The sequence below is a fragment of the Methylobacterium sp. A54F genome, assembly GCF_053346035.1.
The window spans coordinates 276926-333566 of sequence record NZ_JBKFBF010000004.1; the positions used below are offsets into that span (position 1 = coordinate 276926).

Genomic DNA, 56641 nt, shown 5'->3' on the forward strand with positions numbered 1-56641 from the left:
GACCGACGCATACAGGCCGTGCTCTTTCGACGAAGGGACCTTTCCCATGTCCGACGCCCCCGATAATCCACACCGTCGCCTTCTGCTCGGCGCAGCGCTCGGTGCCGTGACCACCGCTGGGTTCGGTCGCCACAATCTCGCGCTCGCTCAGACAGCGCTCGATCCGGTCACGCCCGCGAGCTTCGGCCCCGTGAAGCAGATCGAGGCCGGCGGGCTCGATGTCGGTTACGTCGAGGCGGGGCCGATTGCGGGTCCCGTGGTCATCCTCCTGCACGGGTGGCCCTACGACATCCATAGTTTCACCGAGGTCGTCCCGGTGCTGACGGCGGCGGGCTACCGGGTCGTCGTGCCCTACCTGCGCGGCTACGGCACGACCCGATTCCTTGCCAAAGAGACCGTGCGCAACGGTCAGCAGGCGGCGCTCGCCACCGACGTCGTCGCGCTGATGGATGCCCTGAAGATCGACCGAGCCGTCCTTGCCGGCTTCGACTGGGGCGCGCGCACAGCCTGCATCGTCGCAGCACTCTGGCCAGAGCGCTGCAGGGCTCTCGTCTCCGTGAGCGGTTACCTCATCGGCAACCAGGAGGTGGGCAAGATGCCGTTGCCGCCGCGTGCCGAGCTTTCCTGGTGGTACCAATTCTACTTCGCGACGAGCCGGGGCCGGGCGGGATACGAAGCCAACCGGAAGGAGTTTGCCCGCCTGATCTGGCAGACCGCCTCGCCCAGATGGGCGTTCGACGACGCGACCTTCGCGCGAAGCGCGCCAGCCTTTGACAATCCCGACCATGTCAGCATCGTCGTGCATAACTATCGCTGGCGTCTCGGTCTGGCCGACGGTGAGCGCCAGTACGACGCACTGGAGGCTCGGCTCGCCCAGGCACCGGTCATTGGCGTGCCGACGATCACGATGGAAGGGGATGCGAACGGCGCTCCTCATCCCGAGCCTGCCGCTTACGCCAGGAAGTTCACGGGTCGCTACGCCCATCGGCTGGTCACGGGGGGCATCGGCCACAATCTGCCGCAGGAGGCGCCCCGGGATTTCGCGCAGGCCGTCATTGATGTCGCCACCGCGTGAGCCTTTCGTCCGCACAGACGAGGTTGCTATGTCCGATCGCCGCGCGATCCTTCAGACGCTCGCCGTCGCCCTTGCCGCGGCGGCTGTCCTGCCCGCCATCGGAGCCGGCGCATCGGCCGCGCCCGAATTCGTCGGCCTGGACGACTGGCTCAACGCCCCGGCACCACTGACCCTGGTAGGGCTGCGCGGCCGAGTCGTCCTGGTCGATTTCTGGACCTACTCCTGCATCAATTGCCGGCGGACGGTCCCCTATCTCAATCGCTGGCAGGCCGAGTACGGGACGCAGGGCCTGCAGGTCGTCGGCATTCACACGCCGGAGTTCGGCTTCGAGCGCGCCCGTACCAACGTCGCGGATGCGGTGCGCAGACTCGGCATCCGCTTCCCCGTCGGCCAGGACAATCGCAGCCAGACGTGGGCGGCGTGGGGCAATCGTGCTTGGCCCACCTTCTATCTGCTGGATCGAAATGGCCGGATCGTGCTGCAGCGTGAAGGTGAAGGCCATGCGCACGAAATGGAAAGCGCGATCCGGGCCTTGCTCGGCTTGCCGCCCGCGGTGGCGACGACGGGCGACGATCCCGACCTTGCGCCGATAGCGACGCCGGAGATCTACTTCGGCGCCCTGCACCCGACGCCTCAGGACCGTGTTCAGCGTCCGCGGCAAGGCGAGACGACGTATACGTTGCCCACCGCCGGACCGCCGAACGGAGTCTACCAGCTCGACGGCACCTGGGCTCGGGAGGGCGAAGCTCTAGTGTTGCGCTCGCAGCGAGGACGTCTACGCGTACGCTTCTCGGCTGCCAAGCTTCACATGGTGGCCTCAGCCCCAACCGTCGCCACGATACGGGTAGCGGTGGATCGCGGTCCCGATCAGGCCGTCACGATAGAATTGCCCACGCTCTACACGCTCTTTGACGGCACGACCTACACCGAGCACGAACTTGTTCTCGAAGCCGAAACGCCTGGTCTGTCCCTCTATAGCGCCACCTTTGGTTGATCCGGGAGGATGTGATGCGTTGGACTCCCCTGTGGTTGGCCTGCCTGATCACCGTGATGGGACTGGGCGGCATCGCCGCCTCGCAGATGGAGGCGAAAGGCAGTGAGACCTCGCCGATCTTTGGTGTCGCGCTGCCGGCAGGTTATCGGGAGTGGCAGCTCGTCGGCGTGGCCCAGGAGACGGGAGCGCTCGACGAATTACGGGCGATCGTCGGCAATCCGACCGCCATACGAGCCTACCGGGCCGGCACGCTGCCCTTCCCCGATGGCACGACCCTCGTGAAGCTCGCTTGGCAGCATGTGCAATCGTCCGAGTTCGAACCGGCCTTCGTGCCCGGCGCGGCCACAACGGTCCAGGTCATGGTCAAGGACGCCAAGCGTTTCGCCGCGACCGGCGGTTGGGGCTTCGGTCGCTTCGTGGATGGCAAGCCCGTCGACGAGGCGCAGCACCAGACGTGCTTCGCCTGCCACGAGGCACGTGTGAAGGGTCATGACTTCGTCTTCACCCGCTATGCCCGATGACGGTTCGACGCCCTGTGCTGCATTGCCCGTGCGTTTACGCTAGTCGCGGGTGATGCCTGCATTCCGAACCGGTACTTGGCTTCTCGCGCCCGCGGTCGGAGCGGTCGCCGGGCTGCTCTACGGCCTCGTCTTCGAGGTCGATGTGCTCGTCTCCGCCGTGCGCGGTGCGTTCATCGCGGCGCCCGTCCTCCTCTACGAGCGCGGTCTCCTGCTCCGACGCTGGCGCGATCTGATCCGCCGGGCCGCCACGCCGATCTTCGCCGTCGCGACCGTAGCAACCTACATCGGGATGATCATCCTCGGTAACGCGATCGCCGGCACGATCCTGCATCATGGCTTCGGCTACATGGCGAATGCCCAGGTCGCGATGAGGATGTCGGAGACGGGGTTTGCCTACGCCCTCGCCATCTCCGCCCTCGCCACCTTCGTGTTTCGTGTCCGTGACCTGATGGGGCCGCGGGTCTTCGCGAGTCTTCTCGTCGGGCGCTACCACCGGCCGATCATGGAGGAGCGCATCTTCCTCTTTCTGGACGTGGCGGGATCGACGCGCTTTGCGGAGCAACATGGCGACCTTGCCGCCCAGCGATGGCTCGGCGCGATCTTCAACGCCCTCGCCCTTCCGGTGCAACGCTCCCGTGGCTCCATCGACGACTACGTCGGAGACATGGCTCTCGTGAGTTGGTCGATGGAACAAGGATTGCCAAACGCGGCGTGTCTGCGCTGCGCTTTCGATTTCTTCCGCGTGATCGAGGCGGACGCTGAGCGCTGGAGAACGCGCTTCGGCGAAGTTCCGGCCTTCCGAGCCGCGTTCCACTGCGGTCAGGTCGTGACGGCCGAAATCGGGCTCGAACGGCGCAAGATCGCCTACTTCGGAGACGCGCTCAACACGACGAGCCGGTTGGAAGGGCTGGCCAAGGAACTTGGCGAGACTGTCGTGATCTCCGGCGATCTACTCGACCGCCTCGGCAAGATGCCGAGCGACATCCTGATGACAGAGTTGGGCGTCCGCACCATCCGGGGTCGCAACGAGCCGCTGCGGATCGCAGCTGCCAAAGGTTAGGTCAGGCGGAGCGTCACACGGCGCATTTCGATTGCTGCAACCGGCCCGCAATCATCGGAATCCCGAAGCGAACCGGCCGCAACCGGTCAAAAACAGCCGGCCGCTTCGCGCCCATTCCGGTCGTGCGATGATGGAGAGCTGCGTTTCCAGAGCGGACATCGGAGCTTGCGTTTCCGCCGGATCGGCCTGCAACTCCTCTCGCCGTCAGCGAGCTTCCAAAACCGCGCGGCCGTTCGGCGTGTCCGGTCCCTCTTCGACGGTGAGGGGACGGGAGCGGATTGCAGAATCTCGATACGATCACAGGCCTAAGGGGGCGACGCGCTGCCCTGGGTGCTCTCCCATGGAATTCAAGGGACGAGAAGCCCGGGCCTCGTCCGCAAGCTCAGCAGATCCTTGCGGAATTTGGCATCGAGGCGCTGCATGAAGTGTTCGGCGCAGCACATGTGGTCGTGCATCTCGCGCCGGACGGACTCGGCGTCCTCGGCGCGGAAGGCCCTCAGGAGGGCGCGGTGGCTGGCGAGATTGTGGGCGCCGAAGGCCTCGTGCTCGGTGAGACTGTCGCTGCGAAACTCCACCATGTCCCGCAGCAGGCTGTTCAGGAACCGGCACATGAAGGCGAGGAGCGGGTTGTCGCTCGCGTCGCACAGGATGTCGTGAAAATCGACCTCGACCATCCGGCCGAGGCTGCGGTGGTCGGCGGCGCTCGCGGCCTCGCAGGCGGCGATGTTGTCCTCCAGGCGGCGGAACTCCGGCTCTCCGATGCGGCCGACCACGCTGACGCCGAGCGTCACTTCGAGGCTGCGGCGCAGGGCATAGACCTGGGTGAAGTCGAGCTCCTGAAAATGCAGGAACCGGCGCAGCTGCTGCGCGACGGCGTCCACCGAGATCGGGCGGATCTCCGGGCCGCCATTGGGGCCGGACTGCATGGAGACCAGCCCTTGGACCTCGAGGGACTTGAGGGCCTCGCGGATCGTGCCCTTGGCGCAGCCGTAATGCTGCATCAGGGCACGCTCGTTCGGCAGGCGGTCGCCGGGCGCCAGACGCTCTCGGGCGATTCGGTTGCAGAGATCCTCCGCGATCTGGTCCGACAACTTGATCCGCCGCATCGGCACGGGCGGGCCGTCCGCCTCCCGCGTCCTCATCGGGGCGGCCAGGCCACGTCGGCATCGAGGGGGAAGATCGGGCGGGCGAGTTTAACGAACGGGAACAGCGCGTAATCGGAACTGGTGACGCCCCGGCTCGCGCATTCCACCACCGCCCGGGCGATGGGCTCGAACACCGGCCGGCAATACATCCTCGACTTCAGGATCAGCACACTGGCCGCGGCCGGGTCGAGGCCCAGCCCCGTGAACACGCCAAGGTCCCAGGGCTCGTGCGGCTCCTCCGTGACGAAGATATGGGCGGCCCCCGTGTCGAGCACCGCCGCCCGGCCCATGCGGCACCGCTGACCTGTGTAGGTCGGGCCGGTGATGATGTACTCGCCGTCGCCCACGGCCGTCACCGTGCCCGCGAGGGCAAGGGGAACTTGGCGTCGGAAGCCCGGCAGGGCCACGCGGTTGCCGAGACCGAGTTCGACCCTGGCGCCGACGCCCGCCGCGTGCAGGGCTGCGACGGCCTCCGGATCGCAGATCGGGCCGGTAAGAATGCCGTCCAGCCCCGCTTCCAGGGCGGCGGCGAGCACATCCATGACATCGCAGGTGCCGCCCGACATGCAGTTGTCGCCATGGTCGAGAAGGAGCACGGGACCGTCGCCGGGCCCGGACAGCGCGGCCTGCGCCGCCGCGATGGACGTGCCGAGTGGCGCTTCCGTGTAGAGGAAATCCTCGCGGGCGTTCCAGAGCTCGGCCGCGAGGTCGCGGGCCGCGGCATCGGCGGCGTCCTGTGTCTCCGCCGTGACCGTGACGGAAACGCCGGTCTCGGAGAGGTCGGCCAGGGAGAAGCCGCCGAAGATCGTCGCGGCCAGGACGCCTGGGCGTGCCTCCGCCGCCCGGGCGGCGGAGACGGCCGCCCGCATCGGGCCGGGGACGCGGGTGTCCATGCGCAGGGTGTGGGCGAGCATCGGCGGATGGACCCAGGCCCGGCGCGGCGCCAAACCCTCGTCGAGCATGCGCCCGACGATGCCGGCCACGAGGGCGCCCGTTTCGGCCATGTCGACGTGAGGGTAGGTCTTGAAGCCGGCGATGGCGTCGCAGTTCGCCACCATGCGGCCGGTGATGTTGCCGTGGAGGTCGAGGGCGACACCCAGGGGCACGCCGGGCGCCAGAGCGCGGACGCGGGCCAGGAGTTCGCCCTCGCCGTCATCGTGGCTCTCCGTCACCATCGCCCCGTGCAGATCGAGGAGGATGGCGTCGCAGCCGGGGCGGACCGCGTCGAGGATCGCCGCGCACAACGTCTCGAAGGCCTCGTCCGCCACCTGCCCGCTCGGGTTGGCATGGGCCGAGACCGGCACCGCGACGGTGGCGCCGCGCGCCTCGGCGAACCGGATGAAGGCGCCGAGCGCCGTGGTGCTATCGCGTCCCGCCCCCAGGGCCGCCGCGCCCCAGAGCGGGTTGAACGCACCAAGCGGCGTCGCCAGGGGCGAGAAGGTGTTGGTCTCGTGGTTCATCCGGGCGGTGACGATACGCATGGGACGCGCCTTGTTCAGGATCGGGGATCAGGCTGCGGGCGTGCTCACGCAGCCTTGACGCCGAGGAAGCGGTCGCGCGCCGCCTCGTCGGCGACGAAATCGGCATTGGCGGCCGCGTAGGCGACGCGACCGAGTTCGAGGATGTAGTGGCGATCCGCGAGGCTCGTGCAGACCGCGAGGTTCTGCTCCACCAGGAGGATCGGGACCCCGGCATCCCGGATGGCCCGGATCTGGGTCACGATCTCCTCGACGATGACGGGCGCGAGGCCCTCCACCGGCTCGTCGAGCATGAGGAGCTTCGGCCCGGACAGGAGGGCACGGGCGATCGACAGCATCTGCTGCTCGCCCCCCGAGAGCTGGGCACCCCCGTTGCGGCGGCGCTCGTACAGGCGCGGGAACATCCGGAAGATGTCCGGCAGGGCCCAGGGCGATCCCTTGCGCACGGCGATGCCCAGATTTTCCTCGACGCTGAGCAGGCTGAAGATGCCGCGATCCTCCGGCACGAGGGTGAGGCCGGTCCGGGCGATGCGATGGGCGGGCCAGTCCGTCACATCGGTGCCGCGGAAGCGCACGTGGCCGCCGCGCGGAGCGAGTAGGCCGCCAATCGCTTTCAGCGTCGAGGTCTTGCCGGCGCCGTTGCGGCCGAGCAGGCAGACGATCTCGCCGTCCTGCACCTCCAGGCTGACGCCCTGGAGGATGTGGCTCTTGCCGTAGAAGCCCTGGACCCGGTCCAGGCTGAGGGCGACCCGGCCGCTCACGAGGCGTGTGCCCGGGCAGGCATCAGGTCGCCGGTGATCATGTTGCCGAGATAGGCCCGCCGCACCTCCGGATCGTCGCGGACCTTCGCAGGCGGCCCCTCCACCAGCACGCGGCCGGCGCGCATCACCGTCACGGTGTCGGAGATGTTCATGACGATGCCCATGTTGTGCTCGATGAAGAGGACGGTGTGGTCGCGCCCGAGGTCGCGGATCAGCGCCGTCATCGCGGCGATGTCGTCGATACCCATGCCGGAGGTTGGCTCGTCGAGGAGGATGACCTTCGGGGCCGCCGCCATCGCCATTCCGACTTCGAGGCGCCGCTGCTGGCCATGCGAGAGCTCGCCGGCGGCGCGCAGGGCTACCCGGACCAGATCGAGGCGCTCCAGCATCGCCTCCGCCATGGCCAGCGCCGGCCGGTTCGCCTCGGTCCGGCGCCAGGGGGCGAGGGCCTGCCAGGGCGTCTTGCCCTGCGCGGCCAGCCGCAGGTTCTCGCGCACGCTCAAGGTGGGGAACAGGCTGGTGACCTGGAAGGAGCGGGCGAGGCCGAGGCGCACGCGCTCGTGGTCGGCGCTGCGGGTGATGTCCCGTCCGGCCAGGGCGATGCGCCCGGCCGAGGGGGCGATCCGCCCGGTCAGCGCGTGGAACAGGGTGGTCTTGCCGGCGCCGTTCGGGCCGATGATCGAGTGGACGCTGTTCTCGGCGATGCGCAGAGTGACGTCCTGCAGGGCGACGAAGCTGCCGTAGCGGACGCCCAGCCCCTCGGTGACGAGGATCGGCGCGCTCATCGGGCGACCTCCGGGGCGCGGGCGCCCTCCGCCACAGGAGCGACCTCGGGATCGGCCACCACCGGCCGGTCGGGAGCGGGGTCGCCGGGCGGCGGCGTCCGCGTCACGAGGGCGACGGCGCGCTCGATGAGACCCCAGAGGCCCCGCTGCATGAAAAGGGTGATGACGATGAGGAGGAGCCCGAGGAGCAGGAGCCAGCGCGGCCAGATGGCCGAGAGGGCGTCCGCGGCGAGGAGGTAGGCCCCGGCCCCGAGGAGTGAGGCGAACAGATTCGCGCTGCCGCCGATGATCGTCATGATCAGCAGCGTCTCGCTCGTGTGATAGTCGATGTTCGAGAGCGGCGCGACGCCGATCAGCATGGCGTGCAGCGCACCTGCGAAGGCCGTGACCGCCCCGGAGATCGCGAAGGCGGCGACCTTGAAGGCGCGCACCGGATAGCCGATCGCCCCGGCGCGGCCCTCGTTGTCGCGAATGGCCAGCAAGGTGCGACCGAAGGTCGATAGCGCGACCCGCTGCAGGGCGGCAAAGACCACGAGGAAAAGCACGGCCACGAAGGCGTAGTAGGTCCAGGGATCGGCCAGCTCCGTGCCGGCGACGCGCGGACGCGGGATGTCGAGGAGACCGTTGTCGCCGCCGGTGATGCCGCTGAAGGTGTAGGCCAGGAAGTAGAACATCTGCGAGAAGGCCAGGGTCAGCATCACGAAGTAGACGCCTTGGCGCCGGATCGAGACCCAGCCCACGACGGCCGCCACGAGGGCGCCCAGGGCCAGCGACAGCAGCAGCATGACGGGGGCGGGCAGGCCGGCGCGGATGAGTCCGAGACCGGCGACATAGCTGCCCAGGCCGAAAAAGATGCCCTGGCCGAAGGAAAGCAGGCCGGTGTAGCCCAGCAGCAGGTTGCAGGCTGCGACGGCCAGTCCGAAGATCAGGATCTCGCAGGCCAGCGTGCCGGAGCGCATGGCGAGCGGCAGGATCAGCACGGCGGCGACCGCGAGGCCGAACTGCACGAGGGGCCGGTCGAGGAAGGAAATCATCGCGGGATCCTCCTCACGCCCGGCCGAACAGGCCGCGGGGCATCGCCATGATGATGGCGGCCATGCCGAGATAGATGACGAGGCGGGCTCCTTCCGGCCACAGGGTGGTCATCAGGCTCTGTGTGACGCCGACCAGGATGCCCGCCGCGAGCGCCCCGACGTACCTGCCCATGCCGCCGATCACCACCACGACGAAGGCGATGCCCAGCGCCTCGACGCCCATGAACGGCTCGACGCCGCGGATGGGGGCGGCGAGCGCCCCGGCCAGTCCCGCCAGCCCGGCCCCAAGCGCGAAGACGGCGGTGTTGATGCGCAGGGTGTCGTAGCCGAGCAGCGCCATGTTCGAGGGCGATTCCGACCCGGCCCGCACGATGGCGCCGAGGCGCGTCCGATCGAGGAGCCACCACAGGCCCGCGGCCAGGATCGCCGTGAAGCCGATCACGAAGAGCCGGTACTCAGGGTAGATGAAGTCCCCGAGGATCAGCACGCCGCTGAGGTCCTCTGGCGGGGCGACGTTCCCGCCGATGGGTCCCCAGACGATGATGACGAGTTCCTGCACCACCAGGGCGAGCCCGACGGTGACGAGGATGTGGAAGGTGTGGGGCAGCTTGTAGACCCGCCGCAGCAGCAGCCGCTCGGTCAGGGCCGCAAGCCCCGCGACGACGAGGGCGGCCAGCGGCATCGCAACCCAGAAGCTCAGGCCCCGTTCGACGCCCTCGTAGGCGAGATAGGCCCCAAGAAGGTAGAACGCCCCGTGAGCGAAGTTCACGAACTGCAGCAACCCGAAGATGATGCTCAGGCCCACCGCCAGGAGGAAGTAGAGCATCCCGAGCCCGACGCCGTTCAGGATCTGGAACAGGTAGGTCACATCATCTCCCGGGCAGGGTGCGCATCGCGTCGGTCGCTCCGGCGGTTTCCTCGTCCGCCGGAGGTCGGGAACGCGCCATTCACGCCATCTTGCAGCCGGCCGCCTCTGGCGAGAGGAACGATTTGCCGGAGTGGACGACGTCGGCGTAGTCGTCTTTGTCCTTCATGGCCGACTTCGCCTTGCCCTTGAGCAGGTAGTAATCCTTGATGACTTGATGGTCCGCGGCGCGGATCTCCTCCTCGCCGGTCAGGCCGGAATAGCGCATCCCTTCGAGGGCCTTGATCACGGCGGGGCCATCGGCGCTGCCGGCCTTCGTGGCCGCGTCGAGAAGCAGCTTGGTGATCTGGTACGAGCCGGCGAAGGAGTAGTTCGGCGTCATCTTCGCGGTCTCCCGGACCTTGGCCACCAGGGCCTTGTTCAGGGGCGAGTCGATCACGTGCCAGTACTGCGCGCCGAAATGGACGCCCTCGCAGAGGTCGGCGCCCAGCGCCTCGAACTGCTCCAGGCCCGAGGCCCAGGCGAGCACGATGGTCATGCGCTTCTTGAGGCCGAAGCTGACGGCCTGGCGCAAGGCATCCGAGGATTGCGAGCCGAAGTTGAGGAGCAGCAGGACATCGGGCTTGGCCGCGATGGCGTTGGTCAGGTAGCCGCTGAACTCCTTCTCGGCCAGCGAGTGGTAGCTGTTGCCGACATGCTCGATCTCCTTTTCCTTGAAGACTGCCTTGGCGGCGTTGAGGAGACCTTCGCCGAACACGTATTGCGGGGTGATCGTGTACCAGCGCCTGGCCTGAGGCATCTGCGCGATCAGGGGGCGCACCGTCTGCGCGATGGCGCCGAAGGTCGGCACCGTCCAGCGGAAGGTGCCGCGATTGCAGTCCGTTCCGGTGATCTCGTCGGCGCCGGCCGTGGTGATGAAGACGCTGTCGGCCTTCGCCGCCTCCTTGCCCATCACCAGGGCTTCGGAGGAGAGGATGCCGCCGGCGAAGAGCCGCGCGCCCTGCGCCATCGCCTCCTGCATCTTGCGGGCAGCCGGAGCAGGTTTGCCCTCGGTGTCGATGTCCATGACCGTGATCATACGGCCTAGGACGGTGCCGGCCTCCCGTGCCGCGAAGGCGGCTCCAAGTGAGGCGTATTTGCCGTTGGCCGCGAAGGCCCCGGAGATTGGCAGCGGCGCGCCAATGACGAGGGGGCCATCGGCGGCGAAGGCGCCGCGCTGGAAACCGGATAGGGGGAGCCCGGACGCTCCCAGGGCGCCCACCAGCGAGGCTTTCAGGAATTGACGACGATCCTGCATTCCACCGTTCCTCGCCCGCGACAAAAGCATACTAATCGAACTATTCGCATAGAAGGAGAAACCGTCGCGACCGTCAAATGCTGCACTGCGTGGTGATCTTTTGCACCGCACGCGCCCAAATGCGCGGCAAACGCCCGGATTTTTATCGAACTGGGCGCAAGACGCGGCATGCGCCTGTCGGACGCCCCGGCGCATGCCGAGGACGGTCCACACACGCCGATCCAACGTGCCGCTCTCTAGGCATGCCGCCTCGCGCGATTTTCGAGAAGAGTCTGTCTGCTGTTCCGGCGGCTCGTCTCCGAACCGGACAGGCGGCTTTCCGCCTAACTTCGTCATGCCGGATTGCCATCGCGTGCAGAACCGGACGTTCGGCTTCGCGCCCATATCGGCCATTCAGCGGCCTTCGTCCGCGTCTTCGAAGCGGACATATCTAGCTGTCGACGACCGCCCTCGGCGTCCTCCAGCCGGAGCACCAATCGGGTGACGCAAGAGCTGGCAGCGGCGGCGCACACGACGCGGCTCGGTGAGAAGCGGCGGGCCGGGTTCGGAGCGGTATTCTGTCGTCTGCTCCTGCTTCTCTTTGGGGAGGCTCGGCGTTGCGTCGAACCACACCCCGAAGTTCCAAGATCGATATGCGTTCGAGGTGTTCGTTTGCCGTAAACCAGCAACCCGTTGTCGAGGCCGGCAACGAATGCTTCGTCATGAGAGCGCTTCCATCGCGTTAATTGCGATGCAGGGGTAAGGGTATCGTAGAACGCTGCCCGATCCTATGAGGGGCTACGATCTACTCGATTGAATACGACTTGACGGGCTGGCGTTGCCCACAGGTCCGGGACATAATCGCCCAACGTGCAACGGGCTAGGATGATTCTCAACCGTAGGCCCGTACATCGGCCGTACCCGAGGGGCCGCGACCGAGACGGTGGGTCGCGGATCGACGGTACTTGGAGAGGATGCGGCGATGACCCGCTCCCTGATCCCTCCCCGGGGCTCGCTGTTCCGGCAGTACTTCCTCGCCTTATTCGCAGCCGTGGCTGTTCCGCTGCTCGCCGCCGGCGGCAGTCAGGCATGGTTCGGCTATCGAGACCAGCGGGCGCGCCTGAACGACCTTCTCAGTGCCGAGGCCCGAGCCGCGGCCGCGCGCATCGCGCACTTCATCGAGGAGATCGAGAACCAGCTCGCGTGGATGGTCCAGCTACCTTGGACGGAGGCTGTCGACGAGCGCCGCCGCATCGATGCTCTGCGTCTGCTACGTCAAGCACCCGCCGTGATGAGCCTCAGGCTCATCGACGGCGCGCTCAAGGAGCGGCTTTCCGTGTCACGTGTCGGTCTCAATCGCGTTGAGAGCGGCGCCGACGCCTCGGCGGACCCGGCGGTCGTTGGGCCTCGGACGGAGCGCGCCCGGTTCGGCGACGTCACGTTTCGCCGCAACTCCGAACCCTACATGACCGTGACCGTAGCGGGAAACCGCAGTGCGGCCGGCATCGCGGTTGCCGAGATCAACCTGAAGCTCATCCTGGACGTCGTCGCAGGCATCCGGATCGGCGAGACCGGCCAAGCCTTCGTGCTCGACCGGCCAGGCCGGCTCATCGCGCATCCCGACATCAGCCTCGTCCTGCGCGGTGCCGAGGATCGCAGGACCGAGAACCTTCAGGCGCTGCGGACGGCCATCGTCAGACAAGACGGGCGCGCGGTCACGGGGCAAGACTTGGAGGGGCGCGCGGTCGTGGCGGCGATGGCGCCGGTCCAGCGGATCGACTGGAGCGTGATCGTTCACCAGCCGATGGCCGAGGCGTTCGGACCGATCTATGCCGCCTTCTGGCGCCTCCTCGGCCTGCTCCTGGCCGGCACCGGCTTCGCCGCCGCGCTTGCTTACTGGCTCGCCGGCCGCATGACAGGGCCGATCCGTTTGCTGGAGGAAGGGGCCGCTCGCATCGGAGCCGGGTGGTTCGATCATCGCATCAGGGTCACGAGACGAGACGAGCTGGGGCGGCTCGCAGCCCGATTCAACCAGATGGCGCGCGAGGTCGCGGTCTCCCGAGAGCGTTCGGAGCGCATCGACCGGCTCAAGCGTTTCTTCGCACCGCAGGTCGCCGAACTCGTTGATCGGACCGCGGACGACAGCGTCCTCGACGGACAGCGCGTCGAGGTCGTCGTGGTCTTCGGTGACCTGCGCGGCTTCACCCCGTTCTCCGCCCGGTCGGAACCCGCGGTGATCATGGGTGTCCTGAGCGAGTACCATGCCGCGGTCGGCGCGATCGTGGATCGGCACAACGCGACGTTGCTAAGCTTCGCCGGCGACGGCGTCATGATCCTGGTGAACGCACCCATCGCCTGCCCTGACCCGGCGCTGCGGGCCGCCCGCATGGTGATCGAGATGCAGGCGAGCGTGCAGATCCTGGCCGCGGCTTGGCGCTCGCGCGGTCACGCGCTCGGCTTCGGGGTAGGCTTGGCGATGGGACCCGCCACGGTCGGCCGGATCGGCTCCGACAGTCGCCTCGACTACACAGCCATCGGCACGGTGACGAACCTCGCCTCGCGCCTGTGTGCCTCGGCTCAGGACGGCCAGATCCTCATCGACAGCGTAGCGGCTGAGGCAATCGGCAGTGGCGTCCCCCTCCTGTCACTTGGAACGCGCTCACTCAAGGGCTTCGACGATCCAGTCGCGGTCTTCACCGTGGCCGCCAGACAGGATGCCGAGGCCCGACGAGAGGCAAGGGCATGAGACGACGCGATATCGTCATCGGACCTGCCGGGGTCCTGCTCGGCAGCGCAGTGGCCAGCGTGACGCGTGCGCGGGCGGCGTCGCCGATCCTGCCGGTGATTGGTTATCTCGGCTCCGAGACGCCCGTTCGCGCTGCAAGCCGCCTCGACGCTTTCCGCGCGGGTCTGGCCGAGGCCGGGTTCATCGAAGATCGTGACGTGGCCATCGTGTACCGCTGGGCGGACGGGCGCTACGAGCAGCTGTCCGCGCTGGCGCGGGAATTGGTAAGCCGCGGCATCGATGTCCTGGTCGCCCCCGGGGGAGCGCCGGTGGTGCTCGCGGCGAGGGCCGCGACGGAGACGATCCCGATCGTCTTCGAGATGGGCGGCGATCCGGTTGCTCTCGGCGTGGTGGACGATCTCGCCCGGCCGCGCGGCAATCTCACCGGCGTGTCGAGCCTGAGCGTCGAGGTCTCGAACAAACGGCTCGAGTTGATGAAGGAGCTGTTTCCGACAGCGGACGCCCTCGGCGTCGCCGTGAACCCCACCAGCCCCACGGTCGGCTCGCAGCTGACCGGTCTCCGGGTCGCCGCCGGCAGCCTCGGTCTGCGGCTCCACGTGCTGGAGGCAAGCCACGATGACGCGTTCGAGGCCTTGTTCGCGGCACCGCGTCGGCTCGGGGCCCCCGGCCTCGTCTTCACCTCCGACCCGTTCTTCGTGTATCGCAGCGAGCACCTCGCAATGCTCGCCACCCGCCACGGCCTTCCCGCGATCACGCAATCCCGCGACTTTCCCAAGGCCGGCGGTTTGATGAGCTACGGCGGTGACTTCGCGCAGTCGCATCGGCAGACCGGCGTTTACGCGGGCCGTATCCTCAAGGGCGAGAAGCCCCGCGACCTGCCGGTGCAGCTCGTCACGAAGGTCGAGCTGTTTGCCAACCTGAAGGCAGCCTCCCGCCTTGGCGTGACGTTGCCGCTCTCGATCCTGAGCAGCGCCGACGTGGTGATCGAGTAGGAACCTCGACGCCGCTCAGTTCATCCGGTGACCGCGGTCAACGCGCGCCGCGAAAGCGCGGCAGGAGCATGCCCGCCTCGCGCTTGTAACGGATGTACCGGTTGCCGAAGAAGGCGACGAGGTCGCGCTCCTCCAACTGGATACCGATCAGGATGTAAGCAGTCGCGACCGCTGCGAACAACAGGTGGCCGACCGTCATCGTCGGAGTAGCCCAGAACGCGATCACAAAGCCGAGGTAGATCGGATGCCGGATGTGCCTGTAGAGGAATGGCGTCATGAACGCAGGTTCACCCCGTGCGGGTGAACCCCAGCCCCGAATGGCCTGCTTCAGTCCGAAGAGGTCGAAATGGCTGATCATGAAGGTGCTGGCGAGGACGACGAGCCAGCCCACCCAGAAGAGCCCCACCAGGAGAGACGCCAGGGCCGGTTCGGAGACCGACCAAAGGGTCGCCGGGAGCGGGCGCCACTGCCAGAATAGCAGCAGCAGCGCGAGGCTTGCCATGAGGACGAACGTGCTGCGCTCGATGGGCTTCGGGACGAAGCGCGTCCACCACGCCTTGAAGCGCGGGCGTGCCATCACGCTGTGCTGAAGCGCGAAAATGGTGAGAAGGCCGACGTCCGTGAGGATGGCGAGCGCCGGCTCGATGATGGGACCATCGTCGATGGCCTTCGAAACGAAGCCGCCCCCGAGGAAGCCGATTGCGTAGAAGAAGGACGCCAGGAAGATCGTATAGGAGACGAGGGCGTAGAGAATGCGGACTGCATGCGACATGGGAGATTTCCTTCGACGGAAGCGTGGTCGGCCGTGCACCGAGGCATGCATCCGGCCCGACGTGCGGTGACCCACACCTGCATTCGTCAGATTGCCTGCCCGCGTCCGTGATCTCCGTCACAGACGCTGGCAGTCGTCATGGGCATGTCGATCCCCTCAACGGAGGAGGATCCCGAAATGACAGCACTCGCAATCTTTAGACGCTGGCTCGATCGCCGTCGTACGACGCATGAGCTTGCCCAGTTCAGCGAACGCGAGCTCGCGGATATTGGACTCGTCCGATCCGACGTGCTGCGGGTCGGAGCCTTCAAGGTCGAACGCTAGCCGGCGCTGATGTTCGCCTGTGCGGTGGCCTGCACCATGCGGGCTGAATCCATGGCCGCTCAAACAGCGCTCAACGTCCGCCGGCGGGAGCCCCGAACCTTGAAGCTGACCGGCCAGTTTCGAGCCCGAAGACGGGCAGTGCTACACGACTGGGGCCGGTGGATTTCCGCCGGTCCGTTTTCAGGCGGCAATGCATGGAAACGGACGTCGCCGCAAAGCCTATTCCCGACCTCCTGAGGGCTCGAGGAGGGTCTGCAATCTCAGGCCCTCGGTGAAGCGGCTTCGGACGACGGGAGCAGGGGCGACGAAACCGTCCGCCCCAGGAATTGTCGAGGGAACCCGACCAACCACGGGCGATAGACTCGCCTTCTCATTGCTCATGTCACATCCGCCGACCCGATCTCGTCCAAGCGGCATGACGCGCGTTTCATCATCTCGACAATCCAGATGCACGCGCGTCCCACGGAAGGGATGACGATGATGACTGTAGTACCCGCCAATGCCGGCCGAACCGACATGGGGCATGCCCGCCCTCCGCGTGCAGGAGGGGAGGAGTTGGTGCCCTCGCGCTACGCGGTGCGGATCGGTGAGATCGACGTGCTGGTCGTCAGCGATGGCGTGCTGCCGCTCCCGACCAAGATGTTGGGACATAACGTCGAACAGGCCGTCAGAGCGTCCTGGCTGAACGACATGTTCCTGCCGCCGGACGCGTTCGACTGGTCGCTCAACGCGGTCGTGGTCCGCAGTGGCGACCAGACCATCCTCATCGACGCCGGGTTGGGGCTGGATCCGAACCTAAACCTGCCACGGGCCGGGCAGCTGATCAGGCGATTGGAGGCCGTCGGTATTGATCTCGCGTCCGTGACGGATGTCGTGCTGACCCACATGCACATGGACCATGTCGGCGGGCTCCTCGTTGACGGAGTGAAGGAGCGGCTGCGCCCGGATCTGCGGATTCACGTGGCGGCCGCCGAGGTCGGATTCTGGGAAGCGCCCGACTTCACGCATGTCGACATGCCACAGGGGTTCCCTGACGCGCTTCGGGCGGCCGCTACGCGGTCTGCGGACGAGTACCGCAGTCACTTGCGGTTGTTCGAGGAGGAGCACGAGGTCGCCCCAGGGGTCGTCGTCCAGCGCACCGGCGGCCATACGCCCGGGCACAGCGTGGTCCGTCTGGCATCCGGCGGCGACCGGCTGACATTCGCCGGAGACGCCGTGTTCACGGTCGGGTTCGAGCACCCCGACTGGCACAATGGCTTCGAACACGATCCCGAAGAGGCGGCTCGCGTTCGCATCCGGCTACTGCGAGACCTGGCGGCGACCGGCGAGCAGTTGATTGCGACGCATCTGCCCTTCCCGTCCGTCGGTCGGGTCGCGGCCGATGGCGACGCGTTTCGGTGGGTTCCTGTCTTCTGGGATTATTGAGTGCGTCGGGCTGTGCTGACCCAGTCGTCCGTTGAGACCAGGTTTGCACACGAACGGCTCATGACGATCGTTCATCCTTGGGATCTCTCCCGAGGATGCACTTCCGGGGGGCCGTGCGCTGTCCCGGCAAATTCGAACCGGAAGGGCTTCCTTCAGGACCGCCCCGCCTCGAGCAATCCCCAAGATCAAACCCTCGCCAGGTAAGAGTCGGGGGCATCGATCTTCCGCGCCGATGTCACACTGCGAGGCGCGCGCCTCGTCATGACCATGACGGTCCCAATGGGACTGCAGCTGAGATGGAGCGTCACATGAAGATCGTGGTGATCGGCGGCACCGGGCTGATCGGCTCGCAGGTCGTCGCCAACCTGAGGAGCGCCGACCACGAGGTGCTCGCGGCGTCGCCCAATACCGGGGTGAACGCGGTCATGGGCGAAGGGCTCGCAGATGCGTTGCAGGGCGCCAGCGTCGTCGTCGACGTCGCGAACTCGCCGTCCTTTGCTGACGATGCGGCGATGGACTTCTTCGTCCGCGCCGGACGGAACCTCACGGCGGCTGAGAGGGCGGCGGGCGTGACGCATCACGTGGCGCTCTCGGTGGTCGGGACCGAGCTTCTGCTCGATAACGGCTATTTCCGCGCCAAGCTTGCGCAGGAGGAGCTGATAGCCTCCGCCGGGGTGCCATGGACGGTGGTCCGCGCCACGCAATTCTTCGAATTCGTCAGCACGATAGCGGAATCTATGATCACCGACGGCGCCGCACGAGTGACCTCCGCTTCGATCCAGCCGATCGCATCGAGCGACGTTGCCGCGAAGGTCGCCGAGGCCGCACTCGCGCCGCCCCAAAACGGCATGATCGAGATCGCCGGCCCGGAGCGGCTGCCGATGGTCGAGCTGGTGAAGCGCCACTTCGACGGCATCGGAGAAACGCGCGACGTCATCACGGATGACACCGCACCGTATTTTGGCGTGCTCCTCGAAGACCGCTGGCTGACACCCAGCGGTGACGCATGGCTGGCGCAACGACGCTACGGCGACTGGCTGGCCGCGCAGCCGAAGCGCGTGGGCTGAGGGACGCTGCCGATGGATGCGACCTACGCCTCGGCGCTTTCCGCGCTGGCGGGCTCCGCCATCGGCGCGATGGCCTCCTTCGCGACGACGTGGCTGACGCAACACAGCCAGGAGCGCGCAACTCTGCTGGTGCAGGATCGCGCGCGACGGGAAGCGCTCTACGGCGAATTCATTCGGGAGGCGTCGACCTTGTTCGGCGACGCCTTCCGGCATGATCTCGACGATCCGGCCAAACTGGTGAACCTCTACGCCATCGTGAACAAGATCCGGCTCTTCGGAGAGGCGGAGACGCTCGAAGAGGCGGAGCGTGTCATGCAGCGCATCGGCGAGACGTACTTCGCCCCGAATAAGGATCTGTCCGCCTTCGCGGACATCCACCATGCCGGCGATCTCGATCCGCTCTGCGCATTCTCGACGATCTGCCGCAGGGAGCTCGCAATCGCCCGGCGTTGAGGCTCAGTGAGGCATCGGCGCTCCGGCTCCCCTTCCGAACAGCCTCGCCATACGTTCAAGCTTGTCCGGATTGCGGGTGAAGTAAAGGCCCACGATCAGACCATCCTGGATATCCAGGGCCGCGGTCTGAAGTGTGCCGCCCGGCTCAAGGCTGAGATAGCCCGGCAAGCCATCGATCCAGAGGTCCTGCAGCTTCTGGGCATGCTGGATCCACGACTTCCGCGCTGCCCCTTCGAACATGCGCATCACCTTGTCGATGCCGATGATAGGCCGCGGGAAGGCGTGTACCTTCCCACCACCATCGGAGTGCACGACGACGGCATCGGCGAGCATGCTGCGGAGCGCCGCGATGTCGCCTGTCGTCGACGCCTCGAAGAAGGCTTGCGCGATGCGTGCCCCCTCCTCCCTGTCGACGGGAAAACGCGGACGTGCTGACTGCACATGTCTCCTGGCTCTCGCGGCGAGTTGACGGACGGCTGGCGGCTCACGTTGCAGTGTCGCGGCGATCTCCGCGAGCGGCACTGCGAAGACGTCATGCAGGAGAAACGCAGCCCGCTCCAGAGGCGAGAGCCGCTCCAAGGCGAGCATCAGCGTGAGCGTCAGGTCGTCACCAGAGGCATCGTCCGGCGCCATGGCGACGGGCTCGGGCAACCACGTTCCGAAGTAGGTTTCTCGCCGTGCGCGGGCGGACTTCATGACGTCCAGGCAGAGCCGGGTCACCGTGCGCGACAGGAATGCACCGGCTGACGTTACACCAGCATGGTCGACGTGCCGCCAGCGGAGCCAAGCATCCTGTACGACATCCTCGGCCTCGCCGAATGAACCGAGCATGCGGTAGGCGAGCCGGACGAGCCGCGTGCGCTCCTGTTCGAAGGCGAGGGTCGGATCATCAATGGTCGACATGGCGAAGCGATCAGACGCTGAAGGCAACTGCGATAAGAGCAGGAAGTGTCACCGCGGGGAAGTCGCGAGGCAGCACCTCCGGCCCGCAAATGCCTACGGCAACTTCCCAGACGTGGAACAGTGCGTGCCCTGAGAGCCAGATCGCGCCCAAGCTCCAAAGCAGTACACGCGGGCCCGATCGCGCCGCACCGTAAACAAATCCTGAGCCGATCAGCACGAAAACTAGGCCGATATCACGCAGGAAATGTTGATTGAATGGGCCGGTCGTAGTCACCCCCGGCACCGCGAAATACCATGCCTCAGGTGAGGCGAGCATGAAAATGCCGTTGCCGGCTAGTCCTGCGCCGAAGAGGCCAGCCAGCACTGGAATAGCTTTGCTCATCGTCCTCTCACCCTGCGTTTGGTCCGCAAGGATGACGACGCACTCGGGGCGAATGTGACATGGGTTCAAACGAATTTTTGGTGCCTCCACCAAAGCCTCTGCCCTGCACGAGGAGTCGACCGAGATCGCGACGTGGCCGGACGCCTCCGAGCGGCGGATCATCGCCGACGGGGCGGTCTTCACCGTCGAGCCGTTCCTGTCGCTGGGCGCCGCGTTCGCCGAGGAGGGTTGACGATCCATGGACCCTCTACGGCCGCCCACGCGCCCCCACGGTTCAGCACGAGCACACGGTGGTCGCGACCCGCAACGGACCGTCGATCCCGGCTGCCGGACGGACAGCTCACGATCCCTCGGACGGCGCGGGCCACCGCGCCGGGATCGCCCCTCGTCCGGCACGGTGGCCGACGGCGCCGCCTGCACCCCGTCCGCGAAGCCCGGTGGGTAGGCCGCCGCGAGGTCGCGGGCGATCATCTGCCCGAATCCGCTCGAGGCGCCGGTGACGCGGACGATCAGTGCCATCGGGTGCCCCTCCTCAGACGGCCCCGCCGTTGGCGCGCAACACCTGGCCGTTGACCCAGCCGCCGTCCGGCCCGACCAGGAAGGCGATGGCGGCGGCGATGTCGTCGGGCTCGCCGAGGCGGCCGAGGGGGATCATCGCCGTCACCCGCGCGACCTGTTCCTCGGTCTTGTCATCGAGGAAAAGCCTGGTCGCGACCGGCCCCGGCGCGATGGCGTTGACCGTGATGCTGCGCGGCCCGAGCTCCTTGGCGAGGATGTGCGTCAGGGCTTCGACGCCCGCCTTGGTCGCGGCGTAGACCCCGTAGGCCGGCTGGTAGAGGCCGACGACGCTCGACGAGAAGCTGACGATGCGCCCGCCCTTACGGATACGGCGCGCGCCCTCGCGCATCCCGTTGAACACACCCTTCAGGTTCACGGCGATGTGCCTGTCGAACAGGGCGTCGTCGCTCTCGGCGATGGGCGCCAGCCGCATGATGCCCGCGTTGTTGACGAGCACGTCGACGCCGCCGAAGGCCCGCTCCGTCTCGTCGAACAGGGCGGCGACAGCTGCCGGATCGCTGACGTCGGCCCGGACCGCGATGGCCTGTCCGCCCTGGGCGACGATCCTGTCCACGAGCGCGCGCGCCGATGTCTCGTTGCCGGTGTAGTTTACAGCGACCGCCAGGCCCTCCCGCGCCAGCCGTTCGGCGACGGCGGCGCCGATGCCCTGCGAGGCGCCCGTGACGATCGCGGATCGCGTCGCGGCCATGCTCCATCCTCCCCGGAAAACCGTATTGCCTGCACGGGTGCGTGCCTCGGCGCTGGCATCTGGACAGATCCGGGCCGGGCGCCAGGGCCGTCGCCGCGCTTCCGCGTTCCCGCGATACGCAACCGCGCTTTCGCGATGATTCCGCCTTCGCGATCCGTGCCCCGGGGCGGTAGCCTCCCTGCGAGGCGCCGGAGATCGGCTGCCCGACAGCGGCGTGCGGCACGATGCGCCACAGGAGACACGACATGTCCAAGCGCGACGCGGTCTTCCCGCCCGGTCGGCAGGCCCTCTACGAGAAGCACCGCTACTCGGCCGCGATCCGGTCCGGCGACCTGCTCTTCGTCTCGGGCCAGGTCGGCAGCCGAGACGACGGCTCGCCCGAGCCGGATTTCGGCGCGCAGGTTCGCCTCGCCTTCGAGCGGCTGAACGCCGTGCTGGAGGCGGCGGGCTGCAGCTTCGGCGACGTCGTGGACGTGACGACCTTCCATACCGACCCCGAGGCGCAGTTCGAGACGGTGATGGCGGTGCGCGACGCGGTGATCGGCGAGCCGCCCTATCCCAACTGGACCGCCGTCGGCGTGACCTGGCTCGCGGGCTTCGCCTTCGAGATCAAGGTCATCGCCCGCATCCCCGAACCGGCCTGAGCCGGCGAAGTCGCGTTCCGGCCCCGTCACGCCGATCGCTGCCCCGCCTCCGGCCGGCCGGTCAGCACATCGATGAACGCGCGCAGTCCCGCGGGGACGTGGCGGTGCCCGGCATAGTAGAGGCAGAGGCCCGCCACCGGCGGGGACCACTCGTCCAGGACGATTGCCAGGCGGCCGGCCTGCAGCAGGGCGCGGGTTGCCTGTTCGGGCACGTAGGCGATGCCGAGTCCTGCGGCCGCGGCCTCTACCATCAGCCCGTTGTTGTTCAGCGTCAGCGTGCCCGGCACCTCCACGACCCAGTCCTGCCCGTGCCGCTCGAATTCCCAGCGATAGGAGCGGCCGCCCGGCATGCGGTGACGGATGCAGCGGTGCCGGTGAAGCTCGCCCGGCGTGCGGGGGGCGTCATGCGTCCGCAGATAGTCCGGCGCGGCCACCGCGACGAACCGCGCCGGACCGCCGAACGGTACCGCGATCATGTCCTGCGGCACGGCCTCGCCGAAGCGGGCACCGGCGTCGAAACCGGCCTCGACGATGTCGACGAAGCGGCCATCGACGACGAGATCCAGCGCCATCCCGGGGTGGCGCGCCAGGAACGTCGGCACCGCGGTCTGCAGGAGCAGTCGGGCGGCCGTCTCGCTGGCATTGATCCGCAGCGTGCCGGACAGGCTGCCCAGGTCCTCCCCGAACCCGTCGAGGGCACGGTCGAGATCGGCCAGGACCGGGCGGATGCGGCGCAGCAGGCTGGCTCCGGCCTCGGTCGGCGCCACGCTCCGGGTCGTCCGATGCAGCAGGCGCTGGCCGAGCCGCCGCTCGAGGGCGACCACCGTATGGCTGAGCGCGGAGCGCGACAGGCCGAGCGCGACGGCGGCGCGGGCGAAGCTGCGATGCTCCGCGACGGCGGCGAAGGCAGTGAGGTCGGACAGGGACGGCTTGCCGATTGGTGCGGATCCCTCACCAAGCCATGCGGAATGGCGAGGCTAATGCACCGCGCATGAAAGGACTAGACGCTGTCCGGTCTGGCACGGAGCGCCTTGTCGTGGGGGAGAACCGTGCGGTCGAACCCTAGCCGATTGTCGGCCCGGCGCGCAGCGACCGGCGGCGGGTGACCGGTATGCCGCCGGCCAACGCCTGCCGCCCTACCGAGAGGAGTCCCTCGATGAACCCTTCGCTCGTCGCCGTCCCCGCACTCGCCGCCGCGCTCGCCGCGACCGCCCCGTCCCGGGCCGAGCCCGCCAACCAAGTGCTCGGAACGTGGCGCATGATGTCGGCGCGCATCGACCCGGACGGCCGGAACCTGCCGGCCTACGGGACGCGGCCGAACGGGCTCCTCGTCTTCACGCCGGACATGCGCTTCATCGAGGTCCTCACCGATCCCGACGTGCCGCGCTTCGCCTCCGGCGCGCGGGGCCAGGGCACGGCGGAGGAGAACCGTGCCGCCATGGCCGGGTCGATCGGCTTCTTCGGGACCTATACGGTGGACCCGGACGGAGCCTTCAGCGGCAACCGCGTGGACGGCTCGACCTTCCCGAACTGGGTCGGCGACGTGCGGACGACCGGGGACCTTCAACTTGTCGTGGACGGCGACCGGATGCGGGAATCGTTCCATCGGCCGGACGGCACGCGGGTCGCCATCGACTGGCAGCGCGTGCGCTGAGCAGGTCCGGTTCCCGATGGCGCATGCCTATGATGAACTGACGCATCCTCACCGCGCAGGCCCGATGCTCACGACGGACACCTACACCGAGGCCAGCGCCCGCTGCGCCGCCGCCAAGCCCAATCGCCTCGTCCGCTCCAGCCGGGACTTCGGTTGGACCTCGCTGCTCGTCGACGAGCACGAAGGCCGCGGTCGAAGCGAGATCTTCGACACGCACAGGACCGCGGACGTGACCCTGGTCGTGGCCACGCGCGGCGCGCATCGCGTCGAAGTGTTCAAGCACGGCCGGTGGCACGAGGCCGTCTACCAGCCGGGCGCCGCGGGCCTCACGCCGCCTCACGAGGCGACGCGCCTGCGCTGGAGCAGCGCGCCGGGCGACGAGACGTTCCGGACGGCCAACCTCTACCTGCCGGCCGGCCTGATCGCGGCGATCGCCGACGAGTATCGCCGGATCGGCAGACCATCCCCGGCGCAGCCGCTGTCGGCGCTCGTGTTCCGCGACCCGATGATCGCCTCGGGAGTTTCGGCCCTCCTCGGGGCCCTCGATGTCGGTGCCCCCGACCTGTACGCCGAACAGGTCGGACGCTGGATCGCCACGCATCTCCTCTCGCGGCACGCGGGGCACTGGCCCGAGGCCGAGGAGACCCGCCAGCCGGAGATCATCACCGACCGACGCCTGGCTCGCGTGCTCGATTTCATGAGCGCGCACCTCGGCGAGCCGCTCACCCTGGGACAGCTCGCCCGCGAGGCCGGCATCAGCGTCCACCATTTCGGCCGGCGCTTCCGCGAGCGGTTCGGCCAGACGCCGCACGGCTGCCTGACGACGATGCGGATGGACACGGCCCAGCGCCTGCTGCGCACGACCGATCTGCCGGTCGCCGACGTGGCGTTCGCCTGCGGCTACACGCGCCCGGCCGCTTTCGCGGCGGCGTTCCTCCGCCACGTCGGGGCGACCCCGCGCGCCTTTCGACGAACCTCGGCGTCATCGCCCGGCGCGTGATCGCCCGCCGCGGACCCGTGGGGCCGGCCAGCTTCAGGGGGCGGTCCCCCGTCGATCCCGGCCGCGGCGGCGGCCTGTCGCTCGGGCCCGGGGGGAAGCCGGGCGCGCCGCTGCCGATCGCACCGGGGATGGACCTCTCGGTGCAGACGGGTCATTGATAGGGAACCTCAGGCTGGCGCCGTGCACCGAGGAAGGCAGACGCATGAGCCCGACCGAGACCTGCTTGCGCAAGGTGAGCGACGCAGCGCGGATCGCCGACTCCACCCTGATCGGCAAGCTCACGGTCGCGCTCGACGAGTTGGAGGCCGCCTACCCGATCCCGAGCGAGCGCATTGTCGCCCTGGAGACCGTCTTCCAGGATTTCACGCGGCGTCGGCGTAGCACGCACAGAACGCCCTTCGCCCGGCTCCTGAGGGTCTCGATCGAGCGTCGGCAGATCCGCTGCTCTCGCCGCGCTGCCTGACGCTGCGACGGGATAGATCCTGCGCGGACTGCGTCCGGCTCGTCACCGAAACTGCATGCCCGTGCCGTAGAGACCGGCTGAGTCTTTCCTGAGACTGGAACTCTGCCGCGCGGTAGATTCAAGCCTAACGCACTGATTTTGCCTTCCGCGCGCAAATTTATACTATGCACTAAGCATATATGACTAAAACCATTGCATTAAATGCCCTTCTAAATCATGATACTATCAGTGACAGAATATATTTATTTCTGGTAATATGTAGATATTTATAAACATAGTCCAACTATTGAGTTGTCATGTTCAAAAGCCTTTGTCCGGCCCTGACGATTCGACCTTCTGAGATCTCGGCGCAGGGCGCATGACCGTGCGGCGCTAGCATCACGATCGTGGAGCCGTGCTGAAACCAGCCCATCTCGTCGCCCTTGCCGAGCCGAGCCGCGCAGGGAATCGTCCGCGGCCCGCCCCGCCGGAGGTCGAGATCGATGTCGAGGAAGCGCAGCCGGATGCTGGCGACGAGGATCGCCGCGACGGCGACCAGCGTCACCGACTCGCCGGTCGCGTCGAGCCGCAGGCGGATCGCCGCGCGCTCGTTGCGGCAGAACAGGTTCTCGATGCGCTTCAGGGCGATCGGGTTCACGTTCCAGGTGTCGCCGGACATGTAGGTGACCGCCTCGACACGTCCGTCGTGGGGCGCGTGGAAGCGGTGATACATGCTGGCCGTCAGCCGGAGCGTGACGAAGACCCCGTCGCGATAGGGCTCGGCCGCCTCGGGGCTCCCGAGCAGGTCTTCCAGACGGTACGGGAACCCCTTGACCTGGAACAGCCGGGTGCCCTCGATCGGTCCGAGGGCCCCGACGATGGCGTCGCAGGGGCTGACGATCACGCCGGCGTCGGGATCGATCGGGCGCGCGCCGGACTTCAGTTCCCGGATGAAGCAATCGTGCAGGCTGTCGAAGCGCGTCTTGCGCGCGTCCGAGAGGTCGAGGTCGGAGAAGAGGCGCCAGGCCCACATCGACAGGTCGCGCACCAGCGGCTGCTCGATCCGGCTCAGCCAGCCGATGAAGCGCGTTGCGTACCGGCGGGGAATCCGGTTCGTCAGGAGGAAATTCAGGTCCTCGTGGCGGGCGATGCTGAGGAGGGTGGAGCGAAGCGTCATCATCCCGTGACATGCCGTTGGTTCACGCTGACCGCATGGATGCTCTCGGAACCATCTCGGTCGCGGCCGCCGCAGCGGCTCTGGCGTTGCTCGGTGTGAGGGGGAGGCGGCGCCTCGCTCTCTCGCGGGCGAAGCATCCCTCGCTGACGGGCCATGTCCGGATGGCGCGACGGATCGCTGCCCAGCTGCCCTTCTACGAGTACGGCGAGGCGGAGTTCGTGAGCATCGACGGCGCCTCGGACGCGGTCGTCGCGCGCCGCAGCGCCGGGTTCGCGCGCCTGTCCGCCCTCTACCGGGAGCGCTACGCGAGGACCCGCGCCGAGACCGAGGAGGCCAAGGCCGGCATCTCCGACCTGCAATTCACCGGGCGCTACCGCGTGCCCTTTCAGTTCAGCCGCATCGTCCGGGAGAACCTGTCGGCCGGGACGTTCCTGCAGGCCGCGTCCGGCGTCGAGGTGACAGATCTCGACGGCAACCGCCTCTACGATCTTACCGGCTCCTACGGCGTGAACGTGCTCGGCACCGACGTCTACAGGGCCTGCATCGCGGAAGGCGCCGGAGCGGTCGAGGCGCTCGGGCCGGTGCTGGGCGCGCTGCATCCGGTCGTGGCGGACACTGTCCGTCGCCTGCGGGCGGTGTCCGGGATGGACGAGGTCTCGTTCCACATGTCGGGGACGGAGGCCGTGATGCAGGCGGTGCGCCTCGCGCAGTACCGGACCGGACGGCGGCGCATCGTGCGCTTCTGCGGCGCCTATCACGGCTGGTGGGGCGATGTTCAGCCGGGCATCGGCAACCCCCGGCCGGCCAACGACACGCTGACGCTCGCCGACATGTCCGAGCGAACCCTGGCTGTGCTGGCAACGCGCCGCGACCTCGCCTGCGTACTCGTCAACCCGATCCAGGCGATGCATCCCAACGGCGGCGCGCCCTCGGACGGGTCGCTGATCGATTCCGGCCGCCACGCGGCCTTTGACCGCGAGGCCTACGCGCAGTGGCTGAAGCGCCTTCGCGAAGTCTGCACGGGGAGCGGCATCGTGCTGATCTTCGACGAGGTCTTCGTCGGATTCCGCCTCGCGCCGGGCGGCGCCCAGGAGTATTTCGGGGTCCGGGCCGACCTCGTCACTTACGGCAAGACGCTCGGCGGCGGCCTGCCCATCGGCGCGCTGTGTGGGCGCCACGCCCTCATGCAGCGCTTCCGCGAGGACCGGCCCGGCGATATCTGCTTTGCCCGCGGCACGTTTAACGCGCATCCCTACGTCATGGGGGCGATGAACGCCTTCCTGCGACGGCTGGAGACCCCGGAGGTCCGCGAGCTCTACGCCGGTCTCGACGCGCGCTGGAACGCGCGCGCGGCCGCGCTGAACCGGCGGCTGGAGACCGAGGACCTGCCCGTGCGCGTCGTCAACATGTCGTCGGTCTGGACGGTGCTCTACACGCGGCCCGCCCGCTACAACTGGCTGCTGCAATACTATCTGCGCCTCGAGGGATTGGCCCTGTCCTGGATCGGCACCGGGCGCCTGATCTTCAGCCTGAACTACACCGATGCGGATTTCGCGGCTGTGGCCGATCGCTTCGTCGCGGGCGTGCGGGCGATGGAGGCGGATGGCTGGTGGGCCGGGCCGGCCACCAGCAACAAGGCGATCCGCCGTGGCGTGCTGCGGGAGATGCTCGCCGCGCGCTGGCGGGACTGGCGCGGGCGCCGCAGCCCCGTCCGGAGCGAGGCGGGGCAGGAGGCGATGCCGGCCGAGTAGGCGCACGACCGGCAGCCGCGCCTTCAGCGCGCGGCGCTGCGGGCGGCTTCCTGGGCGACCTCGTCGGCGAGGCCCTGATCGATGAGTTCGCCCTGCATCAGGTAGAGCGGCGCCCGGCAGTACGTCTTGATGTCGTGGAACGGGTCGGTGATGATCTTCACGGCCCAGACGAGCCCGGTCTCGACGTCCCGGATGACGAAGAGCTGCAGCACCCGGAAGACGAGGCCGCCGATCCCGATCGCGAACCACAGCATGCCGACGTGCCGGACGAGCTCGCCCGCATTCTGGTGCGGCTCGATCAGGCCGAACAGCGACGGGCTCACGGTAAAGACGAGCGGCGAGAGCGCCCAGATCGCCATCAGCACCACCTTGCGCTGCAGGTTGTAGCCGACCTTGATCTCTTCCTTGTGGTCGTGGGTGGCGTGGTTCACTTCGTCGTAGCCCTTGGGCTCGAAGAAGAAGTGGCCGGCCTGACGACTCGTCATCGAGACGAGCCAGGCGATCAGCGCGGCCACCGCCGGGTCATGGAAGCAGATCACGTAGGCGAGCACGAAGCTCAGCGCGCTGAGCAGGTGGAGCGACTGGTTGATCCGGCTGTGGTGATAATAGCGATGGTCGTCCCACCGCTGCACGCGCAATGCTTCGAAAAAGCCGCCCATGGTCGTCTCCTCTCGGTGGGAGTTAAGGTATCGGGCCGCGGTACGGCCAACGGGGGGAGCGCCCTCCGTCAGGCCGCGTCGGACTTTCGGAGGCGGATCAGCGAGAAGTGGCCGAGCGGCGGCAGCGGCCGGTGCTCGACCACGCTCACGCCCTCGGTCCGGTCCACCCAGTCCTGATAGCGCTGCCAGGAGAACTCGGTGCGCCAGCCCAGCCGGTTGACGACCGGCGAGAGCAGCCCCTCGATCGCGCCGCGGAGGCCCTTGTCGGCACCGATGCGACTCGTGATGACGATCTCGCCGCCGGGACGCGCCACGCGCAGGAACTCGTCGAGGGCGGCTTCCGGGTTCGGCACGGCGGTGACGACGTATTGCGCGACCACCACGTCGAATGAGGCGTCGGCGAAGGCGAGGTGCTCGGCGTCCATCACGTCGAGCTGCTCGACGTTGCGCAGGCTCAGCCGGGCCACCCGCTCGCGCGCCTTCTCCAGCATCGGCGCCGACAGGTCGACGCCGACGAGCCGGCTACGGCCGGAATATTGTGGCAGGGAGATGCCGGTCCCGACGCCGACTTCGAGGATGCGCCCGCCGACCCGCTCGGCCGCCTCGATCGCTGCCGAGCGGCCGCGGGCGAAGACCCTGCCGAAGACGAGATCGTAGATCGGCGCCCAGCGATCGTAGGCCTTGGCGACCCCTTCGGTCCGCATGTCGTCGACGGTGGGTAGCGCGCCGTTCCCTGCCATGAATGAAGCTCCCGACGGGTGATGACTCAGGCCATGGCCCATACGTCGGACCGGTTCGGCCTGCGGATGCGCGCCCGCGCCACGTTGCGGGCAAATTGCCGGGCGCTCGCCTCCCAGGAGCGACCCTGCGCGAAGGCGCGGCACTCCGCCCGCGACAGATTCAGGGCGCTGAGGCAGGCGGCCCGGAGACCCTCGTCGAGCACGCCGACGGCGCGGTCGCCGATCACGTCCCGCGGCCCGGTCACCGGGAAGGCCGCGACCGGCACGCCGCAGGCGAGCGCCTCGAGCTGGACGACGCCGTAGGTGTCGGTGCGGCTGGGGAAGACGAAGACGTCCGCGGCAGCGATATGAGCCGCGAGATCCGCCCCGTGGCGCTCGCCCAGGAAATGCACCTCGGGATACCGGGCCTTCAGTTCGTCGAGCTGCGGGCCGGCACCGATCACGACCTTCGAACCCGGCAGATCGAGCGAGAGGAACGCGTTGAGGTTCTTCTCGACCGCGACGCGGCCGACATTGAGGAAGAGCGGTCGCGGCAGGTCGAGGGGGACCGCCATGTCCGGCCGGAACAGCTCGGTATCGACCCCCCGCGTCCACAATCCGAGCCGCCGGAAGCCGCGGCCGCGCAACTCGCGCATGAGCGAGGCGGTGGAAGCCATCGTGACGCGGCCGGCTGCGTGGAAGCGGCGGAGAACCCAGTAGCTCCAGGTGGCGGGCACGCGGAAGCGCGCCGCGATGTATTCCGGGAACTTCGTGGTGAAGCTCGTGGTGAACGGCATTCGGCGCCGGATGCAGTAGGCCCGCACCGCGTGCCCGATCGGCCCCTCCGTCGCGACGTGGATTGCGTCCGGGTGCGCCGCCGCGATCCGACGGGCGATCTCGTGGCTATCGGGTATCGCCAGGTGCAGACCCGGATAGCTCGGCACCGGGAAGCTCGGAAATCCCTCCGGCGACAGGAAAACGATCTCGATCCCGGCCTGCGGAGCGCATCGTGCGAGTGACGTCAGAGTCCGGACCACGCCGTTGACTTGCGGCGCCCAGGCATCCGTCGCGATCAACACCCGCATTTCGTTGGAAGTCCCTATGACCGACCATCAACTCAAGCCCACGGTGCATCCGAGTGCGGCGGCAGGTTCTCCGCTCTCCGCACATTCATTCAGCGGTACATTTCGATTTTTACATTCGGATGACAATAATCTGTGCTGGAAGCACCATTCCAGGGCGACAATTTTCGTTAGGCGTCAAAATATAATCGGATTAATACTGTACGTTCCGACGATAATCGAAAACCTAACGTGAGCCGTGGACGTATCTGACTGTGCCGCGTTGACAATCATACCTATCAGTACAAAAAATTACTTTTACAAACAACTTTTTCAATAGCACGTCTGGCATAAGCGCTCTAAATAATAGCGTCCTAATATTGATAAATATCAGTTTTATACGATCTGTTGATCGAGTTGATGAATGTCGACGCGCAAGCATATTCGAAGCCGCATGTTATTGGGACCTCGATATCTCATATAATCCGGGTATTTGCATAGAAATACCCTCACTGATATGTATTAAATCAAGATCTAACTAGCTCTCCGCCAGTCACAAATTGCCTCACGAATATGAAGTTGACTAACAGTTACATGGTAGCAGGCTTCAGCAGGATTGGCGGGAATTGCTCGAGCATGGGCTCGATCGACACCTACGTGCAGGCCGCGTAGCGCAATCGAGGCCGCAGAACCTGCGCGCCAGGGTCGACGCCGTAGGTGGCACGGGCGCCCACAACCGACGTTTCCGATCCGGCACTGCCGAGCAATCCGGCATGAGAGGGGACGCTCGCAGTCCGAAGTAGCGCGACCCGTTCCACTTCGTGCCGGTGATCGCCTGCGCCACCTGCGAGAGACTGTCGTCGATCTTGAGGTTGGAGGCATGACCTGCCTGGAACACTGGCCGGTGTGCAGAAGCCCGCTCCACTCACAGGTCAGCACCCGGCTAGGTCTCGCCCCGATGCGCGATCGGCACGCAAGCGGAAGATCCACTTCGGGGGCTTCGGTATTACGGCCGGGGCCTTGAGTCTCTCGCGGCGTGAGGATGCAAGAAGCGACGCATCCTTTAGGGGATGCGCCACAGGGGAAGGTTCCGGTCCAGCTCCACCGGGCCGCCGGCCATGGCGCGGCCGCGCCAGCGTGTTCCGGCTGAGTCCTCAGGCGAAGTAGCTCTGTCCGACCGCGCCCGGCGCGACGCCCGCCAGGATGACCTGGCCGCCGCCGGACAGGTTGAGCTGCGCCGCGCCGTCGGCGCGGGTCACCACCGCGTAGGTCTGGCCGCGCAGGTCGATGCGGTCGCCCTCGGCTTGGCTGAACCCGAGCACGAGGTCGGTGCCGGAGCCCGGGCCGAACGCGTAGCGGTCGGCGCCCGCGCCGCCCTGCAGGGTGTCGTTGCCGAGGTCGCCCCAGAGCACGTCGTCGCCGAGGTCGCCCGAGAGGAGGTCGTCGCCCTGGCCGCCGAACAGCGTGTCGGCCCCCTGGCCGCCGAACAGCGTGTCGGCACCGCGGCTCCCGTAGGCGAGGTCGTCGCCGAGGTTGGCGTTGAGGAGGTCGCTGCCAAGGTCGCCCGACAGGGTGTCGTTGCCCTGGCCGCCCCAGAGCGTGTCGGCGTCCTGGCCGCCGTAGAGGTTGTCGGCGCCCTGGTTGCCGAACAGCACGTCGGCGCCCTGGTTGCCGAAGAGCCGGTCGTCGCCCGCGAGCCCCGTCAGCGTATCGTTGCCCCCGACGCCGAGGATCAGGTCCGCGGTGGCGGTGCCCGTGAGGGCATCCGGCCCCGCCGTGCCGGTCTGCCCGGCGGAGAGCACGCTGTCGGCTCGCAGGGCGAGGTTCTGGATGCGGGTGTCGCCGGCGGGCGCGGTGTCGGCGACGCCGTAGGGCGTCGTCGCGTAGAAGGCCTCGAGGTATTCGGCCAGGGCGTCCTGCTCGGAGCCCTGCGCCGCGAAGGTCTGCACGTTCGGCAGGTTGACGGGGGTCGCCTCGCGCAGGTTCACCCGATTCTCGCCGTAGGCGGGGAACGGGTAGCTGTCGCCGCCGAGCGCCGGGGCGGTGGAGGAGGCGGTCGCCAGGAAGTCGAGGGTCGCGACCCGGATCGCGCGGTTCGGGTCGCCGACGAGCTGCCCGTCCCGAACCAGCACGTCCACCACGCCGCCCGCGGCGTCGGTGATCGCCGCCGAACGGATGCGCTGGCCCTCGGTGGTCACGGCGCCGGTGGTCCCGTTGAGGACCTGCGCCTGGCGGGTCGCGTCGAACGAGAAGCTGATCCCGGAGACCTGCGGGAACTGGCCCGGCGTCGCGCCGGGCGCCGCCGCGGCCACGCCGTGCTCCAGGATCCGCTCCAGCTCCTGCGCCGTCACCGTGACCAGCGAGAGGTTGTTGTTGAAGCGCAGCGCGTTCTGCACGTCGAGCTGCGAGATGTCGCCGGCCAGCTTGCCGGCCTCGGGGTTGGCCGCCGGGGGCAGCTCCGCGGTGCCGCCGCCGGCGGTCGAGAACGAGCCGATCGAGTCACGGATGCCGCCGCCGTTGCGTAGGGCCACGGTGACGCTCGCGTCGTAGCGCTGCGCGTACCAGAGCGCCGCGTCGCCGGAGAGGTCGCCGAGGTTGGTCTCCTCGGTGCGGACCTCGCCCCGGCGGCCCTCGAGGTAGGTGCTGGTGCGGCCCAGTATGTTGCCGTCCTGCTGCCGGATGATGTCGGCGATGCCGGCGGTCTCCTGCACCCCATCGTTGTTGGCGTCGAGACCCTCGATCACCTCGCGAACGAGGTAGCCGCGCGAGCCGGGCGTGAAGGCCGCCGCAGTCGAGCCGTAGAGCTGCGCGACGGTGGTGTCGTCCACCGCCACCGCGCCGCTGGTGTCCGGCGTGATCGAGGCCGGGACGATGTTGCCCTGGTCGTCGAAGGTGACGGTGAGCCGGCCGACGTAGGAGTACTCGGAGGCCGTGTTGACCAGCGCGATCGGCTGGCCGGAGGCGTTGGTGAAGAATTGCGGGTAGGCGCCGCCGGAGGTGTCGCCCGGCAGGAGCCGGTCGTTTCCGTCCGCGAGCAGGGTGTGCGAGCCGCCGCCGATCAGCACGTCGACGCCGCGCAGGAGGGGCGCCAGAGCCTGCTCGTTCGAGAGCTGCTGCAGGTGCGTTCCGACGATGACCTTGTTGATGTCCGGGTTGGCGGCGAGCTGGCGCGCCACCTCGGCGTTGATCTGGTCGGCGAGCGCCCGCATGTCGTCGCGGCCCGCGACGCCGTCGAGGCTCACGTTGCCAAGCGAGGTCAGCTGCGCCTCGAGCTGGGTGGTGGCGCCGACGAAAAGGATGCGCTCGCCGTTCTCGGTGAGGACGGTCGAACGGGCGATCTTGTCGGAGCCCGTGCCGGTCTCCGTCGCGGTCGGGCCCGTCTGTGCGAAGGTCGCAGCCTGCCCGTCCGCGCCGACGCGGCCCGAAAGCGCTGACTCGCGGGAGAAGTTCAGGTTGACCGAGAGATAGGGAAACTGCGCGCCGACCCAGGTGTCGTCGGCGGGGCTGGCCGCGGTGCCGAGGCTGCTGCCGATGATGTTGTTGACCTCGGTCGGGCCGGCGTCGAACTCGTGGTTGCCAAACACCGCGGCCTGGACGCCGATCAGGTTCTGGATGGTGATGTCGGCCCGGCCCGCGGAGGCGGTCAGCGCCCGGTATCCGTTGGCCGAGGTGAGCCCGTAGGCCTGGTTGTAGACGCCGTTGTAGGTCGCGGCCATCTGCGGATCGCCGCCCGCGATGAAGAACGGGCTCGGGATCCAGCCGTCTCCGGTCGACAGGGTGATGGAGTTCGGCGTCGAATCCTCCAGGCGGTCGACGATGGCGGCGAAGTTCGCCGCGCGCCGCGTGGCGAGGAGCCCGCCTTCCCAGTCGGAGGCGTGCAGGATCTGGAGGGTGTAGGGCATCGACGCCTGTCTCCGGCCGGTCGCTCGGCCATTCGGGAAAGGTGTGCTCGGTCCGCGCGAAGCTGAGGCTCGATGGAGCCGCGCGGACGATCGGGTTTTTTCGTGCGCAGACACGAACCAGCAACACGGTTGCTATGTGTGTTCTGCGACAGGGATGTGAAATTCAGCTTCTGACCGCTTTCACCTCGGGGTTTTCAGGAACCCGGCAGCCCCGACCTCACGCCAGCGCCGCCGGCACCCGGTCGAGGTTCACGCCGCGCAGCTCCACTGTGCCGCCGCCCGAGAGGGTCAGCACGGTGGCACCGTTCACCAGCGCGGCCGTGTAGCTCTGCCCCTGCAGGTCGAGCCGGTCGCCCTGCGCGAGGTCGAAGCCGAGGATCACGTCGCGGCCGGACTGCGCGCCGAACACGTAGCGATCGGCCCCGAGGTCGCCGGAGAGGACGTCGTCCCCGCGGTCGCCCGAGAGGACGTCGTCGCCGAGGTCGCCGGAGGTCAGGTCGTTACCCTGGCCGCCGAACAGCGTGTCGGCGCCCTGGCCGCCGTAGAGGCTGTCGGCGCCGCGGTTGCCGAATAGCAGGTCGGCGTCCTGGTTGCCGAAGGCGGTGTCGTCGCCGTCGCCGCCCGCCACCGTATCGTTCCCGGCCCCGCCGGCGAGGCGGTTGCGCCCGCCGTTGCCCGTGACCGCGTTGGCGAGGCCGTTGCCGGTCACGCCGCTGTCGGCGCTGCCCGTGAGGGTGGCGTTCTCGATGCTGGCCGGCAGGGCGAGCTCGCCGCCGCCGGAGAACACCACGAGGTCGATCCCGGCGCTGCCGAAGCGCGCATCGAGCTGGCCCGCCTCCGACAGGCTGATGGTGGTGCCGCCGCCCGCGTTCGGGGTGAGGACCGGCGCCGTGCCGCCGCCGGGCGCGGTCCCGCCACCGCCCGATCCGGTGTCGCCGCCGCTCGCTGCGGCGGTCGTCACGTCGAGCGCGAGGCCCGCGAAGGCGTTGCCGGCCCGATCGGTGACGGTGCCGGCAGCGAGCGCCAGCGCGTAGCTGCGCCCGGCCAGGAGGTCGCCGCTCGGGTCGATCGTCAGGGTGCGGCCGTCGAAGCGGACCTGCCCGGCATCGTCGAGCGCGATGGTGCGGCGGTCGCCCGCCCGGTCGTCGAGCACGATCGTTCCGAGGCCCGCCCGGATCTCCTCGTCGAAGGTGAGCTCGAACACCGCGCCGACGCCGACCCCGGTCGCGTCGTCGGCGGGCCGCGCCGAGACCAGACTCGGCGCACGGCTGTCGAGGGCGAGGCCGACGAGGACGGGATCGTGGTCCGAGACCCGCACGGGGCTCGTCGCGTCGAAGTCGCCGGGATCGCGATTGAAGTCGAGGTTGTAGTCGAGGGCGTCGGCCTCGTCCGCGTTGATGTGCCAGTCGGTCGTGCCGGTGATCTGGCGGCCGAGGCTGGCGCTCGCGAGCGCGTAGTCCAGCGTGCCGATCTGGCCGTCGAAGGTGTAGGAGTAGCTGGTGCCCGGGAAGGTCGGCGCGTAGCCCCGCTCCCGCAGCGCGCGGATCGGGTCTTCCCGGTAGTAGGAGTTGAAGTCGCCGAGCAGGAGCACGTCGGGATCGGTGCTGCCGGTCGGGTTCGTCGCGAGCCAGTCCGCGAGCACGCCCGCCGCGGCGGTGCGCTCGGTATTGAAGGCGCCCTGGCCGTCGCCCTGGTCTAGATCGGCGCCGGCGGCCCCGTCCGCGCCCTTCGACTTGAAGTGGTTGGCGACCGCCGTGAAGCGCTCGCCGGTGGCAATCTCCTCGAAGGTCGCGGCGACGGGCGGGCGCCGGAAGGCGCTGCTCGCGTTGACGGCGACCTGCGTCCCCGCGGCGATCCGCACCCGGTCGCTGCGATAGAGGAAGCCGACCTCGATCGCGTCGCCCCCGACGGTCTCCGAGCCCGGGTAGACGTAGGCGTAGGTGCCGCCGCCGCGGGCGTTCAGCTGCTCCACGAGGTATTCGAGGGCGTTGCCGTCCCGGTTGGCGTCGGTCGGCACGTCGTCGAGGAAGTCGTTCTCAAGCTCCACGAGGCTCAGCACGTCGGCGTCGAGGCCGCTGATGGCGGTGACGAGCTTGTCCGTCTGGCGCTGGAACTCCAGCTCGCTGTTCGCCCCGCGCGGCGTCTGGCCGTTCTCCGTCCGGTTGCTGCCGGCGTTCAGCGTCGCGAAATAGTTCAGCACGTTGAGGCTGCCGACCCGCAGCCGTCCGCCGACCGCCTCGGGGGCGGCCTCGCGCGGATTGGTGTCGGTGACGGTCGCCGAGCCGTCCTGCGCCGAGCGCACGCGGAAGCTGCCGGCATAGTAGTCGAGCACGCCGGTGAGGCCGGTGATGCTGTCGCCCATCTGCGGAGCGCTCGCGGTGCCGTAGCTCCGGAAGCCGTCGAGGAGGTCGATCGGGTTGTTCTGGGTGTTCAGCCCATCGTCGTAGACGATGGAGCGGCTCGCGAGCGCGGCCGCGTACGCGGCGTTGCCCGCGGTGCTCGGCTGGTTCGCCTGCGTGAAGGTGTAGGGCCGGCCATCCGCCGCCTCGGCGACGCTGCCCGCGAGCCCGTCGCCCTCCGGTGCGTAGAGGCGGATCTCGTTGAAGCGGTCGAGGTTGAACTGCTCGGAGATGACGAGCGTCTGGGGCAGTCGGACGAGCATGCCCTCGTAGGCTTCGAGGTCGCCCGGCAGGGTGGCGCTCACCGTGAAGTCGCGCGCCACGTTCGCCTCGGCGCCCGCCGCCACGACCTGCACGGTACTCGCGGTGAGCTGCGTTGCGCCGTTGAACTCGGCGACCGTGCCGGTCACCCGCACCCGGTCGCCGATCGCGACGTCCGTTCTGAGGCTCCCCGATCCCTCGTAGACGAACACCCCCTCGGAGGTGGCCGCGTCGGCGTCGCGGTCGGCGGCTTCCTCCTGCAGGTAGAAGCCGCCGAGGTTCCGGCCGGTGTCGGCGTCGCCGTTCTGGAAGTCGCCGGTGACGATCGCCTCGACCGTCACGGTCCGCCCGACGAGCGGGCTCGCGGCGCCGGAGCCCTGCACCGCCGAGATCAGGGTCACGGGGGTTCCGTCGTCGTTCGTGATGGTGCCGAGCGCCTGGGCCTTCGTCGCCGCGACGGCGGCGGTGATGCCCTCGGCCGCGCGGGTGTTGACGGCCGACGCGAGGGTGATGCGGAAGCGCTCGTCCGCCTCCGGCACCGCGTCGCCCGCGACGGTCACGGTGATGATGGCGGAGGATTGCCCGGCCGGGATCGTGCCCGAGAAGGTCGGCAGGGTCCCGCCCGCAAAATCGTCGGCGGTGGCCCCGTCGAGGGCGATCGTGCCCGTGACGGAGACGTCGCCGAGGAGGCCGCCGCTGCGCTCGACCGTGAAGGCGTAGGCGGTCGTGCCGGCGTTGCCCTCGCTGCGGCTGACGCTGAGGGAATCGTCAGCGAAGCGAACGGTCTGCGAGGTGGCCTGGGCCAGGGCGGCGTAGAGGGTGATGCCGGTGCCCACCGCGTTGGTGGACGCCTCGTTCGCCGTGACGACGAGGTCCGCGCCCGTCGGGTTGTCGGCGGCGGCGATGAAGGTGACGACCTCCGGGCCGAGATCGGGCTGGCTCGCGCTGGTCGCCGGGTTCAGCAGCGGCGGCACGTAGGAGACGTAGCGCGCGTTCTCCGGCTCGGTGACGTCGTAGACGAGGACGCCGCTCTGCCGCTCGAGGGCGACGAACGCGTAGGTGCGGCCGTTGACCGTTCCGACGGCGACGCCCTCCGGCTCGGGCCCCTTGTTGTCCGAGCGGTCGTCCGGCTTGTTCGCCAGCACGGAGTCGTTGTTGAACCGCGCGGGCGCGACCTGCGCGAGGATCTTCTCGAATTCGCCGCCCGTCTCGCGGACCTTGGTGACCGACCCGTCGGCGTTCTGGCGGAAGATCGAGATGCCGCGCCCGCCCAGTGTGTTGAGCTGGTCGATCACGCCGTCGCCGTCGGTGTCGCCGCTGCGCAGGAGAACGTTGAGGCGGGCATAGGCCGGGTTCCGCTTCAGGGCCTGCAGGGCGGGCGTGAGCGAGGCGTCCGGCACGCTGCCGAGCCGCCCGGCGTCGGCGCCGACGTCCTCCCCGCCGATGACGCGCTGGTCGCCCTCGTTGGCGGTGATGAAGTAGGTGGCGCCCCCGGCCGAGAAGGAGGCGACGGCGTCCGGCTGCAGGAGGCCGAGGATCGGGGTCTCGGCCGGTGCCGCGGCGATGCGGACCGCGGGCGTGCCGCCCGTGCCGTCCTGATCGGAGGCGTCGAACTCGTTGCCCGCGAGGGCGTGGTTGACGGCGCCGAGGGGCTGGATCGCGATCGGGGCGCTGCCGGGATTGGCGAGGTCGATGATCGCGACGCCGTTGACCTCCTGAAGGGTCACGTAGGCGAACCGGTCGTCGGGCGAGATGGCGATGTACTCGGGCTCGATGTCGGCGGCGGCCGCGTTGCCGGGGGTCACCGCGAGGCCGCGGGCGCGGAGCAGGGCTTCGCTGCCGTTGAGGTTCGAGAAGCCGACCGTCGCGGTGACGGCCGCATTCGCCGCGCCCGTCGACACGTCGATGATCGAGACGCTGCCGGCCGGGTTGCTGGCGAGGGTCGCCTGCTCGGCCTCGTTGGCCACGAGCAGGCGCGTCCCGTCCCGGGTGAAGACGAGCTGGTCCGGGCCGACGCCCACCTCGATCGTCTTCAGGAGGGTGCCGCCCGCATCGAATAGGACGACGCGGCCGTTCGCGGAGCCCGCGGCGTCCGCGTAGGCGACCGCGACGAGGCCGTTGCGCACCGCCACGGAGTTGACCGAGCCGTAGCCCGGCAGGCCGGACAGCAGGATCTCGCCGCTGCGCGCCAGCGCGCCGGAGGCCGACAGGCCCACGATCTCGATGCGGTTCTCCACGGTGTTCTGGACGTAGAGGCTGCCGGTGGTCCGGTCGTAGGCGACGACCTCGGCGTTGGCGCGACGCGCCGTGGCCGTATCGTCGGTCGTCAGGTAGGCCCCGAGGCGGACGAGGCGCAGGGTGTCCGTGGCGTCCGGCGCGGCGGTCGGGGTCGCACCCTGCTGGCCCTGTAGCGAGGGCGCGGCGGCGTAGACGTCGATACCGCCGACCGAGAGGCCGGAATCGTCGTTCGCGATGGTGCCGTTGGCCTCGCCGTCCGCGATCGTGGCGCCGCTCGGGTTGGAGAGGCGCACCAGGACGGTCTCGTCCGCCTCCGGCGCCGTGTCGCCGGTCACCGCCACCGTGAAGCGCGCGCTGCTCTGGCCCTCGGCGATGGTGAGCCGCTCCGTCCGGGCCGCGTAGTCGGTGCCGGCCGTGGCGGTGCCGTCTGCGGTCGCGACGTCAATGGCGACGCCGCCCGCCGGGGCGGCCGCACTGAGGTTCACCGTGAAGGCGAGCTGCTGCGTGCCGGCGTTCCCTTCGGTGAGGCGGGCGTCGGCGATCGAGAGGCTCGGCAGGGCAGGACCGGCCGCGGAGCTGGTGACCGCGATGTCGTCGATGCCGATCCACTCGTCGTTGCCGGCCGCGTTGGCCGTGATGATGCGGACCTGGAGGCCGGCCTGGCCGTTCACCGCATCCGGCAGCGTGACCCGGCGCGTCGTCTCCAGCCCGGTGAGGCTCGGGCCGGTGCTTGCATCTGCGATGAACCCGTCCGGAAGGTTCGTCCAGGGCCCGCTGCCGATGCGGTATTGCACCGCGATCGGCTGAACGGCGTTGTCCGCCGTGCCGTCTATGTCCCGCGCCGTGAAGCTGAGCACCACGTCCTTGCGGCCCGTCGCGTCGAGGTGGAGCACGAGGTGCGGCGCGTCCGCGGTGCCCGATCCCTGGAGCGCCACGGTCGGGTTCGTGATCGCGAACTCGGCGACGCCGCCGTTGCTGATGCCCGTGCTCGCCTGATTGGCGATCACGTCGACGTCGTTGGCGAGGGATGAGCTTCCCGTCAGCGTCCGGGGATCGGTGCCCGTGTCCGCGGTGATGTCCTGCCCGAGGTAGCCGATGATGCCGGGGACGTTGGCCCAGTCGTCATTGCCGGTGATCAGCCCGGCGTCGGACCAGTCCTGCCGGAAGTCGCCGCCGGCGAGGACGAAGGGCGTCGTGTTCATCGAGGATCCGGTAGGTTGGCGCGCAGCATCGCCCGGCGAGGGACGCGAGTCCGCCAGCCCGGTCGAGGCCGCCCGGTCGTTGAGGGGCACGAATCCCGCTCCGGATTTTCCCGGCTCGGAGAAGATATTGCCAATTCGTTAACGAGCCCGTGTGACGCCGGGATGAAACGAGAAGCACTCGCGACTCGGGGCTGAGGATATCTCGGCAAAATTTCAAGTCGTACTACGTACTCAAGGCATGGTGTAGGTGCGTGGCAGCGATTAGGAAGAGGCTCGGTGGCGTATTTTTGCCGGCAATAGTCTGATCTGGAACGGCTTCGACGCTGATCTGGAACGAACGATGCCGCCGAAAGCAAAAAGCGACGCATCCGGTCAGGATGCGTCGCAAGGTGAGGTTCCGGTCTCAGGAAAGAACCAGCTGCTCTCTACGGCACGGGCATGCAGATTCGGTGACGAGCTGGACGCAATCCGCGCGGGATCGATCCCGTCGCAGCGTCAGGCAGCGCGGCGAGAGCAGCGGATCCCCCGACGCTCGATCGAGACCCTCAGGAATGCGGTGTTCCGCTTGTCGCGAAATGACCGTCCGGACTGTGGCTGACTGCGGACGATATGGCCTATCGCGCCTGGGCAGGAAGAGACGCTCTCAACGCGGACTTGAGCCCGTCAATGAACCGACGCACGCGCATCGGCATGTGTTGCCGGGTCGGCAGCATGGCCCAAATGGCCAGTTGCTCCGGCTCCGCATCGTCGAGGGTGAGGCTTTTGAGGATCCCGTCGGCCAGATCCTGCGCCACGTCCCAGTAGTTCAGGAGCGCGAGCCCGGCCCCGGCGACGCAGGCGGCGTGCACCGTGTCGACGCTGCTGGCGGCCAGTCTGCCCTTGATGCGCTTGGCGACTGGGTGCCCGGCTTGCCGGAACGTCCACGCCTCCATCGCGTGCAGCGTCAGGCAGGCGTGTGCGTCGAGGTCGGCGAGACGCTCAGGGCACCCGTGCGCGGCGAGGTACGCCGGCGCCGCACACAGGATGCGCGGGTTGTCCGCCACCTGCACGGCGACAAGTTCGGAGGCTTGCAGGGTCGCCACCCTGACCGCCACGTCGATTCCGGCGGCCACGATGTCCACGATTCCGTCCGAGAAGGTCAGGTCCACATGGAGGCGCGGATTCTCGGCCATCATCCTGACAACCAGGGGCACGACGAGGGCCCTGCCGATGCGGTGGGGCGCGGTCACGCGCAGGACCCCGCTCAAGCCCTCTTGCTGTTCGGAGAAGGCTGCCGCTGCAGCCTCCTGCGCCTCCAGCATCGTCTGCGCGAGCGGCAGGAACGTCTCGCCGTCCGCCGTCAGGGCGACGGAACGCGTGGTCCGGTGGATCAGACGCACACCAAGCTCATGTTCCAGGGCCGCCAAGCGCCGGCTGACCGCCATCGGAGACAGTCCCGCCTGACGCCCGGCGGCAGAAAGGCTGCCGGTCGTGATGATGGCGCCGAACAGGGTCACATCGGAGAGGTTCATCGGCTTATCAGTGAGCGATAAAATCCTTATCGTCCAGCTCCGCTACTGAACGGCAGATCCGGCGGCTACCTTGCCATCAGACGAGCAACGATAGCAGATCGGACGCCGCTCATGAGCACGGACGCAAACGGGCTTTTCACCGCCACCGATATAGCCGGCTTGACGCTTCGCAACCGCTTGGCGGTCGCGCCGATGACGCGGGTGAGCGCCTCCGAGGATGGCACGGCCACGGAGACGATGGCCCGCTACTACGAGCGGTTCGCCCGCGGCGGCTTCGGGCTCGTGGTCACCGAGGGCGTCTACACGGACCAGGCGTTCGCCCAGGGCTACATCCATCAGCCCGGCATCTCCGACGAGGCCCAGGCGCGGGCCTGGCGGCCGGCGGTGGACGCCGTGCATCGCCATGGCGCGCACGTCTTCGCGCAGCTCATGCATGCGGGCGCGATCAGCCAGGGCAACCGTTTTCGCGATACCACCGTCGGACCTTCGGCCGTGCAGCCCAAGGGCCAGCAGATGGAGTTCTACTACGGCAGGGGCGTCTACCCGATGCCTGCGGCCCTGACCGAGGAGCAGATCGCGGACGCCGTCGAGGGCTTTGCCGCATCGGCGGCGCGGGCGGTCGCGGCCGGGTTCGACGGCGTCGAGATCCACGGCGCAAACGGTTACCTCATCGACCAGTTCCTGACCGACTACGCCAACCTGCGCAATGACCGGTGGGGTGGCGACACCCGCCGGCGCACCACGCTCGTGCGCGCCGTGTTCGAGGCCGTGCGGACAAGGGTCGGGGCCGGCGTGCCGGTCGGCGTGCGCATCTCGCAGGGCAAGGTCAACGACTTCGGCCACAAGTGGGCGCGCCGCGATGCGGACGCCGAGGCCATCTTCGGCACGCTCGCCGAGGCTGGGGCCAGCTACATCCACGTCACCGCGCACAAGGTGTGGGAGCCTGCCTTCGACGGCGGTCGCGACAGCCTCGTCGCCCTGGCTCGCCGCTACGCACCGCATGTCACGCTGATCGCCAATGGCGGCGTTCAGGATGCGGCGCGGGCGCAGGATGTCATGGCCGCGGGGGCCGACGTCGTGGCGCTCGGCAAGGCCGCACTCGCAAACCCGGACTTCCCGAACCGCGTCCGAGCCAACCAGGAGGTGACCGCGTTCGACCCCGCCATCCTCGGGCCCATCGCCAACATCAAGCCGAGCGAGCTGGCTGCCTGACACACGCTTTCGCGGATCGGCGCATGCGTGTGCCGTCGCCGGACCGCGGAGATTTCCAGCACGGCACGCAACCACAACGCAGCAGCAGCAGGAGATGGACGATGTTGGAACGTGTGGTCACCGAACCGGACAACTATGCGCCCTTTCTGCTATCGCAGGGCATCCGCTACGGCAGCCTGCTCTTCATCTCTGGCCAGGCCGGCGCCGCCGACGATGGCAGGATCGTCGAGGGCGGCTTCCGAGCACAGGGCGAACAGGCCTTCGCCAACCTACGCCGCGCACTGGAGGCCGGTGGATCGAGCCTGAAGAATGTCATCAAGGTGACGATCTTCGTCACCGACATGAGCCACTTCGAGGAAGTGGTCGCGTTGCGGCGACGGTTCTACTCCGAACCCTACCCAGCCGACACGATTGCGGAGGTAAAGGCGCTCTACGATCCTGCGGCGATGATCGAGATCGAGGCTATCGCGGCGGTCCACACCGCCTGATGTCACCGATCGACACTGTGTGCTGCGACGGCGACCTCGGTTCCGATGAAGCACGACTTCGGCAGATCTCATGTCAGTCATGACGTCCGCCGAAGCGCATCTTACATATCTCTCGTTCAGCGCTGCGGCTGAACCGCTCCTTGCGACCCCGAGCCGTCCTTCGCCGGCAGCGGCTCGAATGCCCGATCGATCCACTCGGCCAGGACAGGCAGGATCGATTGCTGCCGCAGCGGTTCGGATACGGGCTCAAAGGCGTCAGCCGGCAGCGTCGGCTGAGTATCATCATTCCTGAATTGCACGCAGGTCCGCAGGTTCGCCGCCTCGGGCGAGAGCGCCGGCGGCATGAAGGTGTCGGCGATCCGGGTGGCAGCCTCGAGCAGCGCCGGCCAGCTCGTCTGGGAAAACCGATCCGGTTCCGTTTGCCCTATCGTCCACAAGTTTGCCGACGCGAAGTCGGCACTCAATGCGCAGCGGTGAACCTGCCGAACGGGTGTCGGTCGAATCGATCAGTCTCGGCAACACGGGGAGCGGCGAGGAACAACTCGGCCGCGCACGGATCGAGAAACTGCAGCATGTCAAAGGCAATGATTGGAGCGGGCGATCGGGATCGAACCGACGACATTCAGCTTGGGAAGCGCTGATAAGCCAATGATTTAGCTCACCTTCGTTCCTCGTCGCACAGCGACGAAGGGAAGCTGTCGTGAGTGTGAAAAATGGAAACGCCGTCCCGGGGGTTGGAGCCCGGAACGGCGCGAAGAAGTCAGAACCGGCTCGGTCAGAACTTCGCTCTCAGGGATGCCATAAGTCGGCCTTCCGGTCCACGTGGATGAAGCTCGGCGACCCGGATCTCCCCATGCGCTTGAATGCGCGGATGGGAGATTGGCAATGAGCCGTCCTCTGGACATTCGGGACATCGCTGCCCGCATCCCGCACGCGACGGTGAGTGGCACGAATAGCCTCACCTTCCGACCGCCCTGGCATCGCAGCACCGCCGACCGATCAGCCTCGCTCAGCCTCTCTCGGCAGAACCCCGCCGGCTTCATCGTCAACTCGTTCTCGGGCGACGATTTCACGGCCGTGCGTGATTACGTGAAGGAGCGGCTGGGGATCGGCGGCACGGATCGCCTGCCCGTGCCCGAAGGGGTTGCGGTAGCAAAGACGGACAGCGTCGGCCGAGCCCTGGCCATATGGCAGGAAGCAATCGACCCAGGCGGCACACCTGTCGAGCTGTACCTCCGCAATCGCGGCCTCATGCTGCCCAATGATGGTGTTGGCGTGCTGCGCTACCATCCACGGTGTCCATTCGGCCCGGGCGTGCGCGCGCCATGCATGGTCGCCCTGGTCCGATCCCTTAGGGGCGATGAGCCGATCGGCATCCAACGGACAGCGCTGACCGCTGACGGGCACAAGAGCCTGTCCTACGGCGATCCCAAACGAGTGCTCGGAACTATGGCCGGCGGTGCTGTGAAGCTGACGGCGGATGAGGAGGTCACCTTCGCGCTCGGCGTGGCCGAGGGGGTCGAGAACGCCCTTGCCATGGCCCTGGCCCCCGAGTTTGGCCAAACGCCCGCCTGGGCCCTTCTGGGGACCTCGGGATTATACTCGGCCCCTGTGCTGGCCGGCGTAGACGTGCTGTGGATCGCGGTAGACCGCGACCCCGCAGGCGAGACCGCCGCACGTGCGGCGGCGGACCGCTGGGCGGCGGAGGGCCGGGAGGTCCGCCTCATCCAGCCTCGACAGTTAGGTGCCGATCTCAACGACTGCACGGGAGGGCGCGTCTGATGCTCGATCCCGATACCTACGATGTCGTGGAGCACGCCCGGGGCTCCCTGGAGCCCGCCGAGATGTTGCGGCGAGCGCCGTCTCAGTCGCGCTATAGCGTCATTGCCTTCGATGACGTGGAGACGGAGATCCGTAAGGAATGGACCATCGCCGGGCTCATCGGCGTAGGCGAGCTCTCTGTCTGGTTCGGAGCACCGGGCGAGGGCAAGTCTCTGGCGATCATGGATGCCGGCCTGCACGTCGCGGCCGGTTTGCCCTGGCACGATCGCCTTACCCGGCGTGGAGCTGTCCTCTACGTCGCGGCTGAGCGTCCCGGCTTGGTGAAACGACGGGTCGCCGCTTGGCGGAAGCGCCATGGCTTGTCCGGCTTGCCGTTTGGCATTGTGCCCGGCCGCTTCGACTTCAGCACCGCGAAGGATGATGCCGAAGAGATAGCTAGGATTGCTGCCGAATATGAGCTGACCACGGGCTATGCTGTCGCGCTGATCATCATCGACACCAAAGCCCGTACTATGGGAGGCGGCGACGAGAACTCAGCGCGCGACATGGCCCGCTACGTCGATCACGTCTCCCTCATTCAAGACCAAACTGGTGCTCATGTCGCGATCGTGGATCACACGCCTCACGATGCGCCACACCGGATGCGAGGCCACGGAGCGCTACTCGGCGCGGCAGACACAACGATCCGCGTCGCAAAGGCTCCAGCCGGCCTTCACACACTCCAGGTGGACAAGGTCAACGATGGGGAGGCCGTCTCGCTCGCGTTCTCAGTCGAGACGGAAATCGTCGGACATGATCCTGTGTCCGGCCAGGATACTACCGCGCCTATTGCCATACCTGCGGATCCGCCGGACAACGGCCGGACAAAACAGATTGTCCGATTGAGCGACGCGGACACGCTCGCTCATCGCCTCCTCCATGAAGCGGTGGCCGATGTTGGCCGCGACCCTCCAGCCAGCACGGTCATCCCGGCTCGCGTCAAAGTCGTGTCAGAAGATGATTGGCGAAAACTCTGCTACGCCAAGGACATAACCGCGAGCGGCAAGCAGGACGCGAAACAGAAGGCGTTCAAGCGCGCTGCTCAAAGCCTACAGCGCAGGGGGATGATCGGCGTCCATGAGGGACTGGTATGGCCAGTTCGTTGAGCCCGTTCGAGAAGACCGGACAGGGCCGGACAAGTGATCATGTCCGGCTCCAAGTCAGCCAGCCATCCCTACCGGACAGGCCGGACATGTCCGGCCGGCCTCCCCCCTATAGGGGGGAGCCGCCAATGTCCGGGCTGTCCGGGCGGCTCTCGTGGGTTCCTGTAAGCTGCAGACCCAAGCCGTTGGCAATACCTTGTGGCTCTTCATCTTGCGTCAGGAGTATCAGAGCCTCAAGTCTCACTATTATCTCCTTCAAGGTAAATGAATGGGCTGCTGCCAAACGCACGCTCTCCGGTGGCAAGCATCTTCACGCGCGCAACATGGTCGGTCCCAAAGACATCCTGATAGACAATTGTCCCTATTAGAACGATACATTTTCTACTTGACCGAATGTCATTACATAGGTTTGGTACTAATGTTGCATCAACAGAACAAATGGTATGATTTGATGCCCCTGGCATCAGCGCCATGTCGGGCTTAATTTCTTCGAAAAACAAATCAGCCCTGTCCGCAGTAAAAGGCGTATTCTCAACGAGAAGATAGAGATGAGTGTTGAAATTTAATGCAGGAGTTTGACCGTAATTCTTACATATGATCTCGACGTGGATAACGGAGTTATCTCTAAGATTTAAAATAAAGGTGCGTTCCTTGCCGACATATGCTCTCAATTGCCTCCGAGAGGACGCATCCGCGCCGCGGACGAGATCCGCCGTCGCTCTCCAAAGAAAGAATGTTGCGATGCCGAGTATAACTGTAAAAGCAGCTATCACGACCGTTCCAAGAGCAACAATTATCTTATCGTTGCGCTCAATAGCTTCAGACGCATACAAGATGTATTCGGTAATCACTTAGATGTCACTCCATGATATATACTTATATCTTCAACCGTACTATTTCGTCTGACGCGGTGTTCGGCCAAACTTCGGGGTGCCGGCCCATCACGTGCCCAACTCATCATATCAGTGAGGGAGCTGAGCCAACCCTCGCGCGCAGTGATTTCGGTTAACAAGTCAACCCAGGAGGCAGTCAGCGATGAGCATCCCTCGCCATTCAGATTTCCAGGGTCCTTCCCGCTCTCGTCACGGTGCGGGGGGCGCTGCGCCCGGGATCTGGCCAGCGTTTGAGGTTCGCCATGCCTGAACAGGGCCTCACAAAGACAGCCTTCGCGACCCGACATGGCGTCGCGAAATCCCGTGTTACGGAGCTGATCGGCGAGGGATTACCGGTATTGGCCACGGGTCGCATCGATCCTGTCGAGGGCGACGCCTGGATGGCTTGCCGCCTCGACCCTGCTCGGCGCGCCGCTGCCTCACGGCGTGGTCAGGTGCACCATGCGGCTGGGAAGGTCGCGGATCAGCGCGCACGCAAGCTCGATCGGGAGAACGAGCTTCTGGATCTCGATCTCGCTCGCAAGAGGGGCGAGCTGATCAGCCGGGACGAAACGCTGAAGGCGTTGCAGGAGTTCGGAACCCTTCACCGGGACGCTTGGCTCGGCTGGATTGCGCGGACCGTGCCGGTGCTGTGCGCTGCCGGGGGCGAACCCACGGCTGTGTTCGCGAGCCTGGACAAGGCCGTGCGCGATCAACTCGCCGAGTTTGCGCGGCTGCCTCCCCCGAGGCTCGATCATGGGTGAGATGCTGAAGGATCGTGCGGCGGCTCTCCGAGCCATGCTCGCGGCTCTCGACGTGCCGCCGCAGACAACCGTGAGCGAATGGGCTGACACCTGCCGTATGCTGCCCTCGACCTCGGCCGAGCCCGGACCCTGGCGGACCGACCGCACACCCTACCTGCGGGAGATCATGGACGCGCTGTCGCCGGGCTCCTCGGCGGAACGGGTCGTGTTCATGAAGGGCTCCCAGGTCGGCGGCACTGAGGTCGGCTTGAACTGGCTCGGCTCGACGATCGATGTTGCTCCCGGGTTGGGGCTGTACGTCATGCCGACGACGGAGAGCGTCCGGCGCAACGTGCGGGTGCGCATCGATCCTCTGATCGAGGCCACTCCCTCGCTTGCCGCTCGCGTGGTGAGGCAGCGCTCCCGGGATCCCGGCAACACCGCGCAGCTCAAGAGCTTCCCCGGCGGGCAATGGGCCTTCGTTGGCGCGAACTCCGCCGTTGGCTTGCGCTCGACGCCGGCCCGCTACCTCTTCCTCGATGAGGTGGACGGCTTCCCGCTCGATGCTGATGGCGAAGGCGATCCCGTTGCTCTGGCCATCCAGCGCACGGTGACCTTCCGCGGTCGCCGGAAGGTCTTCCTCGTCTCGACGCCGACCATTGCTGGCGTGTCACGGATCGAGAAGGCGTATCAGGAGACGGATCAGCGGCGCTACTTTGTCCCATGCCCGCACTGCGGCGGCTTCCAAGCGCTGGCGTGGGAGAACGTCCGGTGGCCTGATACGCGACGCGATCGAGCCTTCTACCAGTGCTCCGAGTGCTTCGAGGCAGTTGGCGAAGCGGACAAGCCGAGGATGCTGGCCGAAGGGCACTGGCGTGCCACCACAGCGGGCGACGGCCGCTCCATCGGCTTCCACCTGTCGGCATTGTACTCGCCCTTCGAGACCTGGGCGGAGATCGCCATCGAGCATGGGCTCGTGAAGAACGATCCCAGTCGCCTCCAGGCTTGGGTGAACCTGAAGCTCGGAGAGCCCTGGGAGGATCGTGCCGCGCAAGGCGTGACGCCGGCTGCGCTACTGGCGCGATGCGAGCGGTGGCCTGACAGCGGTCCACCCGAAGTCGTCGCCGTAACCGCTGGTATCGACGTTCAGCAGGACCGATTGGAGCTGGAGGTTGTCGGCTGGGGTCCTGGGGAGGAGAGCTGGTCGCTTGCCTACCTAACCCTGCCGGGCAACCCGGCTGAAGACGAGGTCTGGCGGCGGCTCGATCAAGCGCTCCAGTCGAGCTACAGCGGCCATCCTGTACTCGCGGCCTGCCTGGACACCGGCGCATTCACCAAATCCGTGTATGACTTCGCTACACCCCGCCACAGCCGGCCCACCGGTCGGGTCTGGGCGATCAAGGGCAGCTCTCTGCGCGGCCTGCCGCTCTGGCCCCGTCGCCCCTCACGGCCGAAGCCTGGGCGGCCTCCGCTGTACGTCATCGGCGTCGATGCGGGCCGCGAGATCGCATTCGCGCGGTTCGGGATCGAGCAGGCCGGACCTGGGTTCTGCCATTTCCCTGCCGGGCGCGACTTCGACTTCTTCGGGATGTTGACGAGCAAGCGTCCCATCCGCCGCTACACAAGGGGCGTCGGTCGCATCGAGTGGGTGAAGAGCGGTCATGACAGGCATGAAGCGTTTGATTGCCGGGTTTACGCACTGGCCGCCCTGCACGGACTGAAGGCGTTCGGCCTCGATCTCGACCGTGAAGCTCGTCGTCAGGCAACGAGGGACGCGAATGGCGGCCTCGTCAGTTCGATACAAGCGCCAACGACCCGGCCCCGTGTGATCCGCTCAGCCTTCCTAGATGGCCGCTGAGCGACGGCGCACATTGGTCTTGACGAAACCGATTTTGAAGTGAGAGGATCGGTTTTGTTGAAACCGTTCTGGGGCTACCACCGTGCACCTCTCAGAAATGCGATTTCGTACCGGCCTAGCCGCCGTTCTCGCAGGCTGGAATGGAGCGGAAGGGCTCCGCAATCATTTGAAGGCCGGCTTGCTCAAGGGCACCGGTGCCGCAGAGTTGGAAGAAGGTCCGTCGGTTGCCAGCGAGCGGGATGCTAAGCGCTGGTCTTGGTCGGCATTCACCTTCGCAGATGTCTGCGCATTTCGACTTGCGAAGTTGCTCATCGATGCAGGATTAGAAGTCAGCCTAGCTAGAGAGATAGCAAGCGCCGACCAAATTTGGCATCATCAACTATGGGCTCAGATCCACGACGAAGGTCGGGAAAATCTCTCAGGCAAAAAGCCTGAGGAATTATACATTATAGTCGGAGGTCCTGGTACTTCTTCCGAAGTCAGATACATTCTGACAGAAGAAAAATATATCAACATCAATGTTTCTGGCCAAAGAGCCATCCACGCTCCGGTGTATCTTGTTGTGTCCCTCAAAGAGGTGCGCCGCGAACTAGCTACGCGTATCAAGGAAATAGAGGCGCACAAGTAGCCCTATGTTTGATGCATTAAGGCAGATCTTGAGACCAGTGACCGCGCTCCCAACGGCTGCGCAGGGTCTGACCTTGCGCCGCTTCGAGGGCGTGGCCACTGGCCGACGCGGGCGGCAGGTGACACCGATGCCGGCACTGAACCCGGCGATCCTGGCATCACGTGGTCGCCTCGCTTCAGTTGCTCGCGGCCTCGCAGCCAACAATGCGCTTGCCGCTTCTGGCGTCACGGCTTGGGCCGCAAATCTCATCGGCGACGGCATCAAGCCGCAAAGCGCGCATCCCGACCCATCCGTAAGGCAGGCGATCAATGCCGCTTGGGACCGTTGGACCGACAATGCGGACGAAGATGGCTTGCTCGACTTCTACGGTCTTCAGGACGTTGCGGCGCGCCGCATGGTGACCGACGGCGAGGGCTTCGGCACCATGCTTGTGGACGAAGCCGGCCGACTGACTGTCCGGCTTCTCGATGCCGATCAGGTCTCGCCGGAACTCGCGCGCGAGCTGGGAAACAACTGGCGTGTAGTTGCAGGCGTCGAGTTCGACGGTGCTGGCCGCCGCGTCGCCTATCATGTCCTCCGGGATCGGCCGGGGCTACCGCTCTCGCCTCTCGTGAATGCCTTCGGAGCGGTGCGCATCCCGGCCGAGGACATGCTTCATCTGTTCCGCGTCGAGACGCCCGGCCAGGTCCGAGGGCTGTCATGGTTCGCGCCGGTCATCCTGCGCTTGGCCGGCCTCGACACAGCCCATGACGCTCAACTCCTCCGGCAGCAAATTGCGGCCATGCTGTGCGGCTTCGTGGTCGAACCCAATGCCGATAGGCAAGCATTCGGCGAGGGCGAACCTGATGGGCTTGGTGGCTTGGATGGTGGCCTTGAGCCCGGCACCATGAAGGTGCTCGACCCTGGGCAAGATGTCCGTTTCTCAGATCCGGCTGAGTTGGGAGCGGAGGCTATCGACTTCCTGCGCATCACTGCGCGGGAAATTGCCGTCGGGCTCGGCGTGCCTGCCGAACTGCTGACCGGCGACCTCTCCCAGGTGAACTATTCGAGCGCCCGTATCGGCCTTGTCGAGTTCCGCCGCCGCTGTGAGGCGATCTCGCACAGCGTGATCGTGTTCCAGTTCTGCCGCCGCGTCTGGCGTCGGTTCGTCTTCCTTGAGATCGCGAGCGGGCGGCTCGATGCTCCCGCCTTCCTCGACGATCCCGAGCTGTATCTATCGGCACGCTGGATGCCACCCCGGTTCGGCTGGCTCGATCCGCTCGATGACGTTCAAGCGGAGGTCACGGCCATCAATGCTGGCCTGATGTCGCGTCGGCAGGCGGTCGCAGCGCGAGGGTACGACCTTGAGGTGATCGACCGAGAGATTGCTGAGGATCGGGATCGCGCGCGCGCCCTCGGTCTCGACTTCGGGGCTGGGGCCCTGCCGAACGTGGTTCGGAGGCCTGCGGCATGACGATCGCGATCCGCACGGCCGAAGCTGGCATCCTTACGCGCCTAGCGCCAACCCGAACCCCTACGGCCTCGACGACCTGGGATGCGGAGACCCGCACGTTCGAGGCCGTTCTCTCAAGCGGGGCTGCCGTCGACCGCCAGGATGCCCGCGGCCTCTTCGCCGAGGTCCTGACGATCGGCGGCGGCATCGTCCTGCCGTCCCGCATTCCGCTGATCGACAGCCATCAGCGCGACAGTGTGGATCGTCAGATCGGCGCGGTAACGGAGCTTCGGGTCATTGGCGGCGAGTTGCGCGGCCGCGTCACCCTCTCGCGCCACAACCCTCAGGCCGTGAGGCTTGCCGCCGAGATCGGCGACGGAGCCGTATTTGGCATCTCGCTCGGCTACCGCGTCACACGCTGGAGCGAGCGCATCCACCCCGAGACCAAGCGACGTGAGCGGATCGCCGTCGCATGGGAGCCCCTGGAGGCTTCTCTGGTCACCATTCCCGCTGATCCGCTCGCCGGAATGAGAGGCACCATGGAACAGCACTCGGCCGCATCGGCGACTTCCGACAACACGCCGGCGGACGACGCTGGTACCGCCGCGGAGGGGAACGCTCGTGCGGCGATCAACCTTCAGCTCCGCTCCATCGGGCGCGTCGCCGGCCTCGATCAGGCTTGGATCGACAGGCAGGTGGATGCCGGCGCTTCAGTCGAGACCGCAAGCACGGCGGCCATAGTCGCGATGCAGGCTCGCTCGGCTGAGGCGTCCCGGGTGCGAACCGCGGCTCATGTCCTGCACGACCCATTGTCTCCCGAGGTCCGTCAGCGCGCGATGGGCGAAGCCCTGTATGCGCGGATGACGCCGAGCCACGCGCCGTCTGATCAGGCTCGCCCCTACATCGGGCTCGCGACCCATGAGCTGGCCCGAGAGTGCCTCAGGGCTGCTGGTGTCTCCACCACGGGTCTGTCGCCAGCCTCTGTCGTCGAGCGGGCCCTTCACACGACATCGGACTTCCCGAACCTTCTCGGCGATACTGTGGGCCGTGTGCTGCGCGAGAGCTACCGCGTGGTGCCGAGCGCAATCCGCCCCTTGGCGCGCCGCGTGACAGCTCCCGACTTCCGTGCCCGCCATTCAATCGGCCTCACCGGCTCGATGAAGCTGGAGAAGGTCAACGAGCACGGCGAGTTCAAGTCCGGCACGATGTTCGAGGCGGCCGAGAGCTACAAGGTTGACACCTTCGGCAAGATCTTCGGGCTGACCCGGCAGGCGATCGTCAACGACAACCTAGGAGCGTTCAACGACGTGCCTCGGATGCTCGGCGTGGCTGCGGCCAACTTCGAAAGCGACTTCCTGGCCAGCTTGATCGCATCCAACCCGAGCATGAGCGACGGTAAGCCCGTGTTCCATGCCGATCACGGCAACCTCGCTGTGGTAGCGGGACCGATCAATCTGGAGACGCTATCGGCCGCTCGCATCGCCATGCGGCGGCAGAGGAACGAGGCAGGCGATCTCGTCGGGGTCGCCCCCGTCTTCCTCGTGGTCGCGCCCGAGCAGGAGACTGCCGCGCAGCAAGCGGTGGCGGAGATCGCAGCGGCGGACATCGCCAACGCGAACCCCTTCAGCAAGCTCGTCGTGATCGTAGAGGCCCGCCTCCCCGCAGGCGGCTGGTATCTCTCGGCCGACCCGGCCGTCATGCCGGCCCTCGAATATGCATACCTCGAAGGCGAGGAAGGGCCGCAGATCGTCACTCAGGCCGGCTTCGACGTGGACGGCGTGCGCTTCCGCGTGCGGCTCGACTTCGGCGGCGGCTGGATCGATTGGCGCGGCTGGTACCGGAACGCGGGTGCATGATCTCATGTCCGTGGACTGGTCAAACGCCTGCGCCCGAGCCTCCGTGCTGCGCGATGCCTACTACGAGCTGGTTTCGGGGCAAGCGACCGCAAGCGTGCGCTACACGGCAAACGGCGTCGAGCGAGAGGTCCGCTACGCCTCCGCCGATCGCGGCCTGCTCTACCGTGAGTGGAAGGATGCGGAGCGCGCCTGTGGAACCGTCGAGGGCACGGCAAGGCCCCTTATCCGCACAATCAGGCTGATACCCTCGAAGGGAGTTTGACCATGCGAAACTTCGTCCAGAACGGTGACGTGCTGACCTTCCCCGCTCCGGCAGGTGGGGTCAGCTCCGGCGACGGTGTGCTGGCCGGCAGCCTGTTTGGTGTTGCCGCCTATGATGCCGGTGAAGGTGAAGACGTGGAATGCTCCGTGGTTGGCGTCTTCGCGCTGCCCAAGGCGGCACAAGCCATGCCGTTCGGTGCCCGGCTGTACTGGAACAGCACGAACGGAAACGTCACCACGACCGCGACGGGGAACACGCTTATCGGAGCCGTCACGGCTCCAGCGGCCTCCGGCGATGGCACGGTCCGGGTGCGCCTCAACGGCGTAGCCTGAGGAAATCGACGGGGACTTCCTGAAGGGAGCCCGGCCCCCTTAACGCAAGCCGCCTCGGCCCCGTCGATGTCTCTGACCGGGGCGGCAGTCGGGATCATCGCAGATCAGGTCTCAAGCGCATGCCCGCTCGCCGCAGGACACCACACGCTGCCGTTCGCGATCAGGGATTATTCCCGTCCGAGACGGAGATAGCTCGGCGGCTCAGCCAGGATCCGGCTGAATGGGCGGCAAAGGCGATTGTTCTTGAGCGCGACGGCCTCCCATCAATCGACCCGATCATGGGTGGGCGGTTCTGGCCCGCCGTCGATGCCTTCTGGCGGAAGCGATACGGTCTTGCCCACGTCGAGGCGATGCAGCCCGACGGTGTGGAGAACCTTGATGCCCTCTGATCTCAATGCTCCCGGCTTGAAGCGCCGGGTACGCAAAAACGGGCCGCCCGTCCTCTACTGGTGTGCTCGCGCCGATCTGGTGAAGGCTGGATACGAACCTGAGACGGTGCGCTTGCCGTACAGCCTCGATGAGACGAGCCACCGGGCCCTGATCGAGGCCGCATGCCAGCGGTTCCAGGCAGAGATGCTAGAGTGGTCCTGCGGTCGCAAGCGCGATCCAAATCGTTTTGACGGGACGATACGCAGCCTGTCGCGCCGTTATCAGACCGATGAGGCAAGCCCATTCCTTAGGTTGAAACACACGTCGCGAGAGAAGGATCTTCACGTCCTAAAAATCATCGAGAAGGCGTTTGGTGATCGCGCGCTCTCAGCTCTGAAGCTTGAAGATTTTTGGCGCTGGTACACCGCGGCCAAGCGACCGAAGCAGGATGGTGGCCCGGAGCGAGTGCGACGCGCCTGGGGCATCATGAAGAAGTTGCGGGAGCTGTTCTCTTACGGCGTGTCGGCCGAGTTGCCAGGGTGCGCCCGCCTCCAATCCATTCTCAGGGAGGTCAGGTTCCCTCAGGCAGCGAGAAGGCGGATCACGCTCGACCTCGAACACGTCCGAACCTTCATCGCGAACGCCATCGAGATGAACCGTGTGTCGCTTGCGCTCGCCACCGCCATCCAGTTCGATACGGTTCTCCGGCAAAAAGACGTGATCGGCGAGTGGGAGCCGGTCGCACCAGGGATGCAGCCCGGCGGGATTGAGTTCCATGGCCGGCGCTGGGTGAACGGGCTGACCTGGGCCGACCTACCCCTGGATGGGGTGATGCGGAAGGTCACCTCGAAAACAGGGGCCATTGCCGCTCAAGATCTGCGGCACTGCCCGCATGTCCAACAGGTTGCCGCGCTGATCCCGGCTGAACGGCGCATCGGCCCTGTCATCATCGATGAGAAGGCATGCAGGCCCTATGCCGAGGACGCCTTCTCCCGTGAGTGGCGGGTGGTAGCGCGCGCAGCCGGCATCCCTGACCACGTCTGGAACATGGACGCGCGGGCGGGGGCTATCACCGAGGCGGAAGACGCGGGGGCAGATCTTGACCACGCCCGTGCTGCCGCTGCTCATTCACAAGCTGCGACAACGGCGCGCTACTCGCGCGGCGCGGTCGGGAAATCGCGCAAGGTGGCCGAGCTGAGGCAGGCCCATCGCAGCGCGAAGAACGGGGCCTGAACGCCCCTAGGGAACGCGACGGGGAACATGGGGAACGCTAGGTCAGCGGTAGAGCGTTGAAAAGGCTGACGCTTCAGCGAGTTAGTTGGAGCGGGCGATCGGGATCGAACCGACGACATTCAGCTTGGGAAGCTGACGTTCTACCACTGAACTACGCCCGCAACGCCGAACGTTCTGACCCGCTTAGCCCTGGCGAGTCAACCTCGGCGGCGGCGCTTCGAGCCCTTCTGCGGTACCATCGCAGCAGCCGCGGCGTCAGCCGGCACAGGGTAGTCCGCTTCACGTCGCGGATCACGAAGCCCTTGGCCTCCGAGGCGATCAGGATGTTCCGGATGTGACTGCGCGAAACCGCGAAATCGGCGGCCAGGCGAATGAGAACAGCTTCTCGGTCGGCTGGATGAGCTTCACGCGGCTGTCGGCAGGGTTCTTCAGGAACGCGAGGTCGCCCGTCTGCACCAACCGGGCGACGAACTGGTCGATCAATCGG

The 56641-nt window shown here is 67.2% G+C and carries 50 protein-coding genes, 1 tRNA gene and 1 pseudogene (1 of these 52 only partly in view); 28 read left to right on the plus strand and 24 right to left on the minus strand.

Translation table 11 applies throughout. The features are described 5' to 3' along the window. Positions 1 to 46: 46 nt before the first annotated feature. From ACLBXP_RS09410 to ACLBXP_RS09425, 4 genes are read left to right on the plus strand one after another with little or no spacing between them, the layout of a single operon-like run. Positions 47 to 1075: an alpha/beta fold hydrolase gene (locus ACLBXP_RS09410; protein WP_447667376.1), complete on the plus strand. Its 1029-nt coding sequence runs from the start codon at positions 47 to 49 to the stop codon at positions 1073 to 1075. 28 nt (positions 1076 to 1103) lie between these two features. Then, entirely contained in the window at positions 1104 to 2069 is a 966-nt protein-coding gene (locus tag ACLBXP_RS09415; protein ID WP_447667377.1) for a redoxin family protein, read from the plus strand. A gap of 56 nt (positions 2070 to 2125) precedes the next feature. Next, complete coding sequence (locus tag ACLBXP_RS09420) at positions 2126 to 2590, plus strand: cytochrome P460 family protein (protein WP_447667430.1); 465 nt, start codon at positions 2126 to 2128, stop codon at positions 2588 to 2590. A gap of 52 nt (positions 2591 to 2642) precedes the next feature. Then, positions 2643 to 3650, plus strand: a complete 1008-nt coding sequence (locus tag ACLBXP_RS09425) for an adenylate/guanylate cyclase domain-containing protein (protein WP_447667431.1) — start codon at positions 2643 to 2645, stop codon at positions 3648 to 3650. A 347-nt stretch (positions 3651 to 3997) separates the two neighbouring features. Here ACLBXP_RS09425 and ACLBXP_RS09430 read toward each other — a convergent pair whose 3' ends face one another. The 7 genes from ACLBXP_RS09430 to ACLBXP_RS09460 all read right to left on the minus strand — a co-directional run bounded on the left by ACLBXP_RS09430 (position 3998) and on the right by ACLBXP_RS09460 (position 11408). Beyond that, on the minus strand, positions 3998 to 4741 hold the full coding sequence (locus tag ACLBXP_RS09430; protein WP_447667378.1) for a FadR/GntR family transcriptional regulator: 744 nt from the start codon (positions 4739 to 4741) through the stop codon (positions 3998 to 4000). A 47-nt stretch (positions 4742 to 4788) separates the two neighbouring features. Then, on the minus strand, positions 4789 to 6276 hold the full coding sequence (locus tag ACLBXP_RS09435; protein ID WP_447667379.1) for a M81 family metallopeptidase: 1488 nt from the start codon (positions 6274 to 6276) through the stop codon (positions 4789 to 4791). Between the two features lie 44 nt (positions 6277 to 6320). Next, complete coding sequence (locus tag ACLBXP_RS09440) at positions 6321 to 7034, minus strand: ABC transporter ATP-binding protein (protein WP_447667380.1); 714 nt, start codon at positions 7032 to 7034, stop codon at positions 6321 to 6323. Continuing rightward, positions 7031 to 7819, minus strand: coding sequence for an ABC transporter ATP-binding protein (locus ACLBXP_RS09445; RefSeq protein WP_447667381.1), 789 nt, complete (start codon positions 7817 to 7819; stop codon positions 7031 to 7033). Before ACLBXP_RS09445 ends, ACLBXP_RS09440 begins: the two co-directional genes overlap by 4 nt. Then, the gene (locus ACLBXP_RS09450; RefSeq protein ID WP_447667382.1) at positions 7816 to 8853 is read right to left on the minus strand and encodes a branched-chain amino acid ABC transporter permease; all 1038 of its coding nucleotides are present in this window, start codon (positions 8851 to 8853) and stop codon (positions 7816 to 7818) included. Before ACLBXP_RS09450 ends, ACLBXP_RS09445 begins: the two co-directional genes overlap by 4 nt. Before the next feature lie 13 nt (positions 8854 to 8866). Next, positions 8867 to 9721 carry a branched-chain amino acid ABC transporter permease gene (locus tag ACLBXP_RS09455; protein ID WP_447667383.1) on the minus strand — a complete coding sequence of 285 codons (855 nt, stop codon included), beginning with the start codon at positions 9719 to 9721 and terminating at the stop codon, positions 8867 to 8869. 79 nt (positions 9722 to 9800) lie between these two features. Further along, positions 9801 to 11408: an ABC transporter substrate-binding protein gene (locus tag ACLBXP_RS09460; protein WP_447667384.1), complete on the minus strand. Its 1608-nt coding sequence runs from the start codon at positions 11406 to 11408 to the stop codon at positions 9801 to 9803. Between the two features lie 568 nt (positions 11409 to 11976). Between ACLBXP_RS09460 and ACLBXP_RS09465 the strand changes: the two genes are divergently transcribed. Beyond that, entirely contained in the window at positions 11977 to 13740 is a 1764-nt protein-coding gene (locus ACLBXP_RS09465) for a HAMP domain-containing protein (RefSeq protein ID WP_447667385.1), read from the plus strand. After that, a complete protein-coding gene (locus tag ACLBXP_RS09470; RefSeq protein WP_447667386.1) occupies positions 13737 to 14732 on the plus strand; it encodes an ABC transporter substrate-binding protein in 996 nt (331 codons plus the stop codon). Before ACLBXP_RS09465 ends, ACLBXP_RS09470 begins: the two co-directional genes overlap by 4 nt. Before the next feature lie 37 nt (positions 14733 to 14769). On the opposite strand, the gene mddA is transcribed toward ACLBXP_RS09470, so the two are convergent. After that, on the minus strand, positions 14770 to 15504 hold the full coding sequence (gene mddA / locus ACLBXP_RS09475; protein ID WP_447667387.1) for a methanethiol S-methyltransferase: 735 nt from the start codon (positions 15502 to 15504) through the stop codon (positions 14770 to 14772). A gap of 177 nt (positions 15505 to 15681) precedes the next feature. Here mddA and ACLBXP_RS09480 point away from each other — a divergent pair, with 177 nt between their 5' ends. The 4 genes from ACLBXP_RS09480 to ACLBXP_RS09495 all read left to right on the plus strand — a co-directional run bounded on the left by ACLBXP_RS09480 (position 15682) and on the right by ACLBXP_RS09495 (position 18773). After that, a complete protein-coding gene (locus ACLBXP_RS09480; protein ID WP_447667388.1) occupies positions 15682 to 15828 on the plus strand; it encodes a DUF1127 domain-containing protein in 147 nt (48 codons plus the stop codon). 516 nt (positions 15829 to 16344) lie between these two features. Then, on the plus strand, positions 16345 to 17253 hold the full coding sequence (locus ACLBXP_RS09485; RefSeq protein ID WP_447667432.1) for an MBL fold metallo-hydrolase: 909 nt from the start codon (positions 16345 to 16347) through the stop codon (positions 17251 to 17253). A gap of 308 nt (positions 17254 to 17561) precedes the next feature. After that, on the plus strand, positions 17562 to 18320 hold the full coding sequence (locus ACLBXP_RS09490; RefSeq protein WP_447667389.1) for an SDR family oxidoreductase: 759 nt from the start codon (positions 17562 to 17564) through the stop codon (positions 18318 to 18320). Positions 18321 to 18332: 12 nt separating this feature from the next. Then, positions 18333 to 18773, plus strand: a complete 441-nt coding sequence (locus ACLBXP_RS09495; RefSeq protein WP_447667390.1) for a hypothetical protein — start codon at positions 18333 to 18335, stop codon at positions 18771 to 18773. Positions 18774 to 18776: 3 nt separating this feature from the next. Here the strand turns inward: ACLBXP_RS09495 and ACLBXP_RS09500 are convergent, their stop codons facing one another. Further along, positions 18777 to 19676, minus strand: coding sequence for a sigma-70 family RNA polymerase sigma factor (locus tag ACLBXP_RS09500; RefSeq protein ID WP_447667391.1), 900 nt, complete (start codon positions 19674 to 19676; stop codon positions 18777 to 18779). A 10-nt stretch (positions 19677 to 19686) separates the two neighbouring features. Further along, positions 19687 to 20241 (minus strand): hypothetical protein, encoded by a 555-nt coding sequence (locus ACLBXP_RS09505; protein WP_447667392.1) that lies wholly within the window; start codon positions 20239 to 20241, stop codon positions 19687 to 19689. Between ACLBXP_RS09505 and ACLBXP_RS09510 the strand changes: the two are divergent. Then, positions 20159 to 20378 (plus strand): annotated as a pseudogene (locus ACLBXP_RS09510) (type I methionyl aminopeptidase); the annotation flags it as partial. The gene ACLBXP_RS09505 and the pseudogene ACLBXP_RS09510 overlap by 83 nt on opposite strands. A gap of 212 nt (positions 20379 to 20590) precedes the next feature. Here ACLBXP_RS09510 and ACLBXP_RS09515 read toward each other — a convergent pair. After that, positions 20591 to 21325, minus strand: a complete 735-nt coding sequence (locus ACLBXP_RS09515) for an SDR family oxidoreductase (protein ID WP_447667393.1) — start codon at positions 21323 to 21325, stop codon at positions 20591 to 20593. 245 nt (positions 21326 to 21570) lie between these two features. On the opposite strand from ACLBXP_RS09515, the gene ACLBXP_RS09520 reads away from it, so the two are divergent. Continuing rightward, positions 21571 to 21969, plus strand: coding sequence for a RidA family protein (locus ACLBXP_RS09520; RefSeq protein WP_447667394.1), 399 nt, complete (start codon positions 21571 to 21573; stop codon positions 21967 to 21969). Positions 21970 to 21995: 26 nt separating this feature from the next. Here the strand turns inward: ACLBXP_RS09520 and ACLBXP_RS09525 are convergent, their stop codons facing one another. Next, positions 21996 to 22907: a LysR family transcriptional regulator gene (locus tag ACLBXP_RS09525; RefSeq protein WP_447667433.1), complete on the minus strand. Its 912-nt coding sequence runs from the start codon at positions 22905 to 22907 to the stop codon at positions 21996 to 21998. Between the two features lie 218 nt (positions 22908 to 23125). On the opposite strand from ACLBXP_RS09525, the gene ACLBXP_RS09530 reads away from it, so the two are divergent. From ACLBXP_RS09530 to ACLBXP_RS09540, 3 genes are all read left to right on the plus strand, one after another. Next, entirely contained in the window at positions 23126 to 23623 is a 498-nt protein-coding gene (locus ACLBXP_RS09530; RefSeq protein WP_447667395.1) for a lipocalin-like domain-containing protein, read from the plus strand. Positions 23624 to 23687: 64 nt separating this feature from the next. Then, a complete protein-coding gene (locus ACLBXP_RS09535; protein ID WP_447667396.1) occupies positions 23688 to 24623 on the plus strand; it encodes a helix-turn-helix domain-containing protein in 936 nt (311 codons plus the stop codon). A 202-nt stretch (positions 24624 to 24825) separates the two neighbouring features. Beyond that, positions 24826 to 25086: a hypothetical protein gene (locus ACLBXP_RS09540; protein ID WP_447667397.1), complete on the plus strand. Its 261-nt coding sequence runs from the start codon at positions 24826 to 24828 to the stop codon at positions 25084 to 25086. A 283-nt stretch (positions 25087 to 25369) separates the two neighbouring features. Here the strand turns inward: ACLBXP_RS09540 and asd are convergent, their stop codons facing one another. Next, entirely contained in the window at positions 25370 to 26242 is an 873-nt protein-coding gene (asd, locus tag ACLBXP_RS09545; RefSeq protein WP_447667434.1) for an archaetidylserine decarboxylase, read from the minus strand. 35 nt (positions 26243 to 26277) lie between these two features. Between asd and ACLBXP_RS09550 the strand changes: the two genes are divergently transcribed. After that, on the plus strand, positions 26278 to 27993 hold the full coding sequence (locus ACLBXP_RS09550; protein ID WP_447667398.1) for an aminotransferase class III-fold pyridoxal phosphate-dependent enzyme: 1716 nt from the start codon (positions 26278 to 26280) through the stop codon (positions 27991 to 27993). A 23-nt stretch (positions 27994 to 28016) separates the two neighbouring features. Here the strand turns inward: ACLBXP_RS09550 and ACLBXP_RS09555 are convergent, their stop codons facing one another. The 7 genes from ACLBXP_RS09555 to ACLBXP_RS09585 form a co-directional block, all read right to left on the minus strand. After that, on the minus strand, positions 28017 to 28652 hold the full coding sequence (locus ACLBXP_RS09555) for a hypothetical protein (protein ID WP_447667399.1): 636 nt from the start codon (positions 28650 to 28652) through the stop codon (positions 28017 to 28019). A gap of 68 nt (positions 28653 to 28720) precedes the next feature. Then, complete coding sequence (locus tag ACLBXP_RS09560) at positions 28721 to 29392, minus strand: class I SAM-dependent methyltransferase (RefSeq protein WP_447667400.1); 672 nt, start codon at positions 29390 to 29392, stop codon at positions 28721 to 28723. Between the two features lie 26 nt (positions 29393 to 29418). Then, positions 29419 to 30456 (minus strand): glycosyltransferase family 4 protein, encoded by a 1038-nt coding sequence (locus ACLBXP_RS09565; RefSeq protein ID WP_447667401.1) that lies wholly within the window; start codon positions 30454 to 30456, stop codon positions 29419 to 29421. 583 nt (positions 30457 to 31039) lie between these two features. Further along, positions 31040 to 31357 (minus strand): DUF2924 domain-containing protein, encoded by a 318-nt coding sequence (locus ACLBXP_RS09570; protein WP_447667402.1) that lies wholly within the window; start codon positions 31355 to 31357, stop codon positions 31040 to 31042. Between the two features lie 229 nt (positions 31358 to 31586). Then, positions 31587 to 34334, minus strand: coding sequence for a 5'-nucleotidase C-terminal domain-containing protein (locus ACLBXP_RS09575; protein WP_447667403.1), 2748 nt, complete (start codon positions 34332 to 34334; stop codon positions 31587 to 31589). Between the two features lie 217 nt (positions 34335 to 34551). Next, entirely contained in the window at positions 34552 to 40434 is a 5883-nt protein-coding gene (locus ACLBXP_RS09580) for an ExeM/NucH family extracellular endonuclease (RefSeq protein ID WP_447667404.1), read from the minus strand. Positions 40435 to 41048: 614 nt separating this feature from the next. Continuing rightward, complete coding sequence (locus tag ACLBXP_RS09585) at positions 41049 to 41945, minus strand: LysR family transcriptional regulator (protein WP_447667405.1); 897 nt, start codon at positions 41943 to 41945, stop codon at positions 41049 to 41051. A 111-nt stretch (positions 41946 to 42056) separates the two neighbouring features. Here ACLBXP_RS09585 and ACLBXP_RS09590 point away from each other — a divergent pair, with 111 nt between their 5' ends. Further along, positions 42057 to 43157 carry an oxidoreductase gene (locus tag ACLBXP_RS09590; protein WP_447667406.1) on the plus strand — a complete coding sequence of 367 codons (1101 nt, stop codon included), beginning with the start codon at positions 42057 to 42059 and terminating at the stop codon, positions 43155 to 43157. Between the two features lie 101 nt (positions 43158 to 43258). Further along, positions 43259 to 43645 carry a RidA family protein gene (locus tag ACLBXP_RS09595; protein ID WP_447667435.1) on the plus strand — a complete coding sequence of 129 codons (387 nt, stop codon included), beginning with the start codon at positions 43259 to 43261 and terminating at the stop codon, positions 43643 to 43645. A 116-nt stretch (positions 43646 to 43761) separates the two neighbouring features. On the opposite strand, the gene ACLBXP_RS09600 is transcribed toward ACLBXP_RS09595, so the two are convergent. Beyond that, positions 43762 to 44109: a hypothetical protein gene (locus ACLBXP_RS09600; RefSeq protein WP_447667407.1), complete on the minus strand. Its 348-nt coding sequence runs from the start codon at positions 44107 to 44109 to the stop codon at positions 43762 to 43764. A gap of 421 nt (positions 44110 to 44530) precedes the next feature. On the opposite strand from ACLBXP_RS09600, the gene ACLBXP_RS09605 reads away from it, so the two are divergent. Both ACLBXP_RS09605 and ACLBXP_RS09610 read left to right on the plus strand, forming a co-directional pair. Continuing rightward, positions 44531 to 45427: a DUF7146 domain-containing protein gene (locus ACLBXP_RS09605; RefSeq protein ID WP_447667408.1), complete on the plus strand. Its 897-nt coding sequence runs from the start codon at positions 44531 to 44533 to the stop codon at positions 45425 to 45427. Continuing rightward, positions 45427 to 46572 carry an AAA family ATPase gene (locus ACLBXP_RS09610; RefSeq protein ID WP_447667409.1) on the plus strand — a complete coding sequence of 382 codons (1146 nt, stop codon included), beginning with the start codon at positions 45427 to 45429 and terminating at the stop codon, positions 46570 to 46572. Before ACLBXP_RS09605 ends, ACLBXP_RS09610 begins: the two co-directional genes overlap by 1 nt. Positions 46573 to 46802: 230 nt before the next feature. On the opposite strand, the gene ACLBXP_RS09615 is transcribed toward ACLBXP_RS09610, so the two are convergent. Continuing rightward, the gene (locus ACLBXP_RS09615) at positions 46803 to 47420 is read right to left on the minus strand and encodes a hypothetical protein (protein WP_447667410.1); all 618 of its coding nucleotides are present in this window, start codon (positions 47418 to 47420) and stop codon (positions 46803 to 46805) included. Positions 47421 to 47704: 284 nt separating this feature from the next. Here ACLBXP_RS09615 and ACLBXP_RS09620 point away from each other — a divergent pair, with 284 nt between their 5' ends. The 8 genes from ACLBXP_RS09620 (at position 47705) to ACLBXP_RS09655 (ending at position 56154) form a co-directional block, all read left to right on the plus strand. Next, the gene (locus ACLBXP_RS09620) at positions 47705 to 48205 is read left to right on the plus strand and encodes a hypothetical protein (protein WP_447667411.1); all 501 of its coding nucleotides are present in this window, start codon (positions 47705 to 47707) and stop codon (positions 48203 to 48205) included. After that, the gene (locus ACLBXP_RS09625; protein WP_447667412.1) at positions 48198 to 50042 is read left to right on the plus strand and encodes a phage terminase large subunit family protein; all 1845 of its coding nucleotides are present in this window, start codon (positions 48198 to 48200) and stop codon (positions 50040 to 50042) included. Before ACLBXP_RS09620 ends, ACLBXP_RS09625 begins: the two co-directional genes overlap by 8 nt. Before the next feature lie 178 nt (positions 50043 to 50220). Next, positions 50221 to 50670 (plus strand): hypothetical protein, encoded by a 450-nt coding sequence (locus tag ACLBXP_RS09630; protein WP_447667413.1) that lies wholly within the window; start codon positions 50221 to 50223, stop codon positions 50668 to 50670. A gap of 4 nt (positions 50671 to 50674) precedes the next feature. Further along, positions 50675 to 52123: a phage portal protein gene (locus ACLBXP_RS09635; RefSeq protein ID WP_447667414.1), complete on the plus strand. Its 1449-nt coding sequence runs from the start codon at positions 50675 to 50677 to the stop codon at positions 52121 to 52123. Further along, positions 52120 to 53958, plus strand: coding sequence for a prohead protease/major capsid protein fusion protein (locus ACLBXP_RS09640; protein ID WP_447667415.1), 1839 nt, complete (start codon positions 52120 to 52122; stop codon positions 53956 to 53958). The genes ACLBXP_RS09635 and ACLBXP_RS09640 overlap by 4 nt, the downstream gene beginning before the upstream one ends. Positions 53959 to 54001: 43 nt before the next feature. Next, a complete protein-coding gene (locus ACLBXP_RS09645; RefSeq protein WP_447667416.1) occupies positions 54002 to 54220 on the plus strand; it encodes a hypothetical protein in 219 nt (72 codons plus the stop codon). 2 nt (positions 54221 to 54222) lie between these two features. Then, the gene (locus tag ACLBXP_RS09650; RefSeq protein WP_447667417.1) at positions 54223 to 54552 is read left to right on the plus strand and encodes a DUF2190 family protein; all 330 of its coding nucleotides are present in this window, start codon (positions 54223 to 54225) and stop codon (positions 54550 to 54552) included. Positions 54553 to 54930: 378 nt separating this feature from the next. Beyond that, positions 54931 to 56154: an integrase gene (locus ACLBXP_RS09655; protein WP_447667418.1), complete on the plus strand. Its 1224-nt coding sequence runs from the start codon at positions 54931 to 54933 to the stop codon at positions 56152 to 56154. A gap of 86 nt (positions 56155 to 56240) precedes the next feature. Here ACLBXP_RS09655 and ACLBXP_RS09660 read toward each other — a convergent pair. Both ACLBXP_RS09660 and ACLBXP_RS09665 read right to left on the minus strand, forming a co-directional pair. Further along, positions 56241 to 56315, minus strand: a tRNA-Gly gene (locus ACLBXP_RS09660). Between the two features lie 157 nt (positions 56316 to 56472). Next, a protein-coding gene (locus ACLBXP_RS09665; RefSeq protein ID WP_447667419.1) for a hypothetical protein crosses the window boundary here: on the minus strand, positions 56473 to 56641 show its final stretch. Its footprint extends 278 nt past the window's final position; 169 of the gene's 447 nt are visible here — the last part of the coding sequence; the start codon falls outside the window, past its right edge; the stop codon is at positions 56473 to 56475.

Bases quoted from the DNA above. Each gene is read 5' to 3' on its own strand.
- ACLBXP_RS09410 (WP_447667376.1), top strand. From the start codon at position 47: ATGTCCGACGCCCCCGATAATCCACACCGTCGCCTTCTGCTCGGCGCA.
- ACLBXP_RS09415 (WP_447667377.1), top strand. From the start codon at position 1,104: ATGTCCGATCGCCGCGCGATCCTTCAGACGCTCGCCGTCGCCCTTGCC.
- ACLBXP_RS09420 (WP_447667430.1), top strand. From the start codon at position 2,126: ATGGGACTGGGCGGCATCGCCGCCTCGCAGATGGAGGCGAAAGGCAGT.
- ACLBXP_RS09425 (WP_447667431.1), top strand. From the start codon at position 2,643: ATGCCTGCATTCCGAACCGGTACTTGGCTTCTCGCGCCCGCGGTCGGA.
- ACLBXP_RS09435 (WP_447667379.1), bottom strand. From the start codon at position 6,276: ATGCGTATCGTCACCGCCCGGATGAACCACGAGACCAACACCTTCTCG.
- ACLBXP_RS09445 (WP_447667381.1), bottom strand. From the start codon at position 7,819: ATGAGCGCGCCGATCCTCGTCACCGAGGGGCTGGGCGTCCGCTACGGC.
- ACLBXP_RS09450 (WP_447667382.1), bottom strand. From the start codon at position 8,853: ATGATTTCCTTCCTCGACCGGCCCCTCGTGCAGTTCGGCCTCGCGGTC.
- ACLBXP_RS09460 (WP_447667384.1), bottom strand. From the start codon at position 11,408: ATGGCCGATATGGGCGCGAAGCCGAACGTCCGGTTCTGCACGCGATGG.
- ACLBXP_RS09465 (WP_447667385.1), top strand. From the start codon at position 11,977: ATGACCCGCTCCCTGATCCCTCCCCGGGGCTCGCTGTTCCGGCAGTAC.
- ACLBXP_RS09470 (WP_447667386.1), top strand. From the start codon at position 13,737: ATGAGACGACGCGATATCGTCATCGGACCTGCCGGGGTCCTGCTCGGC.
- mddA (WP_447667387.1), bottom strand. From the start codon at position 15,504: ATGTCGCATGCAGTCCGCATTCTCTACGCCCTCGTCTCCTATACGATC.
- ACLBXP_RS09480 (WP_447667388.1), top strand. From the start codon at position 15,682: ATGACAGCACTCGCAATCTTTAGACGCTGGCTCGATCGCCGTCGTACG.
- ACLBXP_RS09485 (WP_447667432.1), top strand. From the start codon at position 16,345: ATGGGGCATGCCCGCCCTCCGCGTGCAGGAGGGGAGGAGTTGGTGCCC.
- ACLBXP_RS09490 (WP_447667389.1), top strand. From the start codon at position 17,562: ATGAAGATCGTGGTGATCGGCGGCACCGGGCTGATCGGCTCGCAGGTC.
- ACLBXP_RS09495 (WP_447667390.1), top strand. From the start codon at position 18,333: ATGGATGCGACCTACGCCTCGGCGCTTTCCGCGCTGGCGGGCTCCGCC.
- ACLBXP_RS09500 (WP_447667391.1), bottom strand. From the start codon at position 19,676: ATGTCGACCATTGATGATCCGACCCTCGCCTTCGAACAGGAGCGCACG.
- ACLBXP_RS09515 (WP_447667393.1), bottom strand. From the start codon at position 21,325: ATGGCCGCGACGCGATCCGCGATCGTCACGGGCGCCTCGCAGGGCATC.
- ACLBXP_RS09520 (WP_447667394.1), top strand. From the start codon at position 21,571: ATGTCCAAGCGCGACGCGGTCTTCCCGCCCGGTCGGCAGGCCCTCTAC.
- ACLBXP_RS09530 (WP_447667395.1), top strand. From the start codon at position 23,126: ATGAACCCTTCGCTCGTCGCCGTCCCCGCACTCGCCGCCGCGCTCGCC.
- ACLBXP_RS09535 (WP_447667396.1), top strand. From the start codon at position 23,688: ATGCTCACGACGGACACCTACACCGAGGCCAGCGCCCGCTGCGCCGCC.
- ACLBXP_RS09540 (WP_447667397.1), top strand. From the start codon at position 24,826: ATGAGCCCGACCGAGACCTGCTTGCGCAAGGTGAGCGACGCAGCGCGG.
- asd (WP_447667434.1), bottom strand. From the start codon at position 26,242: ATGACGCTTCGCTCCACCCTCCTCAGCATCGCCCGCCACGAGGACCTG.
- ACLBXP_RS09550 (WP_447667398.1), top strand. From the start codon at position 26,278: ATGGATGCTCTCGGAACCATCTCGGTCGCGGCCGCCGCAGCGGCTCTG.
- ACLBXP_RS09555 (WP_447667399.1), bottom strand. From the start codon at position 28,652: ATGGGCGGCTTTTTCGAAGCATTGCGCGTGCAGCGGTGGGACGACCAT.
- ACLBXP_RS09560 (WP_447667400.1), bottom strand. From the start codon at position 29,392: ATGGCAGGGAACGGCGCGCTACCCACCGTCGACGACATGCGGACCGAA.
- ACLBXP_RS09565 (WP_447667401.1), bottom strand. From the start codon at position 30,456: ATGCGGGTGTTGATCGCGACGGATGCCTGGGCGCCGCAAGTCAACGGC.
- ACLBXP_RS09575 (WP_447667403.1), bottom strand. From the start codon at position 34,334: ATGCCCTACACCCTCCAGATCCTGCACGCCTCCGACTGGGAAGGCGGG.
- ACLBXP_RS09580 (WP_447667404.1), bottom strand. From the start codon at position 40,434: ATGAACACGACGCCCTTCGTCCTCGCCGGCGGCGACTTCCGGCAGGAC.
- ACLBXP_RS09585 (WP_447667405.1), bottom strand. From the start codon at position 41,945: ATGAACCTCTCCGATGTGACCCTGTTCGGCGCCATCATCACGACCGGC.
- ACLBXP_RS09590 (WP_447667406.1), top strand. From the start codon at position 42,057: ATGAGCACGGACGCAAACGGGCTTTTCACCGCCACCGATATAGCCGGC.
- ACLBXP_RS09595 (WP_447667435.1), top strand. From the start codon at position 43,259: ATGTTGGAACGTGTGGTCACCGAACCGGACAACTATGCGCCCTTTCTG.
- ACLBXP_RS09605 (WP_447667408.1), top strand. From the start codon at position 44,531: ATGAGCCGTCCTCTGGACATTCGGGACATCGCTGCCCGCATCCCGCAC.
- ACLBXP_RS09610 (WP_447667409.1), top strand. From the start codon at position 45,427: ATGCTCGATCCCGATACCTACGATGTCGTGGAGCACGCCCGGGGCTCC.
- ACLBXP_RS09620 (WP_447667411.1), top strand. From the start codon at position 47,705: ATGCCTGAACAGGGCCTCACAAAGACAGCCTTCGCGACCCGACATGGC.
- ACLBXP_RS09625 (WP_447667412.1), top strand. From the start codon at position 48,198: ATGGGTGAGATGCTGAAGGATCGTGCGGCGGCTCTCCGAGCCATGCTC.
- ACLBXP_RS09635 (WP_447667414.1), top strand. From the start codon at position 50,675: ATGTTTGATGCATTAAGGCAGATCTTGAGACCAGTGACCGCGCTCCCA.
- ACLBXP_RS09640 (WP_447667415.1), top strand. From the start codon at position 52,120: ATGACGATCGCGATCCGCACGGCCGAAGCTGGCATCCTTACGCGCCTA.
- ACLBXP_RS09650 (WP_447667417.1), top strand. From the start codon at position 54,223: ATGCGAAACTTCGTCCAGAACGGTGACGTGCTGACCTTCCCCGCTCCG.
- ACLBXP_RS09655 (WP_447667418.1), top strand. From the start codon at position 54,931: ATGCCCTCTGATCTCAATGCTCCCGGCTTGAAGCGCCGGGTACGCAAA.